The 55,188-nt window shown below is 70.1% G+C and carries 52 protein-coding genes and 4 pseudogenes (2 of these 56 cut by a window edge); 19 read left to right on the top strand and 37 right to left on the bottom strand.

The features are described from left to right. Positions 1–398, bottom strand: the 5' portion of a protein-coding gene (locus EJ357_RS34620; protein WP_126395623.1) for a MarR family winged helix-turn-helix transcriptional regulator. Its footprint begins 130 nt before the window's first position; only the first 398 of its 528 coding nucleotides appear in the window; it begins with the start codon at positions 396–398; its stop codon lies beyond the left edge, outside the window. A 68-nt stretch (positions 399–466) separates the two neighbouring features. Between EJ357_RS34620 and EJ357_RS34625 the strand changes: the two genes are divergently transcribed. Then, positions 467–1,318 carry an alpha/beta fold hydrolase gene (locus EJ357_RS34625; RefSeq protein WP_126395624.1) on the top strand — a complete coding sequence of 284 codons (852 nt, stop codon included), beginning with the start codon at positions 467–469 and terminating at the stop codon, positions 1,316–1,318. Between the two features lie 63 nt (positions 1,319–1,381). Here the strand turns inward: EJ357_RS34625 and EJ357_RS49605 are convergent. Both EJ357_RS49605 and EJ357_RS34635 read right to left on the bottom strand, forming a co-directional pair. Further along, positions 1,382–1,654 (bottom strand): annotated as a pseudogene (locus tag EJ357_RS49605) (hypothetical protein). Between the two features lie 95 nt (positions 1,655–1,749). Further along, positions 1,750–3,474, bottom strand: a complete 1,725-nt coding sequence (locus EJ357_RS34635; RefSeq protein ID WP_126395625.1) for a SulP family inorganic anion transporter — start codon at positions 3,472–3,474, stop codon at positions 1,750–1,752. A 384-nt stretch (positions 3,475–3,858) separates the two neighbouring features. Between EJ357_RS34635 and EJ357_RS34640 the strand changes: the two genes are divergently transcribed. Beyond that, on the top strand, positions 3,859–4,929 hold the full coding sequence (locus tag EJ357_RS34640) for a zinc-dependent alcohol dehydrogenase family protein (RefSeq protein WP_126400414.1): 1,071 nt from the start codon (positions 3,859–3,861) through the stop codon (positions 4,927–4,929). Positions 4,930–5,010: 81 nt separating this feature from the next. On the opposite strand, the gene EJ357_RS34645 is transcribed toward EJ357_RS34640, so the two are convergent. Continuing rightward, positions 5,011–5,484, bottom strand: coding sequence for a pyridoxamine 5'-phosphate oxidase family protein (locus EJ357_RS34645; RefSeq protein ID WP_126395626.1), 474 nt, complete (start codon positions 5,482–5,484; stop codon positions 5,011–5,013). A 492-nt stretch (positions 5,485–5,976) separates the two neighbouring features. After that, entirely contained in the window at positions 5,977–7,038 is a 1,062-nt protein-coding gene (locus EJ357_RS34650) for an oxygenase MpaB family protein (protein ID WP_126395627.1), read from the bottom strand. A gap of 92 nt (positions 7,039–7,130) precedes the next feature. On the opposite strand from EJ357_RS34650, the gene EJ357_RS34655 reads away from it, so the two are divergent. From EJ357_RS34655 to EJ357_RS34670, 4 genes are all read left to right on the top strand, one after another. Continuing rightward, the gene (locus EJ357_RS34655; RefSeq protein ID WP_126395628.1) at positions 7,131–7,778 is read left to right on the top strand and encodes a TetR/AcrR family transcriptional regulator; all 648 of its coding nucleotides are present in this window, start codon (positions 7,131–7,133) and stop codon (positions 7,776–7,778) included. A gap of 228 nt (positions 7,779–8,006) precedes the next feature. Continuing rightward, positions 8,007–8,297 (top strand): hypothetical protein, encoded by a 291-nt coding sequence (locus EJ357_RS34660; protein ID WP_126395629.1) that lies wholly within the window; start codon positions 8,007–8,009, stop codon positions 8,295–8,297. Between the two features lie 89 nt (positions 8,298–8,386). Beyond that, positions 8,387–8,674 carry a transposase gene (locus tag EJ357_RS49610; protein WP_228472701.1) on the top strand — a complete coding sequence of 96 codons (288 nt, stop codon included), beginning with the start codon at positions 8,387–8,389 and terminating at the stop codon, positions 8,672–8,674. Positions 8,675–8,784: 110 nt separating this feature from the next. Then, positions 8,785–9,405 carry a dihydrofolate reductase family protein gene (locus tag EJ357_RS34670; protein WP_126395630.1) on the top strand — a complete coding sequence of 207 codons (621 nt, stop codon included), beginning with the start codon at positions 8,785–8,787 and terminating at the stop codon, positions 9,403–9,405. 292 nt (positions 9,406–9,697) lie between these two features. On the opposite strand, the gene EJ357_RS34675 is transcribed toward EJ357_RS34670, so the two are convergent. Continuing rightward, positions 9,698–10,198, bottom strand: a complete 501-nt coding sequence (locus tag EJ357_RS34675; protein WP_126395631.1) for a PaaI family thioesterase — start codon at positions 10,196–10,198, stop codon at positions 9,698–9,700. Positions 10,199–10,290: 92 nt separating this feature from the next. On the opposite strand from EJ357_RS34675, the gene EJ357_RS34680 reads away from it, so the two are divergent. Next, a complete protein-coding gene (locus EJ357_RS34680; protein WP_126395632.1) occupies positions 10,291–10,758 on the top strand; it encodes a winged helix-turn-helix transcriptional regulator in 468 nt (155 codons plus the stop codon). A gap of 36 nt (positions 10,759–10,794) precedes the next feature. Further along, positions 10,795–10,962, top strand: a pseudogene (locus EJ357_RS49615) (IS5/IS1182 family transposase); the annotation flags it as partial. A 24-nt stretch (positions 10,963–10,986) separates the two neighbouring features. Here the strand turns inward: EJ357_RS49615 and EJ357_RS34685 are convergent. Continuing rightward, the gene (locus EJ357_RS34685; RefSeq protein WP_126395633.1) at positions 10,987–11,970 is read right to left on the bottom strand and encodes a BtrH N-terminal domain-containing protein; all 984 of its coding nucleotides are present in this window, start codon (positions 11,968–11,970) and stop codon (positions 10,987–10,989) included. Beyond that, positions 11,957–12,244: a glycosyl hydrolase family 95 catalytic domain-containing protein gene (locus tag EJ357_RS34690; protein ID WP_407698433.1), complete on the bottom strand. Its 288-nt coding sequence runs from the start codon at positions 12,242–12,244 to the stop codon at positions 11,957–11,959. Before EJ357_RS34690 ends, EJ357_RS34685 begins: the two co-directional genes overlap by 14 nt. Before the next feature lie 160 nt (positions 12,245–12,404). Between EJ357_RS34690 and EJ357_RS34695 the strand changes: the two genes are divergently transcribed. Beyond that, a complete protein-coding gene (locus EJ357_RS34695) occupies positions 12,405–13,262 on the top strand; it encodes a calcium-binding protein (RefSeq protein ID WP_228472703.1) in 858 nt (285 codons plus the stop codon). A gap of 757 nt (positions 13,263–14,019) precedes the next feature. Here the strand turns inward: EJ357_RS34695 and EJ357_RS34705 are convergent. Further along, entirely contained in the window at positions 14,020–14,541 is a 522-nt protein-coding gene (locus EJ357_RS34705; protein WP_126395634.1) for a hypothetical protein, read from the bottom strand. Positions 14,542–15,334: 793 nt separating this feature from the next. Here EJ357_RS34705 and EJ357_RS34710 point away from each other — a divergent pair. Together EJ357_RS34710 and EJ357_RS34715 are read left to right on the top strand one after the other, a co-directional pair. Beyond that, the gene (locus EJ357_RS34710; RefSeq protein ID WP_126395635.1) at positions 15,335–16,072 is read left to right on the top strand and encodes a response regulator transcription factor; all 738 of its coding nucleotides are present in this window, start codon (positions 15,335–15,337) and stop codon (positions 16,070–16,072) included. A 96-nt stretch (positions 16,073–16,168) separates the two neighbouring features. Beyond that, positions 16,169–16,831 (top strand): response regulator transcription factor, encoded by a 663-nt coding sequence (locus EJ357_RS34715; protein ID WP_126395636.1) that lies wholly within the window; start codon positions 16,169–16,171, stop codon positions 16,829–16,831. A gap of 16 nt (positions 16,832–16,847) precedes the next feature. Here EJ357_RS34715 and EJ357_RS34720 read toward each other — a convergent pair whose 3' ends face one another. The 17 genes from EJ357_RS34720 to EJ357_RS34800 form a co-directional block, all read right to left on the bottom strand. Then, on the bottom strand, positions 16,848–17,756 hold the full coding sequence (locus EJ357_RS34720) for an alpha/beta hydrolase (RefSeq protein ID WP_126395637.1): 909 nt from the start codon (positions 17,754–17,756) through the stop codon (positions 16,848–16,850). 8 nt (positions 17,757–17,764) lie between these two features. Then, positions 17,765–18,991, bottom strand: a complete 1,227-nt coding sequence (locus EJ357_RS34725) for an MFS transporter (protein WP_126395638.1) — start codon at positions 18,989–18,991, stop codon at positions 17,765–17,767. Beyond that, the gene (locus EJ357_RS34730) at positions 18,991–19,173 is read right to left on the bottom strand and encodes a hypothetical protein (RefSeq protein WP_126395639.1); all 183 of its coding nucleotides are present in this window, start codon (positions 19,171–19,173) and stop codon (positions 18,991–18,993) included. The genes EJ357_RS34725 and EJ357_RS34730 overlap by 1 nt, the downstream gene beginning before the upstream one ends. Positions 19,174–19,276: 103 nt before the next feature. Further along, positions 19,277–19,861 carry an NADPH-dependent FMN reductase gene (locus tag EJ357_RS34735; protein WP_126395640.1) on the bottom strand — a complete coding sequence of 195 codons (585 nt, stop codon included), beginning with the start codon at positions 19,859–19,861 and terminating at the stop codon, positions 19,277–19,279. A 74-nt stretch (positions 19,862–19,935) separates the two neighbouring features. Beyond that, positions 19,936–21,540 carry an acyl-CoA carboxylase subunit beta gene (locus EJ357_RS34740; protein WP_228472704.1) on the bottom strand — a complete coding sequence of 535 codons (1,605 nt, stop codon included), beginning with the start codon at positions 21,538–21,540 and terminating at the stop codon, positions 19,936–19,938. 7 nt (positions 21,541–21,547) lie between these two features. Beyond that, positions 21,548–22,981: an MFS transporter gene (locus EJ357_RS34745; RefSeq protein WP_126395641.1), complete on the bottom strand. Its 1,434-nt coding sequence runs from the start codon at positions 22,979–22,981 to the stop codon at positions 21,548–21,550. A gap of 14 nt (positions 22,982–22,995) precedes the next feature. Beyond that, positions 22,996–25,302: an SDR family oxidoreductase gene (locus EJ357_RS34750; protein ID WP_126395642.1), complete on the bottom strand. Its 2,307-nt coding sequence runs from the start codon at positions 25,300–25,302 to the stop codon at positions 22,996–22,998. Between the two features lie 2 nt (positions 25,303–25,304). Continuing rightward, entirely contained in the window at positions 25,305–26,267 is a 963-nt protein-coding gene (locus EJ357_RS34755) for an aromatase/cyclase (protein ID WP_126395643.1), read from the bottom strand. A gap of 64 nt (positions 26,268–26,331) precedes the next feature. Next, positions 26,332–27,153 carry a 3-oxoacyl-ACP reductase FabG gene (gene fabG / locus EJ357_RS34760; protein WP_126395644.1) on the bottom strand — a complete coding sequence of 274 codons (822 nt, stop codon included), beginning with the start codon at positions 27,151–27,153 and terminating at the stop codon, positions 26,332–26,334. 20 nt (positions 27,154–27,173) lie between these two features. Further along, complete coding sequence (locus EJ357_RS34765; RefSeq protein WP_126395645.1) at positions 27,174–27,431, bottom strand: acyl carrier protein; 258 nt, start codon at positions 27,429–27,431, stop codon at positions 27,174–27,176. Between the two features lie 92 nt (positions 27,432–27,523). Next, entirely contained in the window at positions 27,524–28,735 is a 1,212-nt protein-coding gene (locus EJ357_RS34770) for a ketosynthase chain-length factor (RefSeq protein ID WP_126395646.1), read from the bottom strand. Continuing rightward, a complete protein-coding gene (locus EJ357_RS34775; protein ID WP_126395647.1) occupies positions 28,732–30,003 on the bottom strand; it encodes a beta-ketoacyl-[acyl-carrier-protein] synthase family protein in 1,272 nt (423 codons plus the stop codon). Before EJ357_RS34775 ends, EJ357_RS34770 begins: the two co-directional genes overlap by 4 nt. After that, on the bottom strand, positions 30,000–30,326 hold the full coding sequence (locus EJ357_RS34780) for a TcmI family type II polyketide cyclase (RefSeq protein ID WP_126395648.1): 327 nt from the start codon (positions 30,324–30,326) through the stop codon (positions 30,000–30,002). The genes EJ357_RS34775 and EJ357_RS34780 overlap by 4 nt, the downstream gene beginning before the upstream one ends. A 75-nt stretch (positions 30,327–30,401) precedes the next feature. Continuing rightward, entirely contained in the window at positions 30,402–31,877 is a 1,476-nt protein-coding gene (locus EJ357_RS34785) for an FAD-dependent monooxygenase (protein ID WP_126395649.1), read from the bottom strand. Positions 31,878–32,023: 146 nt separating this feature from the next. Beyond that, on the bottom strand, positions 32,024–33,817 hold the full coding sequence (locus EJ357_RS34790; protein WP_126395650.1) for an acetyl/propionyl/methylcrotonyl-CoA carboxylase subunit alpha: 1,794 nt from the start codon (positions 33,815–33,817) through the stop codon (positions 32,024–32,026). A gap of 210 nt (positions 33,818–34,027) precedes the next feature. Continuing rightward, on the bottom strand, positions 34,028–34,480 hold the full coding sequence (gene soxR, locus EJ357_RS34795) for a redox-sensitive transcriptional activator SoxR (RefSeq protein ID WP_126395651.1): 453 nt from the start codon (positions 34,478–34,480) through the stop codon (positions 34,028–34,030). Further along, on the bottom strand, positions 34,477–35,190 hold the full coding sequence (locus tag EJ357_RS34800; protein WP_126395652.1) for a DsbA family oxidoreductase: 714 nt from the start codon (positions 35,188–35,190) through the stop codon (positions 34,477–34,479). The genes soxR and EJ357_RS34800 overlap by 4 nt, the downstream gene beginning before the upstream one ends. Positions 35,191–35,254: 64 nt before the next feature. Here EJ357_RS34800 and EJ357_RS34805 point away from each other — a divergent pair, with 64 nt between their 5' ends. After that, positions 35,255–35,665: a winged helix-turn-helix transcriptional regulator gene (locus tag EJ357_RS34805; protein ID WP_126395653.1), complete on the top strand. Its 411-nt coding sequence runs from the start codon at positions 35,255–35,257 to the stop codon at positions 35,663–35,665. 18 nt (positions 35,666–35,683) lie between these two features. Then, positions 35,684–35,905: pseudogene (locus EJ357_RS34810) on the top strand (IS110 family transposase); the annotation flags it as partial. A 221-nt stretch (positions 35,906–36,126) separates the two neighbouring features. Here EJ357_RS34810 and EJ357_RS34815 read toward each other — a convergent pair. Beyond that, positions 36,127–37,083, bottom strand: a complete 957-nt coding sequence (locus EJ357_RS34815) for an IS481 family transposase (protein WP_126392016.1) — start codon at positions 37,081–37,083, stop codon at positions 36,127–36,129. A 105-nt stretch (positions 37,084–37,188) separates the two neighbouring features. On the opposite strand from EJ357_RS34815, the pseudogene EJ357_RS50585 reads away from it, so the two are divergent. Continuing rightward, positions 37,189–37,299: pseudogene (locus EJ357_RS50585) on the top strand (IS110 family transposase); the annotation flags it as partial. Positions 37,300–37,341: 42 nt separating this feature from the next. Here EJ357_RS50585 and EJ357_RS34825 read toward each other — a convergent pair. Continuing rightward, complete coding sequence (locus EJ357_RS34825) at positions 37,342–38,001, bottom strand: antibiotic biosynthesis monooxygenase (protein WP_126395654.1); 660 nt, start codon at positions 37,999–38,001, stop codon at positions 37,342–37,344. 240 nt (positions 38,002–38,241) lie between these two features. On the opposite strand from EJ357_RS34825, the gene EJ357_RS48550 reads away from it, so the two are divergent. Beyond that, entirely contained in the window at positions 38,242–39,876 is a 1,635-nt protein-coding gene (locus EJ357_RS48550) for an NAD(P)H-binding protein (RefSeq protein ID WP_175647622.1), read from the top strand. A gap of 219 nt (positions 39,877–40,095) precedes the next feature. Next, entirely contained in the window at positions 40,096–41,070 is a 975-nt protein-coding gene (locus EJ357_RS34835; RefSeq protein WP_126395655.1) for a zinc-binding dehydrogenase, read from the top strand. A 331-nt stretch (positions 41,071–41,401) separates the two neighbouring features. Here the strand turns inward: EJ357_RS34835 and EJ357_RS34845 are convergent, their stop codons facing one another. Genes EJ357_RS34845 through EJ357_RS34865 form a run of 5 tightly spaced genes read right to left on the bottom strand, consistent with a single transcriptional unit; the run spans position 41,402 to position 47,429 of the window. Beyond that, on the bottom strand, positions 41,402–41,746 hold the full coding sequence (locus EJ357_RS34845) for a DoxX family protein (RefSeq protein ID WP_126395656.1): 345 nt from the start codon (positions 41,744–41,746) through the stop codon (positions 41,402–41,404). Beyond that, entirely contained in the window at positions 41,743–43,710 is a 1,968-nt protein-coding gene (locus EJ357_RS34850) for an acetoacetate--CoA ligase (protein ID WP_126395657.1), read from the bottom strand. Before EJ357_RS34850 ends, EJ357_RS34845 begins: the two co-directional genes overlap by 4 nt. Next, positions 43,707–45,290 carry a bifunctional 3-(3-hydroxy-phenyl)propionate/3-hydroxycinnamic acid hydroxylase MhpA gene (gene mhpA, locus EJ357_RS34855; protein ID WP_126395658.1) on the bottom strand — a complete coding sequence of 528 codons (1,584 nt, stop codon included), beginning with the start codon at positions 45,288–45,290 and terminating at the stop codon, positions 43,707–43,709. Before mhpA ends, EJ357_RS34850 begins: the two co-directional genes overlap by 4 nt. A gap of 19 nt (positions 45,291–45,309) precedes the next feature. Then, entirely contained in the window at positions 45,310–46,248 is a 939-nt protein-coding gene (locus EJ357_RS34860) for a fumarylacetoacetate hydrolase family protein (RefSeq protein WP_126395659.1), read from the bottom strand. Positions 46,249–46,283: 35 nt separating this feature from the next. Beyond that, entirely contained in the window at positions 46,284–47,429 is a 1,146-nt protein-coding gene (locus EJ357_RS34865) for a VOC family protein (RefSeq protein ID WP_126395660.1), read from the bottom strand. A gap of 134 nt (positions 47,430–47,563) precedes the next feature. On the opposite strand from EJ357_RS34865, the gene EJ357_RS34870 reads away from it, so the two are divergent. Continuing rightward, entirely contained in the window at positions 47,564–48,202 is a 639-nt protein-coding gene (locus tag EJ357_RS34870; RefSeq protein ID WP_175647623.1) for a TetR/AcrR family transcriptional regulator, read from the top strand. Between the two features lie 2 nt (positions 48,203–48,204). On the opposite strand, the gene EJ357_RS34875 is transcribed toward EJ357_RS34870, so the two are convergent. Next, positions 48,205–48,996, bottom strand: coding sequence for an LmeA family phospholipid-binding protein (locus EJ357_RS34875; protein ID WP_126395661.1), 792 nt, complete (start codon positions 48,994–48,996; stop codon positions 48,205–48,207). A 35-nt stretch (positions 48,997–49,031) separates the two neighbouring features. Then, on the bottom strand, positions 49,032–49,670 hold the full coding sequence (locus EJ357_RS34880; RefSeq protein ID WP_126395662.1) for a TetR/AcrR family transcriptional regulator: 639 nt from the start codon (positions 49,668–49,670) through the stop codon (positions 49,032–49,034). A gap of 187 nt (positions 49,671–49,857) precedes the next feature. Here EJ357_RS34880 and EJ357_RS34885 point away from each other — a divergent pair, with 187 nt between their 5' ends. Both EJ357_RS34885 and EJ357_RS34890 read left to right on the top strand, forming a co-directional pair. Beyond that, the gene (locus EJ357_RS34885; protein WP_126395663.1) at positions 49,858–51,471 is read left to right on the top strand and encodes an MFS transporter; all 1,614 of its coding nucleotides are present in this window, start codon (positions 49,858–49,860) and stop codon (positions 51,469–51,471) included. A 301-nt stretch (positions 51,472–51,772) separates the two neighbouring features. Next, positions 51,773–52,534, top strand: coding sequence for a maleylpyruvate isomerase family mycothiol-dependent enzyme (locus EJ357_RS34890; protein WP_126395664.1), 762 nt, complete (start codon positions 51,773–51,775; stop codon positions 52,532–52,534). Between the two features lie 58 nt (positions 52,535–52,592). On the opposite strand, the gene EJ357_RS34895 is transcribed toward EJ357_RS34890, so the two are convergent. Together EJ357_RS34895 and EJ357_RS34900 are read right to left on the bottom strand one after the other, a co-directional pair. Beyond that, positions 52,593–54,512: a Stk1 family PASTA domain-containing Ser/Thr kinase gene (locus EJ357_RS34895; protein WP_126395665.1), complete on the bottom strand. Its 1,920-nt coding sequence runs from the start codon at positions 54,510–54,512 to the stop codon at positions 52,593–52,595. A gap of 103 nt (positions 54,513–54,615) precedes the next feature. Beyond that, a protein-coding gene (locus EJ357_RS34900; protein WP_228472705.1) for a TetR family transcriptional regulator crosses the window boundary here: on the bottom strand, positions 54,616–55,188 show its 3' portion. It continues 99 nt past the right edge of the window; 573 of the gene's 672 nt are visible here — the last part of the coding sequence; its start codon lies beyond the right edge, outside the window; the stop codon is at positions 54,616–54,618.

The following is a 55,188-nucleotide window of genomic DNA, read 5'->3' on the forward strand; positions in this document are numbered from 1 at the left end:
GTGGCCAGCTCCCTCTCGTCGAAGGACCGCATCTCGGTGACCATTTCGTCGATCAGCGGCCCGAAGAACGACCAGCCCAGGGTGATCGCCTCGTCCCGCACGACCAGCAGCACCCGCCGGCGGTCGCCGGTGTCCCGTTCCCGGCGCACGAGCCCCAGTCGCTCCAGCCGGTCGACCAGCGCCGTGGTCGATGCCGAGTTCACCCCCAGCTGGGATCCGAGCCACCCGGGGGTGGCCCGCAGGTTCTCGCGCCGGGCGTCCAGCAGGTGGATCAGGGCGCGCACGTCCGTGGGGTGAAGCCCGTTGCGGCCGGCGAACTCGGCGGCGAAAAGGTCCAGTTCCACGGTGACGGCCCGCAGCAGATGGACCAGTTGGAGGCCGGGGTCCTGGTCGTCCACGCTCACTCCCGCAATATCTCGATGGTCGAGATTATTGACAGTCGAGTAATCATACGGTGGTGGGGCAGATGGTGGGGGCCTTGGGTGACGAGGCGGTCTTCTTCGCGGCGTACGACGCCGTCCTGCGACGGTGGCCGGTCGAGGTGCGCGGCATTGACGTTCCGACCCCGTACGGCAGCACCCGGGTCCAGATCTGCGGCCCGGAGGACGGCGTTCCGATCGTGCTGCTGCCCGGAGGCGGAGCGACCTCGGCGGTCTGGTTCGCCAATGTCGCGGACCTGGTGCCCGGCCATCGCGTGTACGCCGTCGACCTGATGGGCGACTTCGGGCGCAGCGTGCACGACGGGGCACCCCTGCGCGGCGCCGGTGACCTGGTGGCGTGGCTCGACGCGCTCTTCGACGAGCTGGGCCTGGACGGCGCGCACCTGTGCGGCCATTCCTACGGCGCCTGGATCGCCCTGAACTACGCGCTGCAGGCGCCCCAACGGCTCGGCAGGCTGGTGCTGCTCGACCCGACCAGCTGTTTCGTCGGCATGAGCCCGCGCTATCTCATGCGCGGGCTGCCGATGCTGCTGAAGCCCACCGTCGAGCGCGTGCGGGCCTTCCACCGGTGGGAGACCGGCGGCGCCCCCGAGGACCCCGTGTGGCGGGCCTTCCTGGAGAGCACCGCCACCGCCCGCCGGTCGAAGGTCGTGCCCATGCGACGCCCCAAGGCAGCGGACCTGAGGGCCTGCACCGTCCCGACCCTGGTGCTCCTGGCTGAACACAGCCGGGCGCACGACGTGCCGCGTGCGGCGGCCGCCGCACGCCGGCTCCTGCCCGAGGCGAGCGTCGTCACCCTGCCCCAGGCCTCCCACCACTCCATCCCCACCGAGCGGCCCGCCGAACTCAACCGTCTGGTGGCCGAGTTCCTCGCCTGAGCGCTGACGGTCGGGGCCGGGCGCACGGCGGCCTCATCCGCGCCTCGGCTCGCGCGCGTGGGTTCAGACGCGGCTGCCGGCGCCGTACGAGGCGTAGAGGTCCAGCAGCCGGGTCCGGGCGGCGCGCAGGCGGTGGGCGAGGATGCCACCGACCCTCCCCCACTGGTGTGAAGAGCCAGGACCAGCCGATGAGTTCGTTGTGCTGAAGGGTCTCGATGACGGCCGCGCGGCGGCCGGGCACTCGCATGCCGAGTTCGACGGTGCCCGCGCGGATGATCCAGAACCGGCGACGCGCATCAGCCGCTGCCGGTGCTCGGCGGGCACAGCGCGCAGCATGCTGGGCGTGGCGTGGCAGCCCGTCGAGGCGGGCCACCCGACTCCGGCCGGGGGACGTGCGGGGCTCTGCCGCGATCCCGGCACGGTGGGTCGGCCTACCGGGCGCGGCTCCATTCCCGGTAGGCGGCCACGGCGGTCGGCAGTGTGGGGAAGACGAGGTCGGGGCCGACGGCGTCCGTGAGGCCGTACGCCCTCAGCTCTTCCAGGAGATCCTGTTTGACGCGGGCCAGGGCGAACACGATGCCCCGGTCGGTGAGTTCGCGGCGCAGATCGTCGAGCGCGTCGAGGGCGGTGATGTCGACCTCCACGTTGGCCTCCGTGTTGAGGACGAACCAGCGGACGGGGCCGGTCTGTTCGTCCACTTCGTCCACGGCGGCCAGGGCGCGGCGGCGGAAGTCCTCGGCGTTGGCGAAGAAGAGCGGGGAGTCGTAGCGGTAGACCAGCAGGCCGGGGATCGTGCGGGCCTCGGGGTAGTCGTCGACGTCGTGCATGCCGGCGACCCCCGGCACCACTCCCTGGACCGCGTCGTGCGGGCGGGCCACCCGTGTGAGCAGCTCGGCCACCGACAGGCCGACGGCGACAAGGACGCCGTACAGGATGTCCAGGGCGAGGACCCCGGCCAGGCAGCCGAGCGCGAGCAGGAGTTCGCGGTGGCGGAAGGACGCCAGGCGGCGGAAGCCCGCGAGGTCGATCATGCGGACGGCGGCATAGACGACGAGCCCGCCGAGGACGGCGGACGGCGTGCGGGAGAGCAGCGGGCTGAGGAACAGCAGGACCGCGAGGACCACGGCCCCGGCGACCAGCGAGTACGCCTGGCTGCGGGCGCCCGCCGAGTCCGCCAGCGCGGTACGGCTGGCGCTGCTGCTGACGGGGAAGCCGTGCAAGGCGCCCGCGCCGAGATTGGCCGCGCCCAGCGCCAGGAACTCCTGGTTGGCGTCGAGAGCGGGACCGTCGGCGTCCGCGCGGCCGGCGAACGCCCGCGCGGTCAGGATGAAGTCCGTGTACGCCACGAGGAGCACGCCCAGGGCGGGCAGGACGAGACGCGGCACCTCGGTCCAGTCCGGCCACGCCAGGCCGGGCAGCCCCGACGGGACCTCGCCGATCACTTTGACGCCGTACCGGTCGTCGAGGTCGAACACCACCACGGCGAGCGTGCCGAGGACCACGGCGAGCAGCGGGCCGGGCACGGCACGGACGTACCGCGCCACCGTGAAGAGCAACGCGAGGACGGCTGCGGAGAGGACGACGGTGGCCGTGTGGAAGTCCGCCAAGTTCTGTACGAATGACCAAAGTTGAGGGAGGAACTTGGTCCCTGTCGTGTCGACTCCGGTGAGTTTGGGCAGCTGGTCCACCATCATGATCAGCGCCACACCGGCCATGTAGCCGATGAGTACCGGGCGGGAGAGCAGGTCCGCGATGAAGCCCAGCCGTACCGCGCGTGCGACCAGGCACAGCAGGCCGACCGTGACCGCGAGCGTGACCGCCAGGGTGGCGTAGCGGTCGGGGTCGCCGGCGGCCAGTGGGGCGACCACGGTGGCCGTCATCAGCGCGGTCGTGGACTCGGGGCCGACCGAGAGCAGCCGCGAGGAGCCGAACAGCGCGTAGAGGCCCAGGGCGGGCAGGATCGCCCAGAGCCCGGCGACCGGCGGGAGCCCGGCCACGCCGGCGTATGCCATGACCTGGGGTACGAGATACGCGGCGACCGTGACGCCGGCCAGCAGGTCGCCCCTCAGCCATGCCCGCCGGTACCCGAGGAGTGCGACGCCGCCGGGCACCGGACGGCGCCACCGCGGGACCTGCCCGCCCTTGCCCTGCGACATCGGCCACCCTTCTCCGTCCGGCCTCAGGATCCACCGCGGCGCCCACCGCCGCGCACGGCGGACCGTGCTCGGCCGATCATGCACCCCAACGGGCCCTGCGGCCAGAGCCGTTCAGCCCTACGGCCCGGCATCTCCGACGTCGGGCAGGCCCGCGGGACCGTGCTTGCGGGTCCTCGCCGCGATCGACAAGCGGGCGGGGCGTGCGGCCGGCGAGGTGGCGGGTGGTGAGTGACGGACGCGGTGGACGACAAGCGGTCCGCACGCGTGCGGGTCAAGCTGGAGGTGCGGGGCGATTCCGACGCGGGGCCGCGCCAGGCGCGTACCGGCGCCGGGTCTCGCCGTCGGGGCGGGGTTCCGTGGCTCATCGAGCGAGGTGAGGACGTCATGAAGGGCTATGTGTTCCATGGCGCGGGCGAGTCCGCCTGGGAAGAGGTCCCGGACCCGGACGTCAAGGAGCCCACCGACGCGGTCGTGCGCGTCGGAGTCGTCACCATCTGCGGCACGGACCTGCACATCCTCAAGGGCGACGTCCCCGAGGTGCGCCCCGGCACCGTCCTCGGCCACGAGGCGGTCGGCGAGATCGTCGAGGTCGGTAGCGATGTCCGGACCGTAGGCCCCGGTGACCGGGTCCTGGTCTCCTGCATCAGCGCGTGCGGGCGTTGCGCCTACTGCCGTCAGGGCACGTACGGCCAGTGCCGGGGCGGCGGAGGCTGGATCCTCGGACATCTGATCGACGGCACCCAGGCCGAGTACGTCCGCGTGCCCTACGCCGACCTCTCCGTGCACCCGCTGCCGGGCGCGATGGACAGCGCGGACGCCGTCCTGCTGGCCGACATCTTCCCGACCTCCTACGAGGTGGGCGTGCTCAACGGGCAGGTCCGCCCGGGGGACACCGTCGTCATCGTCGGGGCCGGGCCCGTCGGACTGGCCGCGATCAGCACGGCCCGGCTGTTCTCTCCCGAACGGATCATCGCCGTGGACCTGGCCCCCGCCCGGCTGGAGGCCGCCCGGCAACTCGGCGCCGACGCGGTGGCCGAGGTCGGGGAGACCCCGGAGGACCTGGTCGCCGACCTGACCGACGGGCTCGGCGCGGACGTCGTGATCGAGGCGGTCGGGGTGCCGGAGAGCTTCGAGCTGTGCACCCGCATGGTCCGGCCCGGCGGGCACGTCGCCAACGTCGGCGTGCACGGCGCCCCCGCGACCCTGCACCTCGAGGACCTGTGGATCAAGAACGTCACCATCACCACGGGCCTGGTCGACACCTACTCGACCCCGACCCTGCTGCGCATGACGGCCGCCGGCCGCCTGCCCACCTCGCGGCTGGTCACCCACACCTTCCCGCTGGGCCGCATGCAGGAGGCGTACGACGTCTTCGCCCGCGCCGCCGACACCGGCGCCCTGAAGGTCGTGCTCGGCGGGGAGCAGCACGAGGTCGTGGCGGTGGGCGCGGCCTGAGGAAGGGACACGACGGTCGTGCCGGCCCTTCCGTGGGCCCGCGCGGACCATGCCGGGGCCGGTGCCCGCTCCGGCCTGGTTTCAGGCCCCGCCCGAGCTGTCGGCCGCGGTGAGCAGGATGCCCGTGATCAGGCCGGGCCGGATACGGATCGCCTGGTCCATGGTCTGCTCCACCCATGGCCCTACCAGCGACTGGCAGCGGGCCAGGTCGTCGGGGTCGGTCACCAGCCGGGCGTATCCGGTGACCACCACACTCCAGCCGAGATGCGTCCGCGGGTCGATCGCGTCGGCCTCGTAGGCGACGACGACACCGGGGCCGCCGGCCGCCTGGGTCCGCGAGACCAGGGCGGCGTCCTCGTGGGTGCGGATGACGATGTCCCCTTCGTCCAGGGCATGGTTGACCGGGCGTACGGTCGGCAGCGCGTGCCGGGTGAAGACGATCCTCCCCAGGGACACGCTGCCCAGCAGCCGCAGCGCCTCGGCGCCGTCGAGCTCGACGCGGCGGCGAGGTCCTGCGGGGACCGGCTGGACCTGTTGATCGTTGTCGTGGGCCATGGCGGGCTTCCGTACCGGTGCGTGACGCGCTTCTTGCGTTGCCGGACACGTGGACGGAGCGACACCGCGGGGGATCGGTGCCGCTCCTGTCTCCACTGTCTCTCGGGTCATGGCCGGCGCCAAGAGCCAATGGGCCCTGATCCGGTTCCGGCCGGCCGGCGGCAGCGGGCGCGGCGCGTCATCCCGGCCGGTTTCGCGGGGACGTATCGGTCCATGACGCCGTGCTCCTCGACTCGACGGGTGCGCCCCGGCTCTTCCGCCGTGACACAGTCCCACCGTCGAACGCGGGGCGCCGGCCCGCCAGGTGCTGTCCGTCCCCCCTGCCAGGGCCGAACGGCCCCAGTGCCTCGTGGGCGGCCCTGTGAGCAGGCGTTCGGTCGCGCGGACGGCCGGAGCGTCCGCCGGATCACCCGGGCCACCGGGGCCGACGCCGCGCCGTCACGCGTCGTCGGCCGCAGCAGGCCTCCTGGTCATCGGGGCGCGACGCAGGCGTTACGCGAGCGGTCCGAGGATGTCCTGGGACTCTATGAGCCCTTGGTCGCTGGGGGCCTTTCCGTCACCGAAGACGCGCGCGGCCTGGCGGGCCCGGAACTCGAGATGTGCTTCGGCCGGCCTGGGGTAGCCGTGGCGGGCCCGGGCTTGGGCCGGGGTGAGGACTTCCTCGCTGTGAGGAGGAATGCCCAGCTTGACGGGCGCGACCACCGCGACGGTGGACGGAGAGAGCCTTTCCAGCAGGCGCAGTTCGACCCAGGTGTTCAGGCGGGCGAGCGCGAAGGCCGTCTTCATGACGGGCACGACGAGGACGTCGAGCAGGCGTGACTGGCGGATCCCCGCCATCTCCCGCATCCAGCGGGGCAGAGTCGCGATCGTGGCGATCCGCTGCGTCTTCGCCGCGGCCAGGGCGGCCGGCCGTGCCCAGCGGGGTGTCGGCGGCAGGACGAGCTCGCTCCTGAGGAGGTGATGCATGGCCTGTCGCGCGATCGGGCTGGCGGACAGCCGCGGTCGCATGCGCTCGAAGTACGCGCGGACGCCTTCGCGGCTGCGGGGGATGTCGTCGGGGGAGCACGTCTGCAGCTCCGCGGCGACCGCGCATGCCTGCCAGTACTCCCGCTCCTCCTCCTCGGTGAGTTTCCCGGGCCCGTACCGCTCGTACGCGTAGAGGACCGAGTGCCAGCCGGTGAGCTGGATCCACAGCTGCGAGGCGGGGTCGTTGGCGTCGTAGGTCCCGCCGCCGTAGGGCAGTTCACCGATCGCCTTGGAGTGGACCTTGACCAGGACGTCCGCGGCCTGGCACACCTGTCGCGATCCGGCGAAGGCCACCATGGCGAAGTAGCGCAGAGTCCGGTCGTAGCGCGTGCGGGAGCGCCGGTAGATGCCCTGGGTCCGGTGGACCGCGGCCACCAGTGGCGGGTCCAGCTCCTCCACCACCACGGCCCGCTGGAAACCCACCGTCGGAGCCGTCGGATGGCCCCAGACCTTCCACACCACCGAGCCCGGCCCGAAGAAGCCGTAGTCCTCGTGGGGTTCGACCTCGCTGCGCTTCAGCCTCGCCATGAGCCGCTCCCTGTGCCACTCGCGGTCTGCGCCGCCCTCGATTACGACACTGCTGTCGTAAATATAAGACACCTGTGTCGTAAACTGCCAGGGTGTCAGCGCCCCCCTCCTCGCCGGACAGGCCGCGCAAACGGCGCCCCTACGCTCGGCGCCTGCCGATCGCCGAACGCCGTGAGCAACTGCTCGACGCGGCCCTCGCCGTCATCGTGAGCGACGGCTACGACCGGGTCTCGATCGACGCCATCGCCAAGCGGGCCGACGTCGCGCGGGCGGTGGTCTACAGCGCCTTCGGCGATCTCAACGCCCTGTTGACGGCCTTGCTGGACCGGCAACAGGCGCGCGCCTTCGACCGGTTGCTGCGGACGGTTCCCGACGTGGACGCGCTGCGCGACCCCGCCGCGTTCGTCGCCGAGGCGGTGCGCCGTATGGGCGCGATGCTCGAACAGGACCCGGACACCTGGCGACTGATCCTGCTGACTCCCGGCAACACGCCCACGGTCGTCCGTGACCGGATCGAGGCGGACAGGGAGCGGTTCCGGCGGCGCGTCGAGGCCTGGATCTCCCGCGTCCTGGCCGACGGGGGTGATCCACGGCTGGACCCGCAGGTTCTCGCGCACGCTCTCGTTGCCTGCGCGGAACACTTCGGCCGCATCGCGCTCACCGATCCCGGCAGGTTCACCGCGGACCGCCTGATCGGTCAGGCGCAAGTGATCCTCGAGGTCATCCGGCCGGCCCGCTGACGGCCTCGCGCGGTAGGGCGCTCAGCCGCCGGGCCCGGCCGCGCGCCGGCCGGGCGGCCGGGGCGGACTCTCCGACGGAGGCTCAGCGGCGTTGTAGGCGGCTTCCGTTGCGAGATCACTTGCCTCGGCGCGTCTGAGAATATATTGGGACTTTTCCCATTAATCTCTGCTCACTGTACGAAGTCGATCTTTCACGGATCGCACCCACCTCGCTCCATCGGAGATGACATGCACAAGCTTCGCAAGGCTGCCGTCGTGGCCGTCGCCCTAGGCAGTGTCGGATTTCTGGGCGCCGGTTCGGCCACCGCTCAGGGCCTCGACGGCGGCAAGGGCGGGGACAAGCTCAGCGTCCTGCAGAGCTCCAACTGCAAGTCGCACGACCTGAACGTCGACGTCCTCGGCCAGGTCGGCGTGCTCAACGGCGCGCTGGGCAACGCCCTCAACGGTGAGGGCATCGCCGGTGGCCAGGACGGTACCCACCTGGGCTCGGGGATGGGCTGCACCAACAAGGCCTTCTAGCCTGTGCCTTGGTACGGGGCTTCTCGCCACGTTCCCACCGTGACGACCGCGGTGTGGGACGTGGGGATCCCGGACGAGCAGTGGGCCGTATGGAATCGCGGGTGCCTGTTGCCGAGGTCGGCAGGCAGTCCGCAGGTCGACGGAGACTGATCGACGGGATCCGCCGGCGGGAGCGGACCGGCGCCTCGTGGCGGGACTCACCGGTGGAGTACGGACCGTGGCATACGGTCCATGGGTCCCGCCGATGGCAGCGCACCGGTGTCCGGCGAGCCGTGCCGACTGGGCCGCAGATGGATGCCGATGCCGATACCGATGCCGATACCGAGGCCACCGGGCTGACTACCCCTCGGAAAACCGGGCAGGGGCTTGATCCATGACAGTGGGTCAGGCCCCTGCTTGGGCTTGTCCGCGCAGGGGAGGGCAGGGAGAGGGTAGGGGGCGCGGAGAAAGCAGGGAGAGGGCAGAAGGGGAGCATGGAGGGAGAGCGATGACTCAGCCCGCGGGCAAGGTGGTCTGCGACATCACGATCTCGGCCGACGGCTACTCGGCCGGGCTCAACCAGACCGAGGAACGCCCGTTCGGCGACGACGGCGGCGACGGCACGGGGGACAGGCTGCACGCCTGGATGTTCGACACCCCCGACGAGAACCGGGCCGAGGTCGACCAACTGGCCGCCGCCGAAGCGTTCATCATGGGGCGCAACATGTTCGGCCCGGTGCGCGGCGAGTGGGATCGCCGGTGGAACGGCTGGTGGGGTGCCGAACCGCCCTTCCATGCGCCGGTGTTCGTGCTCACCCACTACGCGCGCGAGCCGCAGCCGATGGCCGGCGGCACCACGTACTACTTCGTCACCGACGGAATCGAGTCGGCGCTGGCACAGGCACGCACCGCGGCCGGCGACGGTGATGTCTCGATCCACGGCGGCGCGACCACCGTCAACCAGTACCTCGCCGCCGGCCTGATCGACGAACTGCGCCTGCACATCGTGCCGTTCACACTCGGCGCCGGCACGCGACTGTTCGACGGTGTCCCACCGCTGAACCTGGAGCAGGTGAGGTCGCGGTCGGCGACACTGGTCACGCACCTGACCTATCGCGTGCTGCGCTGACGGGGAACGCTTTCGTGCGCTGCTGAACCGTTTGTCGGGCGATGCAAAGAGGTCAGGCGCTCGGAGGCCGCCGCCGACCTCGATGCCGACCGCGTCCACCTGCTGACCGGCATGGACCGCATGTACGACGATGGTGACCCGCTGCCGGATGCAGGCGGCGAAGGCGGCGGGCGCGCCCTCGGTGAGGCCCACGGTGCCGACGGCGATGGCGCTGGAGAAATTCACACCGAACGGCTGGCGTGCAGCGCGTTCCCGGGGCGCCCTCGGCCGGTCTGCCCGCGTGTCTGCACCCTCAGGCCGTGGAGGCGGGCACCGGGAACAGCATGCAGCTGCTGGTGGCGTGGGCGAGCAGGCGCTCGTCCGTGTCGACCAGCCTGGCCTCGGCGAGTGCGGTCTGGCGGCCCCGGCTGACGACCGTTCCGATGGCCCGGACCCGGCCCGTGTCCGCGGTGATCCGCTTGAGGAACTTCACGGTCAGGTCGAGCGAGGTGTATCCCATGCCGGGAGGGAGCGTGGACTGCACGGCGCACCCGGCCGCCGAGTCGAGCAGGGTGGCGTAGACGCCGCCGTGCACGCTGCCGATCGGGTTGTAGTGCTCCTCGCCCGGCGTGATCGAGAAGACCGCCCTGCCCTCGTCCACCTCGTCGAGGGTGAAGTCGAGGGTCGCCGCGACGGGGGCCGCGGGCAGCTTCCCCGCCTGCACCTCGCGCAGGAATTCCAGGCCCGAGGCGCGTCCCACGGCGGCGGCGGTGATCGTGGGGTCGTCCCACTCGTAGGTGCGTGACCGTCCCATGACTTGGCATCCTCTCGGCTGACTTCGTTGATTGAAGCTAGCCGGGTGCGCCTCTGGCTGTCAAAGGTGAAGCCAGCCCCTAGCATGGAGGCATGGAGTGGCTTGAGGTCAGCACGGAGAACTGTCCCGTCCAGCGCACGCTCGATCTGGTCGGCGAGAAGTGGACGCTGCTGATCGTGCGGGACGTCGCCTGCGGCGTGCGCCGGTTCGACGACTTCCGGCGGCACATCGGACTGTCGGAGGCGGTACTGAGCGACCGGCTGCGGAAGCTGACCGCGGCCGGCATCCTGACGACCGTCGCCTACCAGGAACCGGGCAGCCGGTCCCGCAACGAGTACCGGCTGACCCGCAAGGGGTGGGACCTGTGGCCCGTGCTCGTCGCGCTGCGGCAGTGGGGCGACACGTACGCGGCGGATCCCGACGGCCCCGTGATGGACATGCGGCACTCCGCGTGCGGGGCCCCGGTGCGCGCCGTCGTCGCGTGCGCCGAGGAGCACGCCGCGCTGACCCCCAAGGAAGTCACCGCCCGACCGGGCCCCGGCGCACGCCGTCGGGCCTGAGCCCGAGACGGTGAGCACGGCCGAGGTGGCATCACTCGCCACCTGCGACGACGGCAGATCAAGCACGCCATCCCCGAGCCGAACGACCAGCGGGCCGACCACAAAGCCCGCAAGAACTTCAGGACCGTAGCCGCGAGGTTCGACTGGAGCGCCTACGCCTTCGATGGCGCCTTCACCGTTGGCTCGATCCGGCTCCGGCTCCGCGTAAGAACCTCCGGGCAGGCCTCCCTAGATCCTGCTGAGTGCCTGCATCGCATCGCGTTCGACGCGCGAGAGCTCGTGGAGGGCGGAGCCGGCCTGCGCGAGGTGCGTCGCGTCGCCGGATTCGCCTGCTGTCGCGATGAGTGCGGCCACCTGTGTCCACAGGGTGGCGGCTTCGGCATACAGGGTGTGGCCGGTGCGCAGGTGGCTGTTGTCGATCAGCTGGGCGCACTCGGCGAGGAAGTCCCGGTAGAGATTGCGGAACAGGGCGCCGCCGGTGCCGGCCCTCTCCATGAGGACGGCGGTCCGAGGCAGGTCCTCGCGCGGATTGCCGCTGCGCTGCAGCCACTTGGGCACTTGCCCGGCGGTCTTCTCGATGCCCCGGTGGCCCAGGTTCGCGATGGGCGGGTTCAGGAAGGCGTCGGCGCAGGCCTTGATCGCGGGGATGATCCGGTCCCGCGGTGGCGTCGGGTCGCTGGGCGCCGTGATCGTGAAGGAGCGGTGCTTGGCGGTCATGGGGCCGCGCTCGGCTCTGGCTCTGGCGAGGCCGGCGAGGCTGGTCGAGACGGCTCCGCCCTGCGGTTCGGTGTCCACCAGGTAGGCGTCCTGTCGGTCGTAGCCGTACATGGCCACGACGTGCCCGCCGAAGTGCACCTTGGTGCTGAAGTAGTCCAGGTGGTAGCTGTCGAGTTGAAGGCCGACCGGCCGGCCGGCGTCGATGACTGCCGCCACGTTCTGCCAGGCCCTGCGCGGGGAGGTGGTCTCCCCGACCAGCAGTTCAAGTCCGAGTGCGGCGGCCAGGTTCCTGGTGAGCTCGAACGGTTTGACCCGGCCGCCCAGGAAGGGAAAGCCCATGCTCTTGCTGTCCCAGTAGATGAAGGACAGCCCGGAGCCGAGCCCGAACAGCATGGGCTCGGACAGGTCGAGTCCCTCATGCCGCAGCAGCACGCCCAGCGCCGTCGTCTCGCAGTGCTGCATACCGCGGAGATCGATGTCCTCAACCATGGCCATGCAGCCCATTCTGTTCCCTCAGCAGACGAGGGACGCGGTGATCTGGCAGGGCCGGGGGCAGCGCGGGCAGCAAGTGCGGTTCACCCGCGTGGGACTGGAGCAGCCACTGTGAAACCCCTGCCGTCGCCCCGAAGTGGATCTTCCACGCCGCGTGCCCGTGGTTCTGTTCGGGAGCGATCGCGTCCCAGCCCTCCTGCCACTCCTGCAATTGCCCCCGCGCGCCGATCTTCATGGGCGGCAGCTTCTCGCGTACGGCCCGCGCCTCGGTGCGCATACCCCCGTGTGGGGCGGGTTCTGCGGTGAGACCGCGGGGCAACGATCGGGCCGGCTCGGCAGTCGTAGGGAGTGACGCACTTCCGTCTCTGGAGCTCTCTACCGACTATCGCCCCTGATCCGGTGGTTGGCAGCAGGGCCTGTCATCCCCAGGAGGGCTCATGAGCCGCTTCGCTGCACCGCTCGGCGACAGACCGAGCGGCGGGCGCGTCACCGCCGCGCCCATCGCCACCGCTGGTGCCCCGCAGGACAAGTCCGTCGGGCGTGCTACAAGCCGCGGTGTCGTGCTGGGGACCGTCGCCGTTCTGCTGACGGCCGTCGGCGCTTCGGCCGGTGCCGCGACCGGCGGACCGGAGGTCAGTGGTGTCATCGTCGGATCCGGACAGGACGTCATCGTGGGTGTCACGCACAACGTGGTGTTCCCGGTCACGGTCAGCGGGTCGGATGACTCCGGCCTGTCCTTCGTCGATGTGGATCTGAAGGGCCCGAACGGCGGCTTTTACACCACCGACGCGTACTGCGAGAGCGCGACGGTCTGCACGACGGTGTTCACCGTCAACGCCCACCCCGCCCCAGGCAGCGACGATCCGGTGGACCTGGCCAACGCCCACGCGGGAACGTGGTCGGTCGACGTCCTGGCCGACGCCAACGACGGCGATTCCGTCTTCGCCCAGGGCGTGGGGTCGTTCGGCCTCAAGCGAGCGGCGCAGCTCACGGTCAACGCGTCACCGGAGCCGGTCGTCAAGGGCGCTCGTATCACAGTCACCGGCAAGCTCGTGCGTGCCAACTGGGACACCTACCGGTACGCGGGATACGCGGGCCAGACAGTGAAACTGCAGTTCCGCCCGAAGGACAGCACCACCTACGCCACGGTGGCCGCGGTGAAGACCAGCAACACCGGCACCCTGCACACCACGGTCAAGGCGGTCAAGGACGGCTACTGGCGTTGGAACTTCACGGGCACGACCACCACCGGCCCGGCGAAGGCCACCGGTGACTACGTCGACGTGCGTCCATGATCCGACGCCGCAGCCGGCTCAGCCGGGACCTGCCGTGCGCAACTGAACTCTTCAGCGCCGTTCAGCACCCTTGTGTCGGACGAAAGGAAACAGTTCAGTCCCCGTGGCCCTGACCTGGGCACTGAACTCTTCTCTGCACGGAAGGAAGTAGCGACCCTCGCGCGGAGCAGTTCAGTGCGCAGACCACGATCGCACCGGGCCGCCCACGGCACCAGCGGCTCTCGAGTCAGGCTGGGGTCCAGTGCCCTTCTAGTCCAGCCATTCCAGCCCCCACAGCGTCAATGCCCTGGCGGCGGATTCCGGAACGCGTTCGTGGAACTTCCGCCGGGCTTCGGTCACCGAGGCCGGATCCGGTGAGCGACGGCCAGTTGCCGGCAGCGCATGCCCTCCCGGGCGCACGGCGGGGCGTTGTGTTCCTGTCGTCTCCGTCATCATCCCGGCGTGCTGATCAGCGATCGCGCCACGCAACGGGGTATGGGCGAAGTGCTGCGGGGTGGCAGGCAACGGCAACGAGACCGTGCTCTTCAATCCGAGCCGGAATCAGCTGCGTCATCGACCGTCTGGGCCCGGCTCGGGGCTCCGCGGTCTCGGGTCTGTCGCAACCTGTACAACTCGTCGAGGTCGTACTCCGCGCGCTGTGCGGTGCCAAGACGGGTGATCTTTCCTCGACTGGCCCATTTCCGGATGGTCGCCGACGACACCCCCATGGCCAGGGCCGCCAGTTCGGTCGGTACGGTGCGCCTGCCTCCCCCGGTGGTCACGGCCGGATCCCGGCCGACTGCCGCGGACCGGCGAGCATCAGCCAGTCGTGTGGCGCGAAGGCATGCCCCTGGTCGCACATCACCCTTGAACCGGGCCGTCCTGGGACGCTTTTGGTTGGACGCAGTGCTGCATACAACGTTCCGGAGCAGCCGGGCTCCGGGCAGCCGCCCAGCTCCCGGCGTGCCGGCCTGGTCTCTTCGCGCAGTGAGTGGCAGGAGCGCAAAAGCGCGGTGACCTCCCGGTCGAAGTCCGGTCCCGCCGGATGCTCCGTCAGCCAGGAGAGGTGTCGGCCGAGGAATTCGGCCAGGCCCGGAACGCTGCAGTTCCGGGGCGCGGCGACTCCGCGCTCCTCGATGACCAGCCGGGCCCACGAGGTGAGCAGCTCGGTGATCCGCGACCGCAGGGCGAGCACGGACTCGTCGAGGGTGATACCCGTCGGCCTGCTGCCGCTGACACGTTCCCGCAGCCCATGCGCGGACGACGTCAGTTCGTGCTCGCTCTCGTGGTGGAAATTCACGGCTTTGCACAGAGCGACGCGCAGGCGCTCCGCCCGGAGGCAGCTCGGTTCATGGATGCTTTCGAGAGATGTGTAGAGGGGGATGTGGAGAGTTCGAGGTAATTTCCTGGATGAGGGCACGACAGTTCTCCCTCCGGCCCCGGAGACATGTTCTTGAATTACAAAAACGAATCGCGCTGCGGCCGGCAGGAAGATGGCTGTCGCACGGTTAAGGGATATCTGACGCTGATTTAACAGACGTTTAATGGACTCGGTGAGGGGCCCACCTTGAAGTGCTCCTCAGGGGCAGAGCGTGGAAGCGGTTACCGAGGCCAATTTTGATGAAGCCTCAAGGAGTTCGTCAAGCCCGGCAGAGATGAGGAATATTGCGAATCGGTCACATATTGTCGTTTTGCGTTGCGGTTGCCGCTCGGCCCTGGCAGTTGTCAGGCAGCTCCCGTCATACGGAGTGACGGGACGAGCGCGTGTTGACAGTGCGTGAGTGGGGTGTCACGCTTCTTCGGGCAGTCGAAGTGTGCCCTTTTCCGGCCGTGGCCCCGCGACACGTCCTCTTCGATGTCGTCTCAGCGCACCGCGAAGGACTCGCCCTTCCCGCCGGTCTCCGCCGTGGAAGCCCTTGTAGAAGCCCTTGCTCCCACGCCGCCGGGTGCCTCGTTCATCCCTGGTGATCCGTTGTGACCGCCAGCGTCCGTAGTCGTGCTCCGCTGCCTCCAGGCGGAGCACCGATCGGCGGCGCCGCCGGTCAGGGGATCCGGCCGTACCACTGTCGCCCGAAGCTGTCCCGAAAGGTCCTATGGGCGTGGGCGCGTGTCCCGCATCTGGCGAGACCGATGCCTGCCGCCGAGGGAGAGTGACCCCCTTGCACATACGTCTTGTGACTGCCGACGCCAGGATTGCGGCCCTCGAAGCCCCCTTGACCCGGTGCGGGTTCACCGTGGAGGTCGTCCGCGCCGGTGCGGATGCCCTGCGTGACCTCGCCCGGGTCGGCCTCGTCCTGCTCGATCTGGACATAACGGATCGTGACGGCCTGGACGTATGCCGGGGCATCAGGGAACTGAGTGATCTGCCCGTCGTGTGTGTCACCGTCCGCACCGAGGAACTCGACCGGGTCCTGGCCCTTCAGGCAGGCGCGGACGACTGCCTGGTCAGGCCCTTTGGTCTGCATGAACTCACGGCACGCATCGAGGCCGTCACCCGTCGGCTCCACGGCTCGCTGACCGGACAGCCGCCGAAGACCATCGAGAGCGGTCCGCTGCGGATCGATCTGGAGTCACGGGAAGTGCGCCTCCATGACCGGATCGTGCCGCTCACCCGGAAGGAATTCGACCTGCTCGCACTTCTCGCCTGCCGTCCTGACGAGGTGATACCGCGTCGGCAGATCCTCCAGGAAGTGTGGCGTGACATTCAGCCCGGTACGGGCAGAACCCTGGACAGTCATGTGAGCAGCATTCGCCGCAAACTCGGTTCACGTGACTGGATCGTGGCAGTACGTGGCGCCGGATTCGTGTTTGGGCGAGGGCGCAAGGAGTGACCTTCGTCGCATCCTCCGTTGTTAACAGTGCACATCGTTTGACTCACTGTGGATGGTGAAAAGAGTCGAACGTTGTCACTCTCTCGGAGGTTCGCCTTGGATATTCTTCTGTTAGAAAGCGACAAGAAGCTTGCCGCCTGCCTCGTCCGCGGGCTCAGGAGGTCCGGGCACCGGGCGGTGAGTCTTTCGGCCGTCGAGGATGCCCTGCGGGTGCTGACGGAATTCGATCTCGTCCTGCTCGACCTCGACCTTCCCGACATGGACGGAGTGGAGGCCTGTCGGCGCATCAGAGCCGTCTCCGACATCCCGGTGATCGGGACCTCGCGGCACGACTCCGAGTTCACCCGGACCCTGGTACTGCGGGCGGGAGCCGACGACTGCCTGGACAAGCCGTACGGTTTCCGGGAACTGACGGCCAGGATGGGCGCGGTCATGCGGCGGGTGAGGCTGCAGTGCCACAACACCGGAGAGTTGTCGTTCGGTCCGCTGCGCATCGAACTCGACACGCGTGAGGTCGTGCTGGGCGGCCGGTCCGTCCGGTTGACCGACAAGGAGTTCGACCTCCTCCAAACGCTCGCCTCGCGCCCCGGCGCGGTGGTGTCCCGCCAGGAACTCATGACGAAGGTCTGGGGGGACAGATGGAACAGCACCGGACGCACCATCGACACCCACGTCAGCAGTCTGCGCGGCAAGTTGGGCGGCGGTCGCTGGATCACCACCGTGCACGGCGTCGGCTTCCGCTTCGCCGCCGACGCCTGACCGGCGCGATGCACGGCTAAGCCCCGCGCGGGGACTGTTCCCGACCGGACAGGCACTCCTCCAGGAAGGCGAGCGCTCGCAGGTGGTACGCCCGTGCCGCCCAGCCCAGGCTGATGTTGTGGCCGGCGCGGGGCAGGCGGTCGACGACCACCCGGGGTGCGGTGAGAAGCCCCGTCATCTCGTCGAGCGTGGCCTCGTCGTGGAGCCACCACCGCTCGTACTCGGCATAGGTGAAGCGCACGGGTACCCGTACCCGGCCCGCGATGCCGGGAAAGAGTTCGGGCCAGAGCGAGGCTTCTGTCTCCTCTCTCTCCGGCATGGTGGTGACGAGCCCTTCCGCCAGGCGGAAGGTGTTCGGCGGGTAGAGCCGCAGCGGTCCCCAGTGCAGCCGTGTCGTGCGACGGCCGTGGAAGCCGCCGAGGCCGTTGACGTCGATCGCGTACCGGTGGCTGACCCCCGACACGTCGAGGCCCAGGAGAGGACCGTCCGCCTCGCCGCGGTGGGCCGCAACAGCGAGGGCGGCCTTGCCGCCGTAGGAGTGACCGACCAGGAAGAGCCCCGCCCCGGTGGCCTGACGGGCGGTGAAGTCCTCGAGGGCGGTGCTGAGCGTACCGGCCTGCTCGACCAGGCTCTCCCCCCGGGGAACCACGGTGGCCGAGAGCCCGTAGCCGGGACGGTCGACGGCCAGCACCGCAAACCCCAAAGACGCCCCGAGCTCGAGCAGGGACACGCTCGGATGGGCCGTGCCATGGAAGTACGCGGCGCGCATGCCGCCCCCGTGGAGGGCGACGACGACCGCCCGGGGCGGCGCGTCGCGCGGCAGCGCCAGCAGGGCCGACAGCGGGCTGTGGCCGCCGTCGAGGACGACCTCCCGTACGTTCTCGACGGCCGGGGCAGGCAGGGAGTGGGCGCATTCGACGGGCATCGGTACTCCTACGGATGTCGCGTCCCGGCCGGATCGGTCCGGGAGGGCCGGTGCGCGCCGGCTGCGGAGGACGGGATCGCCTCGCCGGCGTCGGGGAGCGGGAGGGGCAGGACCAGCACGGCCAGCAGGACGACGGCCGCCAGGCCCGCCGCCGCGAGCAGTCCGTGGGCGAGCGAGGTGGCGGCGACCAAAGGGCCGAAGAACACCGGGGACAGGAACTGCCCGGAGAACGCGGCCGTGCCCGACAACGCCGTGGCCTGCCCCTTCAGATGAGGTGGAGCTGTGCGGTTGATCAGCACGGTCATGGCCGGTACGGACATGCCCATGCCCAGGCCGAACAGGGCGGGCGCGGCCAGGAGCGCTGCCGGACGGGTGGCCGTCCCGGCGACCAGGAGCCCCAGCGTCCAGCAGGCCCCGGCGACGCGCAGGAACGCGGCGTACCCCAGATACGCCCTGGCCTTGGCGTACGCCAACCCCGCCGCGCTCGCCGCCAGCGAACTGGCCGCGGTGTAAGGGGCGATGAGCGCCGGCTCGTCGATGCCCGCCTGGGCCAGCCGCTGCGGCAGGAACACGGAGAGCACATACAACAGGAGCGAGCTGGTGAACGAGATCGCGTACAGGCCCAGCAGCCGGGGCCGCAGGCGCAACAGGGTGAACGCGGTTCCGCCGCCCGCCGTCCGGGTGCCCGTGTCGGCGGGCAGCAGGAGCAGTACGCCGAGGGCGAGCGGAAGGCCGATCAGATGGACGGCGAAGGGGCCGTGCCAGGAGATCGTGCCGAGCGCCCCGCCCAGCAGAGGCCACAGGATGCCCCCGAGGCTGATGGCCGTGGAGCGCCGGCCCATCGCGCGGTCCCGCTCGGGCCCCTGATAGAGCGTCAGCAGGGCGAGCGTGGTGCCGGAGAAGACCGCCGCCGCGCCGACCCCGAAGGCCAGCCGCGCGGCGAACAGCACGCCGTAGGAGTCGATGAACAGACCCGAGCCGCCGGCCACGCCGTACAGCAGCAGCCCGGCGACCAGGGGACGGCGGATGCCGTAACGGTCCAGCAGCCACCCGGCCAGCGGGCTGGCCACGGCGAGCGCCAGGCCGTGCGCCGTGAGCAGGAGCCCGGCCGCTGTGCCGCCCAACTGGAGTTCGCGGCGGATGAGGGGCAGAACGGGACTGAGGACCGTACCGGCCATGACGGTGAGGGTGGAGCCGGCCAGGAGTACGAAGAGAACGGAGCGCCCTCGGGGCATCAGTCGATTCCCCGGACGATATGTGGTTCCGCCCCGTCGATCTCGTCCTCCCCTGCCAGCAGGACGGGAACCGCCGACGGCACGGGAGCCGTCAGCGCGACGGGTACGGAGTCCTCGGCGGACGGGACCGTGGCCTCGGAGGGGCGGCGCACGGGCTGATGCGTCGTCTGGTCGATGGTCATGGCAGATCTCCTTCGCAGGGCGTACGACGGTCGACGGGGGCGTACGGCGGCGGGTGTGCCCGGCGGCACCGGGCACACCCCACGGGGATCCGGCGAGCCGCGGTCAGCTTCCGTACGGAGTCCTCGACCGGGCCTCGGACAACGCCTTGCCCCACCAGGTGAGCTGATCCAGCAGAGTCTTGGCAGCGAGGGTCGCCGCCTCCGGCTCCTTGAGGGCGCCGGTCTCGTCGAACTGCCCCCAACAATTGTGGAAGCTCACCGAGTCGCGGACCGTCACCGCGTGCAACTCGGCGAAGACCTGACGCAGTTGCTCCACCGAGCGCAGACCGCCGGACAACCCGCCATAGGAGACGAAGCCGACGGGCTTGGCCTGCCACTGCGTGTTGTGCCAGTCGACCAGGGTCTTGAGCGAGGCGGGGAAGCTGTGGTTGTACTCGGGAGTCACCACGATGAACGCCTCGGCCTCAGCCAGCCGTGGTGACACCTTCGCCAGTTCGGCGGCCACCTCCTCACCGGGGCCGGAGGACAGCGAGTGCGGCAGCGGGTGCTCGGCGAGGTCCATCAGATCGACCTGCATGTCCTCGCGTTCCTTGGCCAGCGAGGTGATCCAGTTGGCGACGGTGGGACCGAACCGGCCCTCCCGGACACTGCTGCTGATCACGACGATCCGCAATGGGGTGGTGGACATGGACGAGTCTCCTTACGAGTGAGGGGGCGTGCGTCGACGAACGTAGAAGTTGAACCGAACTTCAAGTCAATTGCTCACTGCGGGGGGTTGCCGTGCTTGCGGGAGGGCAGGTCGGCGTGCTTGCCGCGAAACGTGGCCAGCGCTGCGGCCAGCACTTCGCGGGTCTCCGCGGGGTCGATCACGTCGTCCACCAGGCCACGCTCGGCCGCGTAGTACGGGTGCATGAGCTCGGCCTTGTACTCCTTGACCATGCGGGCCCGCATGGCGTCCGGGTCCTCGGCCTCGGCGATCTGACGGCGGAAGATGACGTTGGCCGCACCCTCCGCGCCCATCACGGCGATCTCGTTCGTCGGCCAGGCGTAGGTGAGGTCGGCACCGATGGACTGGCTGTCCATGACGATGTAGGCACCTCCGTACGCCTTGCGCAGGATCAGCGAGATCCGCGGCACGGTCGCGTTGCAGTAGGCGTACAGGAGCTTCGCGCCGTGCCGGATGATTCCGCCGTGCTCCTGGTCGACGCCCGGGAGGAACCCGGGGACGTCCAGGAAAGTGACGATCGGGATGTTAAAAGCGTCACACATCTGCACGAAGCGTGCGGCCTTTTCGCTGGCCTCGATGTCCAGGACGCCGGCGAGGGACTGCGGCTGGTTGGCCACGATGCCCACCACCTGGCCGTCCAAGCGGGCCAGCGCGCAGATGATGTTGCGGGCCCAGCGCTCGTGGACCTCGAGGTAGTCGCCGTCGTCGACGATCTCCTCGATGACCTTGGCCATGTCGTACGGGCGGTTGCCGTCCGCCGGGACCAGGTCCAGCAGCACCTCGCTGCGGCGGTCCGGCGCGTCCGAGGACTCCACCCGGGGCGGGTTCTCGCGGTTGTTCTGCGGGAGCAGCGACAGGAGGTAGCGCACCTCCGCGATGCACGTCTCCTCGTCGTCGTACGCGAAGTGGCAGACGCCGGAGGTCTCGGCGTGCACGTCGGCGCCACCGAGCCCGTTCTGGGTGATCTCCTCGCCCGTCACCGCCTTGACCACGTCCGGGCCGGTGATGAACATCTGCGAGGTCTCGCGCACCATGAAGACGAAGTCGGTCAGGGCGGGGCTGTACGCCGCGCCGCCTGCGCACGGGCCGAGCATGACCGAGATCTGCGGGATGACGCCGGACGCCTTGGTGTTGCGCTGGAAGATGCCGCCGTAGCCGGCAAGCGCCGAGACGCCCTCCTGGATACGGGCGCCCGCACCGTCGTTCAGCGAGACCAGCGGGGCACCGGCCGCGATGGCCATGTCCATGATCTTGTGGATCTTCGTGGCGTGGGCCTCGCCCAGCGCGCCGCCGAAGATACGGAAGTCATGCGCGTACACGAAGACCGTACGGCCCTCCACCGTGCCCCAGCCGGTGATCACACCGTCGGTGTACGGCTTCTTGGCCTCCAGACCGAACCCGACCGCACGGTGCCGGCGCAGCTGCTCGACCTCCCGGAAGGAACCCGGGTCCAGCAGCAGCTCGATCCGCTCCCGGGCGGTCAACTTCCCCCTGGCGTGCTGGCGTTCGGTGGCCTTCGGGTCCGTTCCGTCCCGGGCCTCCTCCTTGAGCAGCCGGAGTTCGTCCAGGCGTTCGCGCGCGGTGGGCGGCGAGGCCGTCCTGACGGCCGGGTCGGCGGTGGTTGTGTCGGTTGCGAGCATGGGTCTCTCACTCTCGTGTGGAACCGTGGTGGGCGACCACGCGGTCCGCGGCGTACGGCAGGACGCCCACCAGGGCGACGGCGAGGACGGACAGGGCGGCCGTCCGCTCTCCCGCGCCCGAGGCGACGACCGCGGCGACCACGGCCGGGACCAGGGCCGCCGCGAACTGAACGGCGGTCTGGTACAGGGCCGTGGCGGTCGCCCGCCCGGATGCCGCGATCCGCGACGTGGCCTGGATGTTCAGCGCTGCGAAAGCCAGCACGAACCCGGCGCCCATCAGTAGCAGCGACGGCAGTACGTCGGTGGTGTAGCGGACGGTCGTACCGGACGCCCGCACGGCGTACAGCAGACAGGCCGCCACCGGGCACAGCGCTCCCAGGGCGATCAGCCGAGCCGTGCCGAACCGCTTCACCAGCCGCTGCGTCAGCAGCGTGGTGACGACCACCGGGGCGCTCGCCGGCAGGAAGGCCAGCGCCGTCTGCCAGGGGGACCAACCGTGCTGGGTCTGCAGGCGCGTCGTGGCGAGCAACAGCAGCCCCAGGTAGGAGCCGTTGAGGGCCGCTGCGCCGAGCATCGAGCGGACGAGCATGGTGTTGGCGAGCACCTCGAAGGGGATCAGCGGCTGCCGCGCGAACCGTTCCGCGGTGACGAAGACCGCTGCGAGCAGCGCGGCGAGTGCGAAGGCGATGACCGTGGAGGGCGCGGACCAGCCGGCCCGGGGGACCGACATCACCCCGTACACCAGTGCCGACAGCGCTCCGGTGAAGGACGCGGCGCCGGTCGCGTCGAAGGACCGCCGTGTCGACGGACCCGGCTCGTCGACGGGGACGAGCCGCAGTCCGAGGACGAGGAGGACGAGTACGGCGGGAGCGGGGAACAGGAAGGCCCACCGCCAGCCGACCCCGGTGAGCGCCCCGGACAACAGCAGTCCGGAGGTGAACCCGGCGGCGCCGAAGAACGCGTACACCGAGACCGCCCGGTCGCGCTCCGGGCCCTCGCGGAACGCGGCACCGATGATCGCGAGGCCGGTGGGAGCGGTGAGCGCGGCACAGCAGCCCTTGACGAACCTCATGGCGATCAGCAGCCACGGCTCGCTCGTCAGCCCGGCCGTCACGGAGGCGGCGGCGAAGACGAGGAGCGCGGCCAGATAGACCCGGCGGCGTCCCAGCGCCTTCACCACACGGGCACCGAACAGCAGCAGCCCGCCGAACCCCAGAGCGAACCCACTGACCAGCCACTGCGATGCGACCAGCGGCATCCCGAGGTCCGCGCCGACCGAGGGCAGCGCCACGATCACCACGGACACCTCGAGCGCGTCGATGAGCATGTTGCCCGCCAGCACGATCAGCAGGCCCCACTGCCCCGCCCCCCAGCGCCCGGCCGTCGGCCTGGCTTCGGGGGGTCCCCACGCTCCCTCGGGAACACTCCTGGATCTCGTCATCGGTGGTCCGTCCCTCAGCCGAGCAGCGTTCCGCCGCTGGCGTCGATGAACGCCCCGGTGACCCAGCGTGCGTCGGGGGAGGCGAGGAAGGCCACGACGTCGGCGACGTCCTGCGGCTCCCCGACCCGGCCGAACGCCGACAGCTGCGCCATCTGCTCGACCGCCTCCGGTATGTCGAAGACGGGACTGCCGTTGCGGGTGATGCCCGGCGCCACGCTGTTGATGGTGATGTTGCGCGGTGCGAGGTACTTGGCGAAGTGCAGGGCGAGTTGCTCCACCGCTCCCTTCGTCATCGCGTACGCGATCTCGTCGGGGTTGGCGAAACGGGTGAGGCCGGAGGAGATGTTGACGATACGGCCCCCCTCGGTCAGGTTGGCCAGGGCCCGCTGGATGATGAAGAACGGCGCCCTGACATTGACGGCGAACAGCCGGTCGAACTTCTCCTGGGTGGTGTCCTCCACGGAGACACCGCCCATCACCCCGGCGTTGTTGACGACGATGTCCAGATCGGTCGACCCGGTGCGCTCCTTCAGCCCCTGTTCGAGGGCGAGGAACAACTCGTGGACGTCGCCGGGCACACCGAGTTCGGCCTGCACGACGAAGGCCCGGCCGCCGTCACTCTCGATCGACGCGACGACGTCCTCGGCCGCCTCCACGCCGGTGGAGCAGTGCACCGCGACGAGCGCCCCCTCCCGGGCCAGCCGTTCGGCGATCGCGCGGCCTATGCCCCGGCTCGATCCCGTGACCAGTGCCGTCTTGCCGGTGAGCCTGTTCATGTCGTGTCTCCGTTCGGCTGGGGGGTTTCGTGTGGTCCGTTCGACCGAGAGGTCTCGTGTGGCGCTGACGTGGTCGAGCCGCGCCGGCTCGCCGAACCAGGTCCGCAGGGCCGCGACCAGTGGTTCCGGGCCGGGGGGTCCGGCCGAGGCGATCCAGACGACATGGCCGTCCGGGCGGACGAGCACGGCATCGGTGCCGGACAGCCCGACGGTTTCGGGTTCGGCCGCCACGACGTCCACCCGGTCCGCCCAGGGCGCGGCGGCCCGGCGCAGCCGCAGGTGGTGTTCCGGGTCGCCGTAGGCGTCGATCAGCAGGCCACGCCCGGAGCGCACGGGGTGACCGTGCGCCAGGCGGGCGCCCAGCAGCGAATGGCCGCCGGGGCCGGTGTCGTAGCGGATGTCCAGGCCGGATATCGCCCCGGCCAGCCGTTGCCGGACGGGTTCCAGGGCGATGAGTTCGGCGAGGACGCAGCGGGCGGCCTCCACCTCCGGGCCGCCGAGCAGCAGCAGCGCCTGGGCGTTGATGTTCGCCAGGACCCGCCGGCCGACGGCGTGACGTTCGGCGTGGTAGCTGTCGAGAAGTCCGGCAGGCGCCCGGTCACGGACCTGGAGGGCCAGCTTCCAGCCGAGGTTGACCGCGTCCTGGAGGCCGAGGTTGAGCGCCTGGCCGCCGATGGGCATCTGCTGATGGGCCGCGTCGCCCGCGAACAGCACGCGGCCGTGCCGGTACCGGGCCAGCTGGCGGGAGGCATCGTCGAAGGAGTTGACCCACAGCGGTGTGCCATGGGAGATGTCCTCGCCGGTGACGCGCCGCCAGGCGTCGCGGATGTCGGCGAACTCCGGGTCACGGGTGCGCTGTGCGGCGGCGCTGCCGAACTCGTGCACCATGACCCGGGTGACCCCCTGCGGACTGCGGGCCGCGATGGCCAGCCCCCGCTCCAGCCGCTGGAAGCGCCTGGCCGGGATGTCGATCCCGGCGACATCGGCCCGGATCAGCTCCCGGCCCGCGTCCCGGCCGGGGAACTCCGCCCCGGTGAGCCGGCGGACCGTGCTGTGCCCGCCGTCGCAGCCGACGAGGTACTGCGCGCTGATCCGGACCGGCCCGGCGGGCCCCGACACCTCGGCCTCCACCCGGTCCTGATGAAGCGTCACCGAGGTGAGTGCGTGACCGCGTCGGAGACGGGCCCCGAGGGACAGGGCCCACTCCTGGAGGACCGCTTCCGTGCGGACCTGGGGGGCCTTCCACTGGCCGGGGTACGGGCCCGGCAGTGTCAGGTCCAGCGGGATGCCGCCGAAGTGGCCCATGACGTCGTTCGGCAGTTCACCGAAGCCGTTCAGCAGCCCCCGGGAGGCGAAGATCTCCATGGTGCGGGCGTGCAGGGTCGACGCACGTGACTCGGTGGTCGGTTCGGCCCTGCTCTCCACCACGACGACGTCCACCCCGCCGAGCCGCAGTTCCCCGGCGAGCATCAGCCCCACGGGGCCCGCCCCCACCACGACGACCTGGGTGTCGATACGGGGCTGTACGTCCGCTGCGCCGGTCATGCTCAACCCTTGGCTTCGGCGTAGTCCTTGGCGTGGCCCAGCGTGGCCAGGCTGTTGGTGCTCAGCGCGCCCTGGACGTACTCGCGGGCCTCGGCGACGCCGGCCTCGGGGCCGAGGACGCGGGCGATGTTCTCCGGGTTGATCACCACGGTGTGCTGCGAGGACGCGGTGGTGACGACGGTGCCGTCGGCCTCCTCGTGCTCCACGAACGTCCAGTAACCGGTGTGCAGGGACATGAGCGCGGGCAGGGTGATCTGCTTGTACGCGATCTTGTGGTGGGGGAAGGTCACCCGGATGGACTTCGTGGTGTGCGTGGAACCGTCCTTGGCCCGGGTGTCCATCTCCAGGGTCTGCAGACCGTTTGCATCCTCCTCGAACCGGACCTTGGCCACGTGCGGCAGTCGCTCGGCCCACAGCTGGGCCTCGTTGACGAAGTCGAAGACGTTCTTGGCGGAGCCGTTGATCCGGACGCTGTCCTCGAAGGACAGCAGCAGCTCCCGGGACTGGGCGACGGCCAGTTCCACATTGCCCTTCAGAGCCGCCAGTTCGGAGCGGGAGTTGCGGTCGACGGCGTTGTCGATCCACTCCAGGTTCTTCGGGTCGTCGTCGACCGCGCGGTAGTCGTGCAGCAGGCGGATGCGGGACTCGCTGTCCGAGAGCGGCTCGATGATCCAGGTGCCGCCCATCGTGGCCACCGGAGGGGTCGATATCGTCTGGCGGAAACCGATCCGCAGGGCCTCGGGGTCGAGAGTGCGGCGCGAGGTCCAGTTCTTGGGCTCGCCGTTGGCGGTGGCCCAGATCCGGATGACTTCCTCCTTCTCACCGCGTTCCACATGGTCCACGTGGATGGTCGGTGGGAAGATCCTCGGCCAGTTCTCGACCTCGGCGATGAGCCGGTACACGTCGGCGGCCGGTGCCGCCACGACGATCTCGTGCTCGACCTCGCGAAGTGCGCTGGGGGGCATGTCTGTTCTCCTTTCCGGCGGGGATCCCAAGGAGCCCGAGGGGCGGGTGCCGTACGGTCGGCGGTCAGAAGTTGCCGAGGCCGCCGCAGACGTTGAGGGCCTGCGAGGTGATGGAGGCAGCGGGGTCGGACGCCAGGTAGCCGACGAGACCGGCGACCTCTTCCGGGGTGGAATAGCGGCCGAGGGGGATCTTCGCGGAGAACTTCTCCATGATCGCCTCCTCGGTGGTGTCGTAGGCCGCGGCATAGCCCTGCCGGACGCGCTGCGCCATCGGCGTCTCGACATAGCCCGGGCAGACCGCGTTGACGGTGATGCCGGTCGGCGCCAGCTCATTGCCCAGGGCCTTGGTGAAACCGACGACGCCGTGCTTGGAGGCCGAGTAGGGGGCGCCCAGGACCACGCCCTGCTTACCGGCCGTCGAGGCGATGTTGATGATGCGCCCGCGCTTCTTCTGACGCATGCCGCCGGTGGTGAGGACTTCCTTGGTCATCCGGAACACGCTGTGGAGATTGGTGTCGATGACGTCCTGCCACAGCTCCTCGTCGATGTCGGCGGTGACCCCACCACCGGACCGGCCGGCGTTGTTGACCAGCACGTCGACGGTGCCGAACCGTTCGACGGCGGCTTCGACGAACTGTCGCACCGCGTCCGTCGAACGGACGTCGAGGACGGCGCCGTCCACGTCGAGGCCTTCCTCGCGCAGCTCCTTGACGGTGGCGGCGACGTTCTCGGCGTTCCGGGCGCCGATGAACACCCGATGGCCGGTCGAGGCCAGCAGCCGGGCCACGGCGAGCCCGATACCGCTGGTGGCACCGGAGACGAGCGCGACCTTCCGCGTCGTTTCGCTGTCGGTGTCCCGCTGTTCGGCGACAGGGGTGACGGTCATGTTCTTCCTCCGTGCTCGGTTCAGGCCGCGGCGGCGAGGTGGCTGTTGACCAGGTCGATGAGCGCGCGCGGCGTCGTCACGTCGGCCATCGCCGACTCGTCCAGCGAGATGTGGTACTCACGCTCGATGCGGCTGCTGGTCTCCAGCAGGGCGAGGGACTCGTAGCCCAAATCCACGAACTCCATGTCGAGGATCTCGCCGTCGAGGTCGACGCCGTCGTCGGCGCCCGCGCCTTCGAGGAGGATCCGCTTGAGGTCGACGAGAGTGAACGGGGACATGTGTGTTTTCCCTTCCGGTCTTCGGGGTGTGCTAATGGGGGCGTGGCGTGTGATGGGGCGCGCCCGGTCGGCGGCCCGTGCCGTCGGGCGGGTCAGACGGCCCGTACGACGAGCGCGGAGTTGAAACCGCCGTGGCCACGGGCCAGCACCAGGGCGCTGCGCACGGGAAGACGGCGGGGCTCGCCGGTGACCAGGTCGAGGTCATGGTCGGCGGCGGGTTCGACGTTGCTGGTCGGCGGTATGACACCGTCCTGGACGGCCAGCAGCGCGGTCGCGACATCGAGGGCGGCGGCACCGGAGTAGAGCCGGCCGGTCATGGTCTTCGGCGCGGTCACGGGCACCCCGCGCGGGCCGAAGACCGCGTTGATCGCCTCCGCCTCGGCGCGGTCCAGTTCCGGGACCGCCGCCGCGTCCGCGAACACCACGTCGATGTCCGACGGCTGTGCCCCGGCGTCCGCCAGAGCCAGCTCGATCGCCTTGCCCAGCCCCGGATCACGGCCGGTTTCCGGCCCGGGGTCGAATGTCGCGGCATAGCCGGCGATCTCGCCGTAGACGCGTGCTCCACGCCGACGGGCCGCCGCGGCGTCCTCCACGATCAGGATGGCGCCGCCCTCGCCCGGCACATGGCCCCGGGCCTCCGCGTCGAACGGCACATAGGCCCGCGCGGGATCGTCGCTGGTGCTCAGACGGCCGCCGGCCAGCTGGGCCACCCAGCCCCAGGTGCAGATCGAGGCGTCGACACCGCCGGAGACGACGAGCGGGGTCCCCTTGCGGATCTGGCGCCTGGCCTGCGCGAGGGCGTCCAGTCCGCCGGCCTGGTCGCTCACGACCACTCCGCTGGGGCCCTTCATTCCGTTGCGGATCGAGATCTGGCCGCTGTTGACGGCGTAGAACCAGGCGAACGACTGGTAGGCGCTGACGTACTCGCTGCCCTGGGACCACAGTTTGCGCAGTTCGCCCTGGCCGAACTCGAAGCCGCCGGAGGAACTGGCCGTGACCACACCCATGTCGAAGGCGGGCAGTTCGCCCGGCTCGACCCCGGCGTCCCGCAGGGCCCAGTCCGTCGCCGCCAGCGCGAGCTGGGTCATCCGGTCGGTCTGCGGGATCAGACGGCCCGGGATGTGCTCCTGCGCGACGAAGCCGGGAACCTCACCCGCCAGCCGCGCCGGATAGGAACTCGGGTCGAAGCGGGTGATCGGGCCGATCCCGCTCCGGCCGACCAGTGTGGCCTTCCAGTACTCGTCCGTGCCCAGGCCGTTGGGCGCGGCCACACCGAGGCCGGTCACCACCGCCGAAGTGCTCATGCGACCCTCCGGTCGGGCCGGGCCAGCACCATGGCGCTCTGGAAACCGCCGAAGCCGCTGCCGACGGTGAGCACGGCGTCCGTGAGCTGGTCGCGCGCCTCCAGCGGGACGTAGTCCAGGTCGCACTCGGGGTCGGGGGTGTGCAGGTTGGCGGTGGGCGGCACCGTGTTGTTCTCCATGGCGAGGGCGGACGCGGCGATCTCGATGGCCCCGATCGCGCCGAGCGAGTGGCCGACCATCGACTTGATGGAGCTGACCGGGGTCCGATAGGCGTGGTCGCCGAGGCTCCGCTTGAACGCCGCCGTCTCATGACGGTCGTTCTGCTTGGTGCCCGAGCCGTGGGCGTTGATGTAGTCGATCTGGTCACCGGGCATCCGCGCCTCGTCGAGCGCGACCCGGATCGCCTCGGCCATCTCCGCACCGTCCGGCCGCAGACCGGTCATGTGGTACGCGTTGCTGCGTGTGGCGTACCCCGCGATCTCGGCGTACACATGGGCGCCGCGCGCGGCGGCACTCTCCAGCTCCTCCAGGACGAACACCGCCGCTCCCTCGCCCAGCACGAATCCGTTGCGGGTGCCGTCGAAGGGGCGGGAGGCCCGCTCCGGTTCGTCATGCCGGGGCGTGGTCGCCTTGATGGCGTCGAAGCACGCCATGGTGATCGGGGAGATCGGCGCGTCCGTCGCACCGGCGATCATGACGTCGACGGAACCCTCACGGATCAGCTCGACGGCGTGACCGACCGAGTCCAGACCCGAGGTGCAGCCCGTGGACACCACCGTGCTGGGACCCCGGGCACCGACCGTCCGCGCGACCTCGGCGGTGAAGGAACTGGGCACCAGGTACTCGTACAGATGGGGTACGGCGTACTCGTGGTCGACGAGTTCCAGCCGGCCGCCGTCACTGACGATCCGGTACTCCTGGTCGAGACCCGTCGTGGCGCCCACGGCGCTGCCGATGGTGACGCCGACACGGAAGGGATCGTAGGAGTCGAGCTCGATCCCGCTGTCCGCGACCGCACCGCGCGCCGCGACGACCGCGAACTGCGCGGCCCGGTCCATGCGCCGCACCTCCTGCGGGCGCAGTCCGTGCATCTCGGGATCGAAGTCGATCTCGGCCGCGACCTGGGAGCGGAACGGCGAAGGATCGAAGAAGGTGATACGACGGGTCGCGGTCCGTCCCCCGCTCAACAGCTCCCAGAAGTTCTTGACACCGACACCGCCGGGAGCGAGGACCTCCATCCCGGTGATGACGACCCGTCGCCCGCTCACCGCGCCTCCCAGTGGTAGAAGCGGGTGGCCATGGCGTCGGCCGGGGAGCGCCAGGTCGCCGGGTCGTAGGCCTCGATGAAGGGCTTCAGGTCGTCGCTGATGGCGACGAACCGCGGGTCCGTCCTTGCCTCCTGGATGAGCCGGTCGCCGTTGTCCTCGGCGAAGTCCTGGAGGTGGAAGTAGAGGCCCCGGTACGAGAAGAGCTGGCGGCGTCGGGTGCCCATGCGGTGGGGCATGTCCGTCGTGTCGAAGGCGCTGAACAGCTGTGCCACGTCAGCGCTGGAGTCCGGCGCCATCCGTGCGACGATCAGGGTACTGTGCATGCTTCTCTCGCTTTCCTCTGCTTTTCCTTCGTTTCCTGCGGTTTCCGGTACGGGACACCGGTTCCGGAGGAAGGCCTAGCCGGCGGGACCGAACCAGCGGTCCAGGGCCATGGGCAGATCGCTGTGGCAGCCGGGCGCTGCCCACGCCACGTAGCCGTCGGGACGGATCAGCACGGCAGTGGTGCCCGCCAGCTCACTGTCCTCGGCGAGGTCCTGCGGCTGCCCGGTCACGATGTCCACGCGGTCCCGCCACCCGGCGGCGCGGCGCCGAAGCTCCGGATTGCCGGCCAGGTCGAGCAGGACACCGCGCCCCGCGTGCAGCGCCTGCGTGCTGCTGCCGACGCTCCTGCCGGTGCCGTCGGACAGCTTCAGGTGCGGCATACGGCGACCGAGCAGCGGATGCCGTCCCCCGGCGACCGGGTACCGGATCTCCAGACCGCTGACCATCCCGGCGAGGTGCCGGCTCACCGGCAGATAGGTGATCAGCTCGGTGAACACGTCGCGCAGCGGCTGCACTTCGGGCCCGCTCAGGAAGAGCAGCCCCTGGGCCCGGGTGTTCATCAGCAGCCGCTTGCCCACCGGGTGGCGCTCGTCGTGATAGGTGTCCAGCAGGGACTCGGGGGCCCGGCCCCGCACCACGGCGGCCAGTTTCCAGCCCAGGTTCACGGCGTCCTGGATGCTGGTGTTCATCCCCTGGCCGCCTGCCGGGAGGTGGATGTGCGCCGAATCGCCGGCCAGGAAGACCCGGCCCTGCCGGTACTCGGTGACCTGGCGCGTCGCGTCGCCGAACGAACTGACCCAGACCGGCTCACCGTGCGAGATGTCGTCGCCGGTGAGGCGCTTCCAGGCCGCCGCCACCTCGTCGTAGGAGGGCGGCGTCTCCCGCCGCTGCGGCGGCGTGCCCCGTTCGCACACGATCAGCCGGGTGATCCCACCGGGCAGCGGACCGACCATGACCATGCCGCCCGGCAACGTCTCACCGATCATGCGGGGCTCGAGGTCGAGCCCCTTCACATCGGCGAGGAACATCTCCAACGTGGCCGCTGTGCCCGGGAAGTCGAAGCCCACGGTCTTGCGCACGACACTGCGCCCGCCGTCACAGCCCACCAGGTAACCGGCGGTCAACTGGTGTACGCCGTCCGGCCCTTGGACCTCGACCTCCACCAGATCACCGGTGTCCTTGAGGGACAGCAGCTCGTGCCGGCGCCGGATGTCCGCACCCAGCTCCTCGGCCCAGTTCTCCAGAACCGTCTCCGTGTGGGACTGCGGCACGGTCTTGGCGGCCTGGTGAGCGCCGTCGAGCACGGCGAAGTCGACGGGCAGACCACCGAAGTGGCCCTGGTTGCTGATCTCGATGTCACCGAACCGCGAGAGCAGCCCCCGCTGGTCGAAGACCTCCATGGTGCGCGCCGTGAACCCCAGGCCCCTGGACTCACCCGTCCGTGCGGCCAGGCGCTCGATGACGACGACGTCGACACCCGCCAGCCGTAGCTCTCCGGCGAGCATCAGCCCGGCCGGCCCCGCTCCGACGACAATTACTTCGGCGTCCATGTGTTCTCCTCGGTCGAGCATGGTCACAATTCAGCGGATTTCGGGCGCACATGTCGGCAAGCAGCCCGGCCGATCAGGCGTGTGGCCTGGATGGTTTGCGGCCCGGATGGTCTGCGGTCCGGATGGTCTGCGGTCCGGATGGTTCGTCAGTCTTTGATTTCGCAGATGACCGCGCCCTGGGCCACGGCGGCACCGGCCGCGACTCCGAGGTCCTTGACAGTGCCCGCTTTGTGCGCGTTCAGGGGCTGTTCCATCTTCATGGCCTCTAGGACGACGACCAGGTCGCCTTCCTTGACTTCCTGGCCTTCCTCCACGGCGACCTTGACGATGGTGCCCTGCATGGGAGAGGCGAGGGTGTCGCCGGAGGCGGCGGGGCCGGACTTCTTGGCCGCGCGGCGCTTCGGCTTGGCCCCGGCCGCCAGGCCGGTACGGGCCAGCGTCATGCCGAGGGAGGCGGGCAGGGAGACCTCCAGGCGTTTGCCGCCGACCTCGACGACGACGGTTTCACGGCCGGCCTCGTCCTCGGCCTCGGGGGTGTCGGCGGGGGCGCTGAAGGGTTTGATGTCGTTGACGAACTCGGTTTCGATCCAGCGGGTGTGGACGGTGAACACGTCTTCAGATGTCGCAGTGGTGGAGCCGATCAGTTCGGGGGCGAAGGCCGGGTCGGTGACGACCGTGCGGTGGAAGGGGATGGCGGTGGCCATGCCCTCGACGGTGAACTCGTTCAGGGCGCGGGCGGCGCGCTGGAGGGCTTGTTGGCGGGTGGCGCCGGTGACGATCAGCTTGGCGAGCAAGGAGTCCCAGGCCGGGCCGATCACGCTGCCGGACTCCACGCCCGCGTCCAGGCGGACGCCCGGACCCGAGGGCGCGGTGAACGTGGTGACCGTGCCGGGGGCGGGCAGGAAGTTGCGGCCCGGGTCCTCGCCGTTGATGCGGAACTCGAAGGAGTGGCCGCGCAGGGGCGGGTCGCCGTAGCCGAGTTCTTCGCCGTCGGCGATGCGGAACATCTCCCGTACCAGGTCGATGCCGGTGACTTCCTCGGTGACCGGGTGTTCGACCTGGAGACGGGTGTTGACCTCCAGGAAGGAGATGGTGCCGTCGTTGCCGACGAGGAACTCCACGGTGCCGGCGCCGATGTAGCCCGCTTCCTTGAGGATGGCCTTGGAGGCGCGGTACAGCTCGGCGTTCTGTTCGTCGGTCAGGAAGGGGGCGGGGGCTTCTTCGACGAGTTTTTGGTGGCGGCGCTGCAGGGAGCAGTCGCGGGTGGAGACGACGACCACGTTGCCGTAGGAGTCGGCCAGGCACTGGGTCTCGACGTGGCGGGGCTTGTCTAGGTAGCGCTCGACGAAGCACTCGCCGCGGCCGAAGGCGGCGACGGCCTCGCGGACGGCGGAGTCGTACAGCTCGGGGACTTCTTCGAGGGTGCGGGCGACCTTGAGGCCGCGTCCGCCGCCGCCGAAGGCGGCCTTGATGGCGATGGGCAGACCGTGCTGTTCGGCGAAGGCGACGACCTCGTCGGCTCCGGAGACCGGGTCGGAGGTGCCGGCGACGAGGGGCGCGCCCGCACGCTGGGCGATGTGACGGGCCGCCACTTTGTCGCCGAGGTCGCGGATGGCCTGCGGGGGCGGGCCGATCCAGATCAGGCCCGCGTCCAGGACCGCCTGTGCGAAGTCAGCGTTCTCCGAGAGGAAGCCGTAGCCCGGGTGCACGGCGTCCGCCCCACACTCACGGGCCGCACCCAGCACCTTCTCGATGTCGAGGTAGCTCGTGGCCGGAGTGTCGCCGCCGAGGGCGAACGCCTCGTCCGCGGCGCGGACATGCAGCGCGTCCCGGTCCGGGTCGGCATAGACGGCCACGCTCGCGATACCGGCATCCCGGCACGCACGCGCCACACGGACGGCTATTTCGCCACGATTGGATATCAGGACCTTTTCTGGCATGGAAACACCACCTCAAAAAACCCCTCTCTTCCGGAGTGCCGAGGAAAGAGAATCGGTTGGTGATGTAAATCCTCTTCGTTTCCGCACGGGCAGGTCAAGGCGAGAAATAAAGAGGACCGTGTTGAATCATCAGAAGAATGTCAAGGCGTCCGCATGTACCACGGGTAACGTCAAAGGAATCTCAATCGCCGCGCTGAATCCCCGCGGGTTTCAGCGCAAACCGAGGCGATGGGCACCCGGCCCCTTCTCACCGAGTACGTCATAGGGGTTGGCCAACTGGCACCGCTCCAGGGTGAGGCAGCCGCAGCCGATGCAGTCGGTCAGGGCGTCCCGGAGGGCGATCAACTGCTCGATGCGCCGGGTCAGGTCCTCGTACCAGTGCTCCGAGACGCGGGCCCAGTCCTCCGGAGTCGGAGTACGGCCTTCGGGCAGCAGGTCGAGGACCTCCCGGATCGCCGCGAGCGGTATGCCGAGACGCTGGGACACCCGGATGAAGGAGACCCGCCGGAGTGTGTCACGCGCATAACGACGCTGGTTGCCGGAGGTGCGCGCGCTGCGGACCAGTCCCTGCCGCTCGTAGAAGCGCAACGTGGAGGTGGGTACACCGGCGCGCCGCGCGAACTGACTGATGGTCATCTGCGTCGCGGGCCGCGGACCGCTCATGCGCCGGAGTCCGCGGAGGGGCTGACGGGACCCGGGGCCCCATGGCCCGCCCCCGAGTCGGAGCGGACGGCGTCCTCCCAGGCCCGCTGGAGCAGCGCGGTCATCTCGTCCGGGCTCTGCGGCCCGAAGACCGCGTAGGTCTCCTGAACGACATAGCTGGGCACCCCGCGAAGACCGAGCCGCCGAGCCAGCTGCTGGTCCTGGCGGACGGAGTCGGCGTACCGGCCGCTCCTGAGCGCCTCCGCGGCCTCCTCTTGGTCGAGCCCCACTTCGCCTGCGAGGCGGACCAGGGTGTCGCTGTCGGAGAGCACGGCCCCCTCGCCGGTATAGGCCGCCATCAGTCGGCCCAGCATGAGGTCGGCGCGACCGTGGCCGGCGGCGAAATGCGTCAGGCGGTGCGCATCGAAGGAGTTGACCACGCGGATCGCGTCGATGCGGTACTCCAGGTCCAGATCCGCGGCGATCGAGGCGACCTGCCCGAGCACCTCGGCCGCGTGCGCCTTGCTGGTGCCCATGTCGCGGGCCGACCTCTCCAGCATGGGCTGGGCGCTGTCGCGCGGTGTGCTCGGGTCGAGTTCGAAGCTGTGATATCGCACCGTCACCGCGTCCCGATGGTCGAACTGCGCCAGAGCGGTGTCGAACTGGGCTTTGCCGATCGGGCACCAGAGGCAGACGATGTCGGACCAGATGTCCACGGTGATCTCAGTCATGACGTCAAGCCTAGGTACATGGGCTTACTGGAAGTGAGCCCATACCTCTGGGTAAGCTCAGTACATGAAGGTCCGTCACGAGCTCACACACCATCAGTCGGCCCGGGAAAGTGACGCGTTCCACACGGACTGTCCTGGACGACATGTCCTCAACCACGTCACCAGCCGCTGGGGTGTGCTGATCCTCAGCGCGTTGCGCGAAGGCGACCTGCGGTTCTACGAGCTACGGGACCGGATCGGCGGGATCAGCGAGAAGATGCTGTCCCAGAACCTCCGCGTCCTGTGCCGGGACGGACTGGTCAGCCGGGAGGTCGTGCCCGATTCGCCGCCCCGGGTCTCGTACGGCCTGACTCCGCTCGGCAGCGGACTCGCCCAGTACACACACGCCCTCGTCGAGTGGATCACCCTGCACACTCACGACATCGTCGACGCCCAGACGGCGTACGACGCGGCGGCCGACACTTCGCAGAAGTGAAGTGCGGTCAGCCACGCCGACGGTAAGACCCTGCTGTCGCGGCGGGTCGCCAACGGCGAACCTGAGCTGCTGGAGCTGATCGGTGACGCCCTCGGCCTCGCCGACAGCCGTCAGGTCACCTGGGCCATCGACATGACCGGCGGGGAACCCGCGCTGCTGCCGGCCCTGCCGGTCAACCACGGCCAGGAGGTCCTCTACATGCCCGGCCGCCTGGTCAGGGCCTCCGACGGCTACCGCGGCTAGGCCCTGTCGTTTGGATCAGGCCGGCTGTGAGGGGCAGTGCCTTCCGGCCGACCCGAGCGGGGTCTGGTGCGTGCAGCTGCAAGGCGGAGGAGGGAGTCGACGCGATGGGGGTCCCCCCGCGCGAGGTTGTTCGAGCGTGGGGGAGTCGGCGAGTGACGACAACGCGGCAGATGTGCGTGCCAGACCCCGCGACGCCGGCATGATCCAAACGACAGGGCCTAGGTGTATTGACCCGCAGCGTTGTTGACGCGGCTGATCGGTGGGTGGCCGCCGAGTGCGGTGTGGCAGCGATGGTGGTTGTAGGCGTGGAGGAAGTCTGCCAGGGCGTCGGTGCGTTCGGCGTTGCTGGTGTAGGGCCGCAGGTAGGCCCATTCGTCGAGCAGGGTGCGGTTGAAGCGTTCGACCTTGCCGTTGGTCTGCGGCCGGTAGGCGCGGGTCAGCTTGCCGGTGGCGCCGATCTGGGCGAGGGCCTGTTTCCAGGCCTGGCCCTTGCGGTAGGCCCAGGCGTTGTCGGTCAGTACCCGCTCGATGCGGGTGATGCCGTGCGTGTGGAAGAACGCGGCCGCGCGGGTGAGGAAGCCTGCGCAGGTGGCGACCTTCTCGTCGGGATGGATCTCGCTGTAGGCGAGGCGGGTGTGGTCGTCGACGGCGGAATGGATGTAGTCGAAGCCCATCCCGCCGCGGGTGGCCCGGCCGGCTCGGCGGCCGAGCGTCTTGTGACCGCCGCCGTCCGGGATCCGGCCGAGCTTCTTGACGTCGACGTGGACCAGCTCGCCGGGCCGGGCGCGTTCGTAGCGGCGGATGACCTGCCCGGTGGGCCGGTCCATGTGGGCCAGCCGGTTCAGGCCGTGCCGGGCCAGGATGCGGTGCACGGTCGAGGCGGGCAGGCCCAGGATCGGGCCGAGGCGGGCGGGACCGAGCTTGCGGTCCTGGCGCAGCCGGCATACCCGGGCTTCCACTGCGCCCGCGGTGCGGTGCGGTGTCCTCGCCGGCTTGCTGGAGCGGTCGTGCAGCCCCTGCTCGCCCTCGGATCGCCAGCGTCGGATCCACTTGTGGGCCGTGGGACGGGAGATGCCCATCTCCGCTGCGACATGCGCGACCGGGCGACCGGAGCGGACACGTTCGACGAGCAGCCGCCTGCCGTGAACGGTCAGACGGGCATTACGGTGGGACACGAAGACCTCCGTGCGGTGCAGTCCTAGACAGCTCCACCACACCGGAGGTCTTCGCCATGATCAAGCCCCGTCGGCGTTAACAACGCTCGTGATCAATACACCTAGGGCAGGACCGACGCCCGCGACGCCTAGGTCGTCGCCGACCAGGCCAGGATGCGCCGCGATCTGCGGCCCATCCGCCCCGGCGACGAAGCCGCCATCGTGCTCAAGCTGCTCAACTGCTCGACGCAAGAGCCCTGGCTGAGCCGTGCTCGCCCATCAGGAAGCGATGTCCTGCGAGTACCGGCAGGAGATCACGCACGGCTCGGCGAGCGCGTGGTCCTTCGCGTCTGCCAACCCGCCCGGGATGCTGGGGTGGTTCATGTAGACGTGGAAGGCGTCCTCGTCCACCCATGCGGGGTTGTTGAGGAACTGCGTGCCGTCGAGGCTGACATACGGGGTGGCGGACACGAAGCCGGGAATCGTGTGCTTCCATTCCCCTGTCCTGAGCAGGACGTCATGGATCTTCATGGCCGTCTCGCGGTCCTGGACCGGTCGCGTCGCCACCACGCTGTACCCGGCTTCCTTGTCGGCGTCCGGGCCGGTGAACCCCGGGACCTGCGTACCGGCGAAAGCGGCCCGATCGGTGATCGCGGCCTTGGCGAGACACTCGGTGAAGGTGTTGCCCCGCGCCGCCACCGCGGCCGAGTACGCCTTGAGGTCCTGCTCCCGCTCCCAGTGCATCCGTGTGACGATCGTGTCCTCCGCCACACTGAGGTGGACGCGTGCGCCGAGGAACCCGGGCGCCTCGCGGTACTCGCGTTCCACCGTCTCCTTGAATGCGTCCACCAACTCGACGGCGCCCCCGCCACCCGCCACCTTGATGCTGTCAAAGACGAAGATGCCCGGCTCCGGCTCCGTCAATACCATCTGGGACATTCCGAACTCCTTCGGCTCTCGGCCTTTATGTTCCTACGTCACCTGTGCGGCTCCACGCCAGTGTGCACGGGCGGGCGCCCGGAACGACACCGGGCCGCACGCAGTTGACATTTCTCTGAAGAAGACTTACGAGCATCTGGAATTGAAGCCTTGACTGCTTCCCGGCATGACGAAGAAGCTTTCATCAGGGTCCATTCGCGGAAATCCGTCTTTTCTCCAGTGCTCGAGAGGAACCGCCCCATGACCGCCCAGCGCACGTTCTTGATCACCGCGGCCACCGGCAACGTGGGTCCGCACGCCGCCGCCCAGTTGCTCGCGACGGGCGCCACGGTCCGGGCCCTGGTACTGAAGGACGACCCCAACATCGCCAAGCTTCCCGAGGGCGTCGAACTGCACTACGGCGACCTGGCCGACCCCGACAGCCTCGACCCCGCTCTCGACGGTGTCCACGGTGTCTTCTGGATGTGGCCGTTCTTCACCCTGAGCGTGGAGACCGCGCCCGCCGTGCTGGCGAAGATCGAACGTCAGGCCGAAAGGATCGTGCTGGTCTCGTCGGTCGGCGTGCACATAGGCCTGGAGCGACGGGACAACAACTGCCACGCCTATCTGGAAGAGCTGATCGAGCAGACAAGTCTGGACTGGACGTTTCTCCGCACCACGGGGTTCATGGCGAACGCGTTCGGCTTCGCCGGTCAGATCAAGGGCGGCGGGACCGTGCACTTCCCGCACGGCGCGGCCGCCCGGACGTCGGTGCACGAGGGGGACCTGGCGGCCGTGGGGGTGCACGCGCTCACCGAGGACGGGCACGCAGGCAAGAAGTACCTGGTGACCGGGCCGGAGGTGCTCACCCAGGAGGAACAGGTCCACGTCATCGGCGAGGTGATCGGCCGTCAACTCGGTTGGCAGGACGTCCAGGCACAGGCCGCGCGGGAGGAGATGGTGAAATCCGGCTGGCCCCCCGCGTACGCGGACGGGGCGCTGGACTACTTCGCCATGCTCACCACGCAGCCGGAGGTGGGATCCACCGTCGTGGCCGATGCCACCGGCCGACCGGCGCGGACCTTCCGGGAATGGGTGGAGGAGAACGTCGATGCCTTCCGGGCCGAGGACACGAAGGCCCCCGCGGGCGCCGAGGGCGATGACGCCCTGGCCCTGCTGTGGGAGCGGGTCTACGACCCACTCACCACGGAGATTCTGGCGAGCCTGCCGATCGGGCGGGGCTGGCGCTGCCTGGAGGTGGGCGCAGGGGCGGGCTCCATGTCGTACTGGCTGGCCGCACAGGCCGACCAGGGCTCGGTGATCGCCCTCGACACCGACATCCGGCGGTTGGACGAGCGGCGCGCGCCGAACCTGACGGTAGTGCGCCAGGACGTCGCGGAGGCCGAGTTCGAGCCGGACTCGATCGACCTCATCCTGGCCCGGGCCGTGTTCGAGCACCTGCCCAAGGCCGAGGAGACGTTTGAGCGGGTGGTGCGCTGGCTGGCGCCGGGCGGCTGGATCCTGCTGGAGGACTTCTACTTCCTGCCCAGCGAGCACGCCGTCAGCCCTGCCGCACGGGCGTTGATCGGCGCGTACTTCGCCGGCTGGAAGGCCGTGGGCGCGGACATGCACTGGGGCCGCAGGCTGCCGTCGACGTTCGCCAGGGCGGGACTGACCTCGGTCTCGATGCGGGTGACCCCGTTGGGTCCGGGACAGGACGAACTGGACAGCGAACTGATCCGGTTGCGGATGAAGCTCCAGGGCCCCGCGATGATCGAGCAGGGAGTGGTGAGCGCCGAGACCCTCGAGGCGTTCGTGGCGGGCCTCGACGACCCGCGCGACCGTGACGTCACCATGCTGCGGTTCTGCGTCTGGGGTCAGAAGCCCGAGCGGTGAATGCCCGGGGCCGGGATCCCGAGCGGTGAGGCACACCGGCGCTGGGCGAGTTGACGTCGACCAGGCCCCCCATCTCCCGCCTTCCTTCCTTCCTTCGCCCGGTGTCCTGTTTCCGTCGGCACGCGGCATCCCGCGTAGGACACTCGGCGCACCGACTGCCGACGGGGGGCACGGCGAGTCCGTCCCCGCCCACCGCACACGTATGAGGAGAGTGCCGACTTGCTCGTCGCCCAGGTAAACCGATTCGGGCCCCCCGAGGTTCTGACGCCGACGCAGGCGCCCGACCCCGTGGCCGGTGAGGGACAGACGGTGATCGACGTCGCGGTCGCCGACATCCTCTTCATCGAGACCCAGGTCAGGAACGGCTGGGGCCGGGAATTCTTCTCGGTGGAGCCGCCCTACGTACCGGGCGACGGCGTGGCCGGACACGTGCGTGCGGTCGGCCCGGGCGTCGACCCCGCGTGGGTGGGCCGACGGGTGGCCGCCCACGCCGGTGGTTACGGAGGCTACGCCGAGCAGGTCGTCGTACCGGTCGAGGCGCTGATCCCCGTCCCGGACGGGCTGGAGCTGCCGCAGGCCGCCGCGCTCCTCAACGACGGCACGACCGCGCTGACGGTTTTCGAGGCCGCCGAGGTCACCAAGGACGACCAGGTCCTGATCACGGCGGCGGCCGGAGGGCTCGGCAGCCTGCTGGTCCAGCTGTCGCACGCGGCCGGCGCCCGCACCATCGCCGCGGCGCGCGGCGAGCGCAAACTGGCCACCGCCCACGAGCGCGGTGCCGATGTCCTCGCCGACTACTCCGACCCCGACTGGACCACACGGGTGCGGGAGGCGACAGGCGGCCGGGGCGTCGATGTCGTCTTCGACGGCGTGGGCGGGGCGGTCGGCCGAGCCGCCTTCGAACTCACGGCGCCGGGCGCCCGGTTCTCCGCGCATGGCGCGCCCAGCGGTTCCTTCACCGATGTCGACACGCGGGCCGCACAGGAGCGGGGTGTGCGGCTACGCGGCATCCAGGATGTGCAACGTTCCGCCGAGGACCGGCGGCGACTGGCGACGCAGGCTGTCGAAGCGGCGGCCCGCGGCGAGTTGCGGCCACTCATCGGCCGGACCTTCCCACTGGCACAGGCCGCCGCGGCGCACCGGGCACTGGAGGCCCGAGAGGTGATCGGTAAGGCCCTGCTCCTGCTGCCCTGACCCACCCGACGGCCCGGTACACCGACGACTTCACCCATCACGGCTCCTCTCATGGGCGGGGGGGCACACCGGCCGGCCTCGCGTACGCGGCGCTGCTCAGGACGGCCATGGCCGGCGCCGGCCTCCTGGGCCCCGACGGCCTGGACCTCTTGGACCGCATCACGGACAGTGCAGAAAACGCTCGCCCTTGAGCATCCGGACGTCGGCGCGGGCCGCCCGGCCTCGGGGGGGGGAGGGGGAGGCCAGTGTGCGATGGCAGCCCGCGCGGAGCCGGGGAGGGGCGGCCGCCACCCTCACAGGAGGCCGCCCGTGCCCGGCCGTACAGGACGCGTCAGCCGGCGGCCATCGCCGTTGCCGCGTACGTCAAGGAGATCAGGGCCAGTACGGCCGCCGGGACGGCCCGGGGCGGCGGGTCACCGTGGCGCAGGTGGACCACCGCCGCCGCGGCCATCAGCAGCGCGAGGCCTGTCGCGGCGGCCACGCCCAGCGGCATCCAGGTCAGCCCCAGCAGCAGACCGGCGACCCCGGCCACCTCCAGCGCGCCGACGACACGGTAGAGCCGTACCGACATGCCGAGATGGGCCGCCGCCTGGCGCATGAACGGCACCGCGGCCAGCTTCGCCAGCCCCAGCGGAAGGAAGATCAGGGACAGGGTGACGGCCAGCACGGTGGTCATGAGGCGGACCTGCCCTTGCGGCGCTCCTCGCCCAGCCGGACGTAGTGGTCGATGAGTTCGGGGCTGTCCACAGTGGCCGGATTGACGACCTGCTCCACTGCGGCGCCCTGGAGCAGTCGCTTGATCGGGACCTCCAGCTTCTTGCCGGTGCGGGTGTGCGGGATGCCCGGCACTTCGAGGATCTCGTCGGGGACATGGCGGGGTGAGGCGCCGGTGCGGATCGCGTCGCGGATACGGTCGCGCAGGGCGTCGTCCAGCTCGACACCGGCCGCCGGGACCACGAACAGCGGCATCCAGTAGCCGCCGTCCGGCTCCTCCGCGCCGATGACCAGCGCCTCGGCGATCTCGGGGAGACGTTCGACGACGTCATGGATGTCGGCGCTGCCGAGCCGTACACCGTTGCGGTTGAGCGTCGAGTCGGAGCGGCCGTGGATGATCACCGAACCGTGTCCGGTGACCGTGATCCAGTCGCCGTGTCGCCACACCCCGGGGTAGGAGGAGAAGTAGGCGTCGCGGTAGCGGGGGCCCTCCGGGTCGTTCCAGAAGTACAGAGGCATCGAGGGCATGGGGCGCGTGACGACCAGCTCGCCGACCTGGTCGATGACGGGGAAGCCCTCGGCGTCGTACGCGGCCAGCGCCACGCCCAGGTGTGGTGCGGACAACTCGCCCGCCCAGACCGGGGTGTTGGGCGCGCTGCCGGCGAAGCCGGAGACGATGTCGGTGCCGCCGCTGATGGAGGCCAGCAGGACGTGGTCGCCGACGTGGTCGCGGACCCAGGGGTAGGCGGAGGCGGGCAGGGCCGAGCCGGTGCAGCCGACGACGCGGATCGACGACAGGTCGTGCGCTGACGGGTCGATGCCGAACTTGGCCATGCCCAGCAGGTATTGGGGGCTGGTGCCGAAGACGGTGACCCGGTGGCGGGCGGCCAGTTCCCACAGGCGGTCGAGCTTGGCGAAGGGCGCCGGGCTACCGTCGTAGGTGCAGGTCGTGGCACCGGTGAGGAGGGTGGAGGCGACCAGGTTCCACATCATCCAGTGGGTGGTGGTGTACCAGAGGAGGCGGTCGCCGGGGCCCAAGTCCGAGTGCAGGCCCAGGGTTTTGAGATGCTCCAGCAGGACTCCGCCGTGGCCGTGGACGATGCCCTTGGGCAGGCCGGTGGTGCCGGAGGAGAACACAACCCACAGCGGATGGTCGAACGGCACCGGCACACAGGTGAGTGGCTCGGTTCGGGTGGAGGCGTCCTCCCAGGGGATCACCAGCGACGGGTAGGCCTGCGAGGGCCACGGCAACCCCACGTGGTCCACCAACAGGATCGCCTTCAACGTTGGTAGCGTGCGGGCCAGTTCGAGGACGGCGTCGCGGCGATCGTGGGTGGTGCCGTTGAAGAGGTAGCCGTCAGCCGCGATCAGCACGGTGGGTTCGAGCTGGGCGAACCGGTCGGCGGCCGCCTTGGGTGCGTAGTCCTGCCCGCACACCGACCACACGGCACCCAGACTCGCTGCGGCGAGGAACGCGACGATGGCGTGCGGGGTGTTGGGGAGGTAGCCGACGACCCGGTCGCCCTTGCCGACGCCGAGGTCGCGCAGGGTGGCGGCGACGGAGGCCACGAGGGCACGCAGCCGTGCGCCGGTCACCTCGTATCCGGAGCCGGTCTCGTCGAGGGCGAGGATCGCCGCGTCGTCGTCGCGGACGTTGCGCAGGGCGTGGTGGGCGTAGTTGAGGGTGGCGCCGGGGAACCAGCGGGCGCCGGGCATGCTGTCCTCGGCCAGGACCTGCTCGTAGGGGGTGTTGGCGTCGATGCCGAAGTACTCCCACACCGCGCCCCAAAAGCTCTCCAGATGGGCGACCGACCAGCGATACAGGGCGGCATAGTCAGTGCCGTCCACCCCGACGTAGCGGGCGAAGTCCGCGATGCGACTGGCGGCCACCGTCTCCGGATCGGGGGTGAAGAAGGGCGTACTCATCGCGTCGTACTCCTCAACAGGCGTTTCGGGGCCGTCCGTTCGGAAGGGACGGGGCTTCGGGTGGTGTGCAGCAGGGAGGCCCACGCGGCGGTCGACGTGAAGTCGTGACTACCTGAGGGGACGACGTCGATCACGACGCGGTCGGGCCGCAGCAGGACCGCGTCCGCGCGGCCGGCGCGCAGCCAGGCGGCGAGGGTGCCGTCGTCGCCGAGGTCGGTCACGGAGAGCGCGCGTATGCCGAGGCTGTGGGCAAGCGCGGTCAGTGAGGGGCAGGGTTCGGTGGCGGTCAGCACGGTGAAGGAGTCGCCGAGCAGCTCGTCGAGACGGGTACGACGTCCGTCGACGCTCACCCACGATTGCGGACAGTGCGTGCCCGGCAGGCGTCGGCGGACCCCGCGCCGCACGAGCGGTCCGGCGGTGAGGGGTGGGCTGAGGTCGCGGCCGGCCCGTTCGGTCAGGCCGGGTATGCGGCAGGCCGCGGCCAGCGCTCGGCGGCGGATCGCGGCGGCGCCGTCCTGGCCGCCGGTCATGGCCCAGCCCATGGCGACCGCGAGGCGGACCACATGCCGTGCGTGCGGTTTGCGTTCGCTCTCGTAGGTGTCCAACAGCCTTTCGTCGCCGCCCTGCTGGAGGACGCGGGCGAGCTTCCAGGTGAGGTTGTAGGCGTCCCGCAGTCCCGAGCAGAGGCCCTGTCCGATGAACGGCGGGGTGAGGTGGGCGGCGTCGCCGAGCAGGAAGACCCGTCCGCTTCGCCAGCGGTCGGCGACCCGGGCCCGGAAGGTGTACTGCGTCTCGCGGACGACCTCGAAGTCCCCGTCGTACGAGGACGGCAGCCACGGGGCGACCAGCTCACGGACCGTCTCCTGCCCTTCGCCGAGCCGGAACTCCCAGCGGTAACGGTTCTCGCTCACGCGCATGAAGGTGGCCGGCCGGGCCGGGTCGCAGACCTGGTCGACCCCCTCCCAGCAACGGACGGGGCCCGTCGTGTCGACGTCGATGACCGTCCAGCGTTCCTCGAAGCGCAGGTCCTCCCAGGCGCCGCCGATCGCCTCGCGCGTGAGACTGTTGGCGCCGTCGCAGCCCAGGACCGCGTCGGCCCACAGCTCATGCTCGCCGCCATCCTCGTCACGGTAGGTCACCCGTACCGGGCCGGTGGAGTCCGGGCCGACGCCGGTGACCTCCACGCCACCGCGCAGTTCGCATTCCGGGCGCTGGGCCAGGGCGTCGCGCAGCACGCGTTCCAGCTCGGGCTGGTCGAACATGCTGGTCTGCGGGTAGCCGTGGTGGCCGTGCGGGGAGCGCCGGAACTCGGCCATCACCCGGTGCCGGGCGTCCAGCAGCCGCAGCCCCTTCGCCGGGCGGGCGATCGCGGCGAACTCCTCACCGACGCCCGCAGCCTGAAGGATCCGGTGGATCTCGTCGTCGCCTGCGACGGCGCGCGGCAGCGGGTAGATGTCCCGGTGGCGTTCGAGAACGACACTGCGGACTCCGCGCCGGGCCAGGAGAAGGGCGGCGGTCACGCCCACCGGCCCGGCCCCGACGATCACGACGGGCACACGTGCGGCTTCATCGACGGTCATGTGCGGCTCACCTCGGGTATTAGTTCGCGGCCGCGACGGGCGTGCGCTGCTCGCCGAGGTCGATGCGGCCGTCGGGGGTCGCGATCGTCGCCGTGATCACGTCGCCCGGACTCAGGTAGTGCGGGTTCTTCGCCTGGCTCTTGAAGAACGCCTTCCATTTCACGGCGGGCGGCAGCAGCGCGCCGATCTTCTCGACGGCCTTCGGCGGGGCCTTCAGGGCCGTGCCACCGGGGGTGCCGGTGAGCAGCAGGTCGCCGGCGTCCAGGGTCTGGAATCGGGCCAACAGGGTGAGTGCCTGCGCCGGGCGGACGATCATGTCGGCCAGGGTGCGGTCCTGACGCAGCTCACCGTTGACGCTCAACTTCAGCCGCAGATCGAGGAGATGGGCGAAGTCCTCCGGCTCCAGCAGCGTGAGGTGCGGGCCGGTGGGCGTGAAGGTGGGGTACGACTTGCTCTCGTAGAACTGCGTCTTGGTCAGCTGCACCTCGCGGGCACTGATGTCGTTGGTGATCACCAGTGCGGCGACGTACGACGGCAGGTCCCGCTCCTCGACCACGGTGCCGACGGGCAGGGGCGCGCCCATGACGAGCCCGAGCTCGATCTCGTAGTCGAGGAACTTCACGTGGGAGGGGCGGACGACGGCGTCGCCCGGGCCGCTGACCGAGCCGGACGCCTTGCGGAAGAAGGCGGGCGGGATCTCTCCCTTGAAACCCGAATCGCGGGCGTGGCTGCGGTAGTTGACCATCTGGGCGACGACCCGGCAGGGCGTGGTGACCGGCGAGAGCGCGACCAGGTCGGCGACGGGCGTGCCCGGTTCGCCGGAGGCGGCGGCCTCGCGGACAGCCGGCCGGTCGGCCAGCAGCTCGGCGGTGGTGGCGGCCTTGGTCTCGACGGGGACGGCCCGGTCGCCTCGGACGACCCACCAGCCGTCGGCGGTGCGCAGGACATTGATGCTCATGTCAGTACCTTTGTGAGGGATTCGCGTGCGGGGGTTCAGGAGTTGGCGGCCTTGAGCAGGCCGAACAGGCGTGCCGGGTCCATCTCGTTGTCGCCGCGCAGGGCCTCGATGACATCGCGGACCCGCTGCGGGGAGGGGCTCGCGCCGAGGAAGTCGCGGGTGGCCGGCGGGCCCCACTGGGCCAGGCCGCTGGTCGACATGGGCGCCCAGCCGGGCTCGACGTCGCAGGAGAACAGGTCGCCGTCGGCGAAGTGCTCCAGCATGAAGTGGTCGGGGTCGCGCCAGTAGTCGAAGAGCTGGCTGCCCTGGATGTGCCGGCCGATGCCCCAACTGCGCTTGTAGCCCCGCTCCTTGAGGTACTCACCACCGGCGGCGATGGAGTCGAGGTCGGTGACCTGGTAGGCGGAGTGGACGTACCCCGTCCCCGGCCCCAGGTGCATCGCGAGAGTGTGGTGGTCGGCCGGCACACCGCCCAGGTCGCAGCGGATGAACGCCATCGTCGGGCCGCGGTCGCGCTGGCCGTCCAGGAACAGGAAGTCGGACACGATCATCCCGAGGGTGTCCAGATACCAGTCCAGGGCCTGGCCGAACACCCTTGTCTCCAGCACCACATGGCCGAGACGCTGGATGCGCGAGGGCTCGCGCGGCGGGCGTTGGGTGGTGTTCGTACGACGGTGATCCGTGCCGAAGTTGAGCAACAGCGGTCGCTGTTCCGGCAGTGCCGGGAGCTGTTCGCCGTAGTGCACGACCCGGACCGGGAAGCCCGACGGGTCGAGCAGGTCGACCACCTTGCCGCCGCCGGGAACGTCGGAGTCCCGCACGGACGATCCGGTGGCGCGGGCCAGCCGGTCCAGGTCGGCCCGCTCGGCGGCGCGGAAGGCCGGGCCGATGAAGCGGGACGTGCGCCCCTCGCGGATCACCATGCAGGGCGAGCCGCCGAAAGTTCCCCGCAGCCACAGTTCGGTGTCGGTGCGGGCCGCGATCTGGAACCCGAAGTCCCGGGCGAAGACCTCGGCCCGGTCCAGATCGGGCTTCTGGAACTCCAGCCAGGCCAGGTCGGCCACCTTGATCACCGGGTTCCGGGAGCGACCGGGGTGTTCGCCCCGCAGGGCGCCCTGCTCGCTGTGGAGGTCCTGGTGGGCCGTGATGACGTCGGCCCCGTTGACGCGGATTTCAGACATGGTGCCCTCCGAGCAACATTGCCGTAATGAGGAAATCATCAACTGTGACAGTTCCGTCGTCAAGATGTTCGCGGCAGGAAATGATGAATCCATCAGGACTGCGATCCCCATCGCCCGGCGGTTAGACTCTGCGCATGTCTACGTCAGCCCCGCCCAGCAACCGGTTCGAGCGGCGTCGCGCAGAGACCCGCAGGGCTCTTGTGCGAGCGGCCCGGCAGATCCTCGCCGAGAGCGGCGACACCAGCGCGAGCATCCAGACGATCGCCGAGCGCGCGGACGTGGGCTTCGGCTCCTTCTACAACCACTTCGACTCCAAGGCGGAGCTGTTCGAGGCGGCGGTGGTGGACGCCCTGGAGGAGTTCGGCCAGGCCTTCGACGAGCGCCTGACGGGGATCGACGATCCGGCGGAGCTGCTCGCGGCCGGCTTCCGGCTCAGCGCCCGCATGGCCGACTCGCACCCGGAGCTGATGCAGGTCCTGCGCCGCCGCGGCCTCGGGCACATCCACTCGGACAACGGCCTGGCCCGACGCGCCCTGCGCGATCTCCAGGTCGGCATCGCCTCCGGCCGCTTCACCGCCACTCTCGACCCCGTGGTCGCCCTGACCGCATTGGGCGGAACCCTGCTGTCCCTGGTGGAACTGCGGTTCGCCCGCCCCGAGGCGGACGGCGACGAGGCCGCGGTCAACCTCGCCGAGATGGTCCTGCGGATGCTGGGCCTGCCCGCGGACGACGCGCACGAGGTCGCCCGACGCCCCTTGCCTGACGCCGCCTGACCTCACGCGGACGACGAGTCCGGGTGGAACGTGACCGAGCGGCCGGTGAAGCGGGCGTCGATTCCGTCCTCGTTGGTGGTGACCGACCGCAGCCTGAGCCCTTCGGGCACGTTCTGCAGCGGAATGGGCTCGTCCAGGGCCTTGTCGAGCAGTGCTTTCAGCGGAGGGAGTAGTTCTCCCTGCTCCGCGCGTACGTCCGTGAAGGCGATGCTGTTGCCGTCGGCCGCCGAGACGGCCGCGCTCACGGTCACGTCGCCGACAAGCGGCAGACTCGCGGTCGCGTCGACCCGGCCGGACTCGTCCCCTTGTGACACCTGCACGCCGAGCGCGCTCGACACGTCCGCGTACGACAGGAACGCGGTCGCCGTGACGCTGTCCGCGTGAGCCTCGTCGGCGCTCCCCGAGGTCTTCAGCCCGTCCATCCCGACCGTCAGCTTCGTCACCGGGAGCGGCCGGGTGGTGCCGTCGGCCGGAATGTCGTGGGCGGTCAGGTCGACATGGTCCAGGCTGCCCGCAGCCAGTTGGTTCAGTACGGGAAAGCCCCTGACGTGCACCGACGGTGGAGCGGCGGTTCCCATGCCGTCCTGGAACGCCTTGGCCGTACGGCTCTCCGCGCGAACAGCGGCGATCCGGTCGACCGCGACTCCGCCGACCAGCAGGGCCACCAGGGCCACCAGGGACGCGGCGGCGATGATCATGCGTCGCCTGGTCCGGGTCGGGGGGCTCGCATACACGGAGCCGTCGCCGTAGTAGGCCTCGCCGACGTACTCCTCGTCGCTGTGGGACTGATACATGGTGCTCCTCTTCGAGTGGTGCTTGGGAAGTGCGCCTACGCGGCGTCGCCCGCGGGCCGGACAAGCCCGTGGACGCACGCCGCAGCGCTGTCTCCGGTCACGCCCATCGCGATCAGGGCGGCGGTCGCGGTGCCGGTGCCGTCATCGCTCCAGACCCCGCTGTTCACGCAGTCGAGAAGCCCTAGCAGGTGCCCCTCCAGCGCCCGGGTCAGGACGACCGAGGGGACGCCGGTCTGGAAGGCGCCCTGCCGTTGCCCCCGGCCGATGATCGCCTCCGCCATGTCCCGCGCGGGAGCCAGGACTTCTGCCAGCCGATCGGCCCCGAGGTCCTGGGGAGCGAGGCGGAGCAGGATGCGGTAGCGATCTCCGACGGGCCACACCGCGAGGACGAAACGCGCCAACTCCGTGACGGCATCCGCCACCGGTGCGCGCGGGACCGCGAGAGCCTGCCGCAAGGCCCACGTGGCCTCCTCCACCAGCCCCTCCATCAGTGCGGCCCGGCCGTTGAAGTGGCCATAGACCGTACGGCGCACCACCCCTGCCGCCTCGGCGATGTCACCGAGGCTGCTGTCGGGGTCACGGTCGAGTTCCTGCCGGGCCGCTTCGAGGATGCGGGCGCGCGTGAGCAGAGTGCGGCTGCGTTCCGAGGCGGCTGTCACGTGTGCGTGGATCATGTCGAACCTCCAGTGGACGGGGGAGGGCGACTCGATAGTTGCACATCGGCGGGCAATAAACTAGTCTGCACATCAGTGGGCAATTAATCGCCCCTGGTGCCGGGCCCCTCTTGGCCCCGCGTGCACCGATCCCATCGATTCCGCACCCCCGAAGCCTCCGCTTCACCTCCTGCCGAGGAGCCTGACCATGCCGCTCTTTCCGAACACACCCGTCGAGAAGATGACGGAGCCCTACCACCGGCGCTGGTGGGCCCTGCTGGTCCTGTGCCTGAGCCTGCTGATCGTCGTCATGGCGAACACGTCTCTGATCGTGGCCGCCCCCGACATGACCAAGGACCTGGGGCTGTCCAGCAGTGACCTGCAGTGGGTCATCGACGGCTACACCGTCCCCTACGCCGCGCTGATGCTCGTGCTGGGCGCGATCGGCGACAAGTACAGCCGCCGCGGTGCCCTGGTCCTGGGTCTGCTGATCTTCGCCGGAGGTTCGGTGATGGGCGGCCTGGTCGATGAGACGAACCTCGTCATCGCCGCCCGCGCGATCATGGGTGTCGGCGCCGCCGTCGTCATGCCGGCCACGCTGTCGCTGCTGGTCGCGATGTTCCCGCGCGCCGAGCGCGCCAAGGCCATCACCGCCTGGTCCGCGACCTCCGGCCTCGCCATCGCCGCCGGCCCGCTGGCCGCAGGCTGGCTGTTGGAGAACCACGCCTGGGGCTCCACCTTCATGATGAACGTCCCCGTCGCCGTCCTCGGCGTCGTCGGCGCGCTGCTGCTCGTGCCGCCGTCGAAGGCGGAGGGCATGGGCCGCATCGACTACGTCGGCGGTCTGCTGTCGATCGTGTCGGTCGGCTCCCTGGTCTACGCGACCATCGAGGGCCCGCACTTCGGCTGGGGCGCCGGCCCCATCACCGCGGCCGTCGTCGCCGGCGTGGGCCTGCTGGCCTTCGTCGCCTGGGAGTTGAAGCACCCCAACCCCATGCTGAACGTGCGCAAGTTCACCGAGCGCCCCTTCAGCGGCTCGATGCTGGCGGTGCTGTTCTTCTTCTTCGGCACCTTCGGCTCGATCTACTACTCCACCCAGTTCCTGCAGTTCGTCCTCGGCTACAACGCCCTGGAGACCGGTATTCGCCTGCTGCCGCTGGCCGGCGCGGTCTTCGTCGGCGCCGCGGTCACCGGAAAGCTCGCCCCGAAGCTGGGCGTGAAGCTGGTGGTCGGCACCGGCATGGTCATCGGCACGGCGGGCGTCTTCCTGCTCACGCAGATCGAGTCGGGCTCGACCTACACCGACTTCCTGACGCCCCTGCTGCTGCTCGGCTTCGCCATCGGCCTGAGCCTGTCCCCGGCCACCGACACCATCATGGGCTCCTTCCCGGAGGACGAGCTGGGCGTCGGCGGCGGCGCCAACGACACCGCCCTGGAACTCGGCTGCGCCCTGGGCATCGCCATCCTCGGCTCGCTGCTCGCCACGTCCTACAAGGACAAGCTCACCGACATGGTCGGCGGCCACCTCCCGGCCGAGGCCATGGACGTCGCCAAGGACTCCGTCGGCGGCGGCATCGCGGTCGCCGAGCAGGTCGCCAAGAACCCCCAGGGCGGCGCCGAGCAGGCCCAGACCCTCCTGGGAGCGGTGCACGAGTCCTTCGCCCACGCCATCGCCCACACCAGCCTCATCGGCGGAATCATCATGGCCGCCGGAACCCTGATCGTCATCGCTGTCCTGCCCGGCCGCAAGCACACCACCAAGCATGGTGAGGAAGATGCGGCACCGGCTACCGAGGAGCAGACCGAGACCGTGGGCGCCTGAGCCCCGTACAGCGGAGGCCGGAACCCCGATTCCGGCCTCCTCCACCCCCAGGACGGGTCGTGCCTTGAGCGGCGCACGGCCCCGGGACGGTGCCGGGAGGGGACACCCGGCACCGTCCCCTTTTTTGTTGTCCGCGGCCAAGACGCCACCTCGGCCCCTCGAGGGCAGCATCCGTCCGCGATCTTCGACGGCCGGCGCGCGGGGCGCCCTGAGCAGATCCGCCTCGCCGCAGCGCACAGCCGCAGCTGACGGCCTGGAAAAATGGGGTGCGGTCGCTGAACTGGGTTGATAGGTAAGCGATGTGACAGAGAGTCTTGAGTATTCCGCCCTGCTGCGACTGATCGACGAGCGGTCGGCCGCGTTCCGGAGTGCGGTTGCCGCCGCGCCCGGCCTTGACGCGCCGGTGCCGTCCTGTCCCGAGTGGACGGTGTTCGATCTGGTGCAGCACCTGGGTACGGGCCAGCGCTGGTGGGCTGCGATCGTCGCCGCGGGCCCGGCCGAGGCTCCGCCGGCCAAGGATGCCGCGGAGGCGCCGCGCGAGCTCGAGGCGCTGCTGGCCTGGTACACGGAGTCGAACGAGCTGCTGCTGAGTGCGCTGCGCGAGGCCGGCCCGGAGCGCGAGTGCTGGACGTGGTGGAGCGCCGGTGTGTCGCCGGCGAATGCCTGGGGCGTTGCCCGGCGCCGGGTGCACGAGGTGCTGGTGCACACCTACGACGCCCAGCTCGCCGCAGGCGCCGTGCAGCCGATGCCGGCGGACGTCGCGATCGACGGCGTGGCCGAGTTTCTCGACACCTGCAACTCCACCCCGGCGGCGTGGCCGCACGAGGCGGCCACCATCCACTACCACGCCACCGAGGGCCGCTCCTGGCTCCTCGCGCTGGACGGCACCGGCGCCTGGCCCGCACCCCTCACGGACGACGCCGCGCCCGCCTCCGTTTCGGCCACGGGCACGGCTGAGCAACTGCTCCTCTTCGTCTGGGGCCGCCTCACGCTGAACGACCTGAAGATCGAGGGCGACCGGCAGGTGTTCGAGCGGATCATCGCCTGGGAGCCCGAGGAGTAGCCAGGTCAATACCGCCGGCGGACGGCCTCGATGACGTCCGCCGCCGGTGAACGGCGTCTCATTGGCCGCCGTTCGTCGCCTCCGGCGTCGTCGCCGTGTCATCGGCCGGTGTCCCGTCGTCCGACGACGTGTCCTGGGCCTCCTCGGTGACGACGACCACCGTGCTGCCCGCCTCGACCTCGCTCCCGGCCGCCGGGGTGCTGGAGGTGACCACGGCGTCGGAGGCCTGGGAGTACCCGGAGGCGACGGTCACCTGGAGGCCGAGGCCACCCAGTTCGTTCTGGACCTCGGCAAGGGTCTTGCCGACGATGTCCGTCGGGATCTGCACCGTCTGCACCGACTTGGCGATCTGGACGTCGACCGACGAACCGGGCTCGACCTCATCTCCCGCGGCGGCGCTCTGTTCGACGACGGTCCCGGCCTCGGCGCTGCTTTCCACCTCGGTGCTGTCGCCCAGCTCGAGGCGGTGCTCGGCGAGCAGCTTGCGGGCCTCGCTCAGGGTGCTGCCGGTGAGGTCGGGAACCGTGGCCTTCTCGGCCTCCTTGGCCACCGTGAGCGTGATCTCGGTGCCCTTCTCGACGCTCTCGTCGCCGGCCGGATCCTGCTCCAGGACGGTCCCGGCGTCCTCGGTGGACACCTTGTGCCGGAGCTTCACCTTGAAGCCCTTGTCCTCCAAGATGCGGGACGCGTCGTCCTCGTCCTTGTCCGTGACGTCCGGCACCTCGACCTTCGGCGCGCCGGTGGAGACGGTGACCGACACCGCCTCGCCCTTGTCGAGCCGGCCGTCCAGTGGGGTCTGCTCGCAGATGTGCCCCTTGGGCTGGTCCGCGCAGGGTTCCTTCTTGGTGACGGTGAGCGTGAGCCCGACGTTGTCCGCCGTGCGCCGGGCCTCCTCCAGGGTCTGACCGACGAGATCGGGTACGTCCGTCTTGCCGTCGTCGGCTGCGCCCCGCCCGAACATGAACCAGCCGAGCACGAGTGCCGCGACGACGACCGCGACACCCATCCCGATCAGCGCGGCTCTGCCTCTGCGGCGCCCCCTCTCCGCCGCGTCATCGCCGTCGGGCTTCTCGTCGCCGCCGTCGAACCCCCGGTCCAGGACGGTCTGCGCCCCGAGGCACGCCTCGACGTCGGCGAGCATCTCCCGCGCGGACTGGTAGCGGTACGCGGGGTCCTTCGACAGTGCCCGCAGGACGATCGCGTCGACCTGCGGGCCGACCTCGGGGTTGTAGAGGCTCGGCGGTCGCGGTTCCTCCTGAACGTGCTGATACATCACCGCCATCGGCGAATCACCGGTGAACGGCGTGCGCAGGGTGAGGAGTTCGTACAGAAGGCAGCCCACCGAATACAGGTCGGAGCGGGCGTCAATGGCGTGTCCCATCGCCTGCTCCGGGGAGAGGTACTGCGCGGTGCCGATCACCAGGGAGGTCTGGGTCATGCCGACGTCCCGTGCGTCACGGGCGATGCCGAAGTCCATGACCTTCACCTGACCGGACCAGGTCATCATCACGTTGGCCGGCTTGATGTCCCGGTGCACGATGCCGTGCTGGTGGGAATGGGCGAGCGCCTCCAGAACGCCGGCCGTCACCTCCAAGGCGCGTTCGACGGTCAGCGGCGGTCCGGAGTGCAGGGCCTCGCGCAGGGTCATGCCGTCGACGTACTCCATCACGAGGTACGGCAACTGCGCCCCGTACGAGAAGTGTTCGCCCGTGTCGTAGACCGCGGCGATGGCCGGGTGGTTGAGCGAGGCGGTGGACTGGGCCTCCCGCCGGAACCGCTCCTGGAGTGCCGGATCGTGGGCGAGGTCGGTGCGCGGAGTCTTCACCGCGACGCCGCGGTCGAGCCGGAGGTCGTGCGCGAGATGCACCTCGGCCATGCCTCCGGAGCCGAGCAGCAGCCGCAGTTCGTACCTGTCGCCGAGGACCGCCACCGGCGCAGGGTGGGAGAAGGCCAGATCGTCTGGTCCACCGAAGTTCATGCACAAGATAATTGCACATGCAGGGGTAAGTAAAGAAGTGAGGGCGAACACGGAAAGACCCCGGCGCTTCGCACCGGGGTCACGTCGTACGGCAGGGGCGATCTCACCCCTCGGCGGCGGCCACCTCGTCGACTACGCTCTGCGCCCGCTTCTCCGGCACACCGGCCGCGATGAGCGTGGTGACGGCCACCCGGGTGCCGTCGTCCTCCAGCGCCCCGGTGTTGACCTCTTCCAGCAGGGCGACCGTCATCGCCTCCAGGCCGGCGCTCAGCACCGGGGCCGGCAACTGGGTGTGGAAGACGCCGTCCCGTTGTCCCTGCTCCACGATGGCCGTGACCCTGACCCGGGCGGGCTCCAGGATCCCGGCGACACGGTCCATGCCGAGGTCCCGTCGGGCCAGCGCCAGGAGCATCCGGTACCGGTCGCCCACGGGCCAGAGCGACAACGTGAAGTGGGCGAGTGCCCGGTCGGCCGGTTCCGTTACCCCCGCGCCGACCGCGACGGCGGCCTGGAGCGCCTCGGCGGCCTCCTCGGCCAGCGCGTCCAGCAGCGCCGCCCGCCCGGGGAAGTGCCCGAACAGCGTGCGCCGTACGACGCCGGCGGCGCGGGCGAGCTCCTCCAGGGTGATGTCGGGATTCCGCCCGAGCTCCTGGCGGGCGGTGGCGAGGATGCGCGC

The organism is Streptomyces cyaneochromogenes (genome assembly GCF_003963535.1).
Taxonomy (GTDB): Bacteria; Actinomycetota; Actinomycetes; order Streptomycetales; family Streptomycetaceae; genus Streptomyces; species Streptomyces shaanxiensis.

What these genes read in the sequence shown, in the direction of transcription:
- EJ357_RS34625 (WP_126395624.1), top strand. Translation starts at nt 467, where the DNA reads ATGGTGGGGGCCTTGGGTGACGAGGCGGTCTTCTTCGCGGCGTACGAC.
- EJ357_RS34635 (WP_126395625.1), bottom strand. Translation starts at nt 3,474, where the DNA reads ATGTCGCAGGGCAAGGGCGGGCAGGTCCCGCGGTGGCGCCGTCCGGTG.
- EJ357_RS34640 (WP_126400414.1), top strand. Translation starts at nt 3,859, where the DNA reads ATGAAGGGCTATGTGTTCCATGGCGCGGGCGAGTCCGCCTGGGAAGAG.
- EJ357_RS34645 (WP_126395626.1), bottom strand. Translation starts at nt 5,484, where the DNA reads ATGGCCCACGACAACGATCAACAGGTCCAGCCGGTCCCCGCAGGACCT.
- EJ357_RS34650 (WP_126395627.1), bottom strand. Translation starts at nt 7,038, where the DNA reads ATGGCGAGGCTGAAGCGCAGCGAGGTCGAACCCCACGAGGACTACGGC.
- EJ357_RS34660 (WP_126395629.1), top strand. Translation starts at nt 8,007, where the DNA reads ATGCACAAGCTTCGCAAGGCTGCCGTCGTGGCCGTCGCCCTAGGCAGT.
- EJ357_RS49610 (WP_228472701.1), top strand. Translation starts at nt 8,387, where the DNA reads ATGGAATCGCGGGTGCCTGTTGCCGAGGTCGGCAGGCAGTCCGCAGGT.
- EJ357_RS34670 (WP_126395630.1), top strand. Translation starts at nt 8,785, where the DNA reads ATGACTCAGCCCGCGGGCAAGGTGGTCTGCGACATCACGATCTCGGCC.
- EJ357_RS34675 (WP_126395631.1), bottom strand. Translation starts at nt 10,198, where the DNA reads ATGGGACGGTCACGCACCTACGAGTGGGACGACCCCACGATCACCGCC.
- EJ357_RS34680 (WP_126395632.1), top strand. Translation starts at nt 10,291, where the DNA reads ATGGAGTGGCTTGAGGTCAGCACGGAGAACTGTCCCGTCCAGCGCACG.
- EJ357_RS34685 (WP_126395633.1), bottom strand. Translation starts at nt 11,970, where the DNA reads ATGGCCATGGTTGAGGACATCGATCTCCGCGGTATGCAGCACTGCGAG.
- EJ357_RS34690 (WP_407698433.1), bottom strand. Translation starts at nt 12,244, where the DNA reads ATGCGCACCGAGGCGCGGGCCGTACGCGAGAAGCTGCCGCCCATGAAG.
- EJ357_RS34695 (WP_228472703.1), top strand. Translation starts at nt 12,405, where the DNA reads ATGAGCCGCTTCGCTGCACCGCTCGGCGACAGACCGAGCGGCGGGCGC.
- EJ357_RS34710 (WP_126395635.1), top strand. Translation starts at nt 15,335, where the DNA reads ATGGGCGTGGGCGCGTGTCCCGCATCTGGCGAGACCGATGCCTGCCGC.
- EJ357_RS34720 (WP_126395637.1), bottom strand. Translation starts at nt 17,756, where the DNA reads ATGCCCGTCGAATGCGCCCACTCCCTGCCTGCCCCGGCCGTCGAGAAC.
- EJ357_RS34725 (WP_126395638.1), bottom strand. Translation starts at nt 18,991, where the DNA reads ATGCCCCGAGGGCGCTCCGTTCTCTTCGTACTCCTGGCCGGCTCCACC.
- EJ357_RS34730 (WP_126395639.1), bottom strand. Translation starts at nt 19,173, where the DNA reads ATGACCATCGACCAGACGACGCATCAGCCCGTGCGCCGCCCCTCCGAG.
- EJ357_RS34735 (WP_126395640.1), bottom strand. Translation starts at nt 19,861, where the DNA reads ATGTCCACCACCCCATTGCGGATCGTCGTGATCAGCAGCAGTGTCCGG.
- EJ357_RS34740 (WP_228472704.1), bottom strand. Translation starts at nt 21,540, where the DNA reads ATGCTCGCAACCGACACAACCACCGCCGACCCGGCCGTCAGGACGGCC.
- EJ357_RS34745 (WP_126395641.1), bottom strand. Translation starts at nt 22,981, where the DNA reads ATGACGAGATCCAGGAGTGTTCCCGAGGGAGCGTGGGGACCCCCCGAA.
- EJ357_RS34750 (WP_126395642.1), bottom strand. Translation starts at nt 25,302, where the DNA reads ATGACCGGCGCAGCGGACGTACAGCCCCGTATCGACACCCAGGTCGTC.
- EJ357_RS34755 (WP_126395643.1), bottom strand. Translation starts at nt 26,267, where the DNA reads ATGCCCCCCAGCGCACTTCGCGAGGTCGAGCACGAGATCGTCGTGGCG.
- fabG (WP_126395644.1), bottom strand. Translation starts at nt 27,153, where the DNA reads ATGACCGTCACCCCTGTCGCCGAACAGCGGGACACCGACAGCGAAACG.
- EJ357_RS34765 (WP_126395645.1), bottom strand. Translation starts at nt 27,431, where the DNA reads ATGTCCCCGTTCACTCTCGTCGACCTCAAGCGGATCCTCCTCGAAGGC.
- EJ357_RS34770 (WP_126395646.1), bottom strand. Translation starts at nt 28,735, where the DNA reads ATGAGCACTTCGGCGGTGGTGACCGGCCTCGGTGTGGCCGCGCCCAAC.
- EJ357_RS34780 (WP_126395648.1), bottom strand. Translation starts at nt 30,326, where the DNA reads ATGCACAGTACCCTGATCGTCGCACGGATGGCGCCGGACTCCAGCGCT.
- EJ357_RS34785 (WP_126395649.1), bottom strand. Translation starts at nt 31,877, where the DNA reads ATGGACGCCGAAGTAATTGTCGTCGGAGCGGGGCCGGCCGGGCTGATG.
- EJ357_RS34790 (WP_126395650.1), bottom strand. Translation starts at nt 33,817, where the DNA reads ATGCCAGAAAAGGTCCTGATATCCAATCGTGGCGAAATAGCCGTCCGT.
- soxR (WP_126395651.1), bottom strand. Translation starts at nt 34,480, where the DNA reads ATGAGCGGTCCGCGGCCCGCGACGCAGATGACCATCAGTCAGTTCGCG.
- EJ357_RS34800 (WP_126395652.1), bottom strand. Translation starts at nt 35,190, where the DNA reads ATGACTGAGATCACCGTGGACATCTGGTCCGACATCGTCTGCCTCTGG.
- EJ357_RS34805 (WP_126395653.1), top strand. Translation starts at nt 35,255, where the DNA reads ATGAAGGTCCGTCACGAGCTCACACACCATCAGTCGGCCCGGGAAAGT.
- EJ357_RS34825 (WP_126395654.1), bottom strand. Translation starts at nt 38,001, where the DNA reads ATGTCCCAGATGGTATTGACGGAGCCGGAGCCGGGCATCTTCGTCTTT.
- EJ357_RS48550 (WP_175647622.1), top strand. Translation starts at nt 38,242, where the DNA reads ATGACCGCCCAGCGCACGTTCTTGATCACCGCGGCCACCGGCAACGTG.
- EJ357_RS34845 (WP_126395656.1), bottom strand. Translation starts at nt 41,746, where the DNA reads ATGACCACCGTGCTGGCCGTCACCCTGTCCCTGATCTTCCTTCCGCTG.
- EJ357_RS34850 (WP_126395657.1), bottom strand. Translation starts at nt 43,710, where the DNA reads ATGAGTACGCCCTTCTTCACCCCCGATCCGGAGACGGTGGCCGCCAGT.
- mhpA (WP_126395658.1), bottom strand. Translation starts at nt 45,290, where the DNA reads ATGACCGTCGATGAAGCCGCACGTGTGCCCGTCGTGATCGTCGGGGCC.
- EJ357_RS34860 (WP_126395659.1), bottom strand. Translation starts at nt 46,248, where the DNA reads ATGAGCATCAATGTCCTGCGCACCGCCGACGGCTGGTGGGTCGTCCGA.
- EJ357_RS34865 (WP_126395660.1), bottom strand. Translation starts at nt 47,429, where the DNA reads ATGTCTGAAATCCGCGTCAACGGGGCCGACGTCATCACGGCCCACCAG.
- EJ357_RS34870 (WP_175647623.1), top strand. Translation starts at nt 47,564, where the DNA reads ATGTCTACGTCAGCCCCGCCCAGCAACCGGTTCGAGCGGCGTCGCGCA.
- EJ357_RS34875 (WP_126395661.1), bottom strand. Translation starts at nt 48,996, where the DNA reads ATGTATCAGTCCCACAGCGACGAGGAGTACGTCGGCGAGGCCTACTAC.
- EJ357_RS34880 (WP_126395662.1), bottom strand. Translation starts at nt 49,670, where the DNA reads ATGATCCACGCACACGTGACAGCCGCCTCGGAACGCAGCCGCACTCTG.
- EJ357_RS34885 (WP_126395663.1), top strand. Translation starts at nt 49,858, where the DNA reads ATGCCGCTCTTTCCGAACACACCCGTCGAGAAGATGACGGAGCCCTAC.
- EJ357_RS34895 (WP_126395665.1), bottom strand. Translation starts at nt 54,512, where the DNA reads ATGAACTTCGGTGGACCAGACGATCTGGCCTTCTCCCACCCTGCGCCG.